The sequence below is a fragment of the Polaribacter vadi genome (genome assembly GCF_018861005.1).
GTDB classification, from domain to species: Bacteria; Bacteroidota; Bacteroidia; order Flavobacteriales; family Flavobacteriaceae; genus Polaribacter; species Polaribacter vadi_A.
Window position 1 is genome coordinate 173,015 of the sequence record NZ_JAHKQL010000002.1, and the last position, 57,671, is coordinate 230,685.

Below are 57,671 nucleotides of genomic sequence, written 5' to 3' on the forward strand. Positions count from 1 at the left end.
TATTTCTATAAGGTACTACAGAGATCGATTAACAGATGTTGGTAATCTTAGAGTTGATTATGATAGATGGGGAAATCCAATATTTAATGGTAGTGTTAGGGATTATTACTATAATAATGGTATTCGATTTAATGTTAGTTTTGGTGATGTATTTAATTATAATCATACTTTTTTTAATCATAACGATTTTAGAAGAAATTATACTCAGATAAGAGAAGATAGAAACTTTTATTACTACAGAGCAAAACCAAATGCTAAAATCGGTAAAAGAAGTACTATTCTTAAAAGAAGAAAACCTGCTGTAACTGTTAGAAAATCTAATACAATTAAAAGAAACAGCAACAATACTTATAGAAAAAGTAATATAAACAAAAGAGAATCTACAAATAGAAATAATACTTATTCTAGCAATAGAAATGACAGAAATACGAATGTTAAAAGAAATACGAACACTGTAAGTAGAAAAGTAGATTCAGGTAAAAAAACTTCTAACACATCTACTAAAAAAGTAGAATCGAAAAGAAAAACAAATACAACAAGTAAAAAATCTAGCACAAATAATCAAAGAAAAAGAAGAAGTTAAGTTAATTTTAAGGGTGCTTAAATTCTGCCTTTCGTCTGTTTAATTTTCTAATTAAATAAACGAAAGGTTTTTAGTTTTAATGACTTTTGTAAAAACTTTGTTTCAAAATAAATAGAAAATAACTCAGTTTAAGATCAAATATAATATTAATAAAAAAAAGTAAGCCAAATATAAAATTACAGTTCAGCAGATTATTCTTTTATAATAGCCTCTACCATCATCTTAAAAAGATGAAGAATATATATTTAAACTTAAAGATATTAATTCTTTTACTGATTTTAGTATTGTACTATCATTCTTTATTTCTTTTGTGCTTTTTATTAATTACTTAACAAGAATCTTTAGTAAGGTAATTGTTTTATTCTATTATTATTACTAAAACCCATATTGAAAAATAGAACTAAATAAAAAACAGCCTCAAAAGTAAAACTTTTGGGGCTGTTTAATTTAACCTAAACCACTAACCTTATTTTTATACTCTATTTATATTTAATAGTTTATTTGTAGATCTAATATAACTCTCATAGATAGTTCTATATTTCATTAAATCATTTAAACTATATGTAGAGTTTATATTATTTGCTATAATTTTATCTCCGTTTTTTAATTCTAATAGATTTTCATTATTTACTTGATGTCTTATAACTGATCCTTTATAATATGGTAATAAAATATTATTACTAGTTAACAAATTTGTTGCTCCAGATATTCTATCTAAAACATATACATTTGCTTTAATTTCTGAAAATCCTCTAGATTTTTTAACAATCTCAGTATTTACATAAAACATAACTTTAGATGAAGGTCTCCAACCTAACTCTTCTTTTGATAGTAAATCTTCTACATTAACTTCTGTTAAATTTAGACTTGACTTTCTTGGTTGGTTTTCAAACTTAGAAAAAGATAAAACACCAACTAAAATAAGTGTAATAACCGTTATTTTTTTTATTGATTTCATAGAAAAGGGTATTAATTAATCTTATTGACACCTCAAAAATAGCTATTTAACTAAGTTTAAAATTTAAAATTCGATTAATGTAAATAAAGTTTAGACGAATAAATAAACTCTTTCGCTCAATTAATTTTAAACTCTCCTCAAAAAAAAACTTCACATTTCTGTGAAGTTTAAAGTTGAATTATGTATTGATTTGAATTAATTTTATGTTTACATTTAAAGCTTTATTAACTCTTTCCTTATTATATTCTTAAAAAATTAATCAGTAGAAAACCTAATTAAAAATTTTAAACTCTTACTAATTAAAGATAAAGTAAGGATTAAAAAAGGAAAAAGACATGTAAAAAAGACCATGGCATTTAAAGCATCTAATAAAGATTTAATACCTGAAATTTTTATTAAGTTTTGACCAGAAAAATATAAACCTATTAAACAAATTAGAATTACAACGACTTGTTTTATACTATTTTGCTTCATATTCGGAGGATTATAAGTTAATATCTACTGCATTTCAAAATTATAGTAGATTAAGGAAACTTAAAATAAGCATATTACTTATATTTTAAAATTAAAAAAACAGAAACTAAAGATTTAAAATTAATCTTTAGTTTCTGTTTTCTATAATATTTAAGGATAACAACGTAATCAAATAAAATTCAGAACAACAGTATATGGGGGTTTTTACTGAAATTTAATAATATTATTTAATGAGCTGCTAATTTGATAAGGTATCTTAAGCCTTTACGAATTAAAACCAAAGCATTAATCATAAAAGGAAAAAAACATGTAAAAAAGGTCATTGCATTTAAAGCATCCAATAAGGTTCTAATGCTTTCTATAGCTATTAAGTTTTTACCTGAAATACACATACCTAATGTGCAAATAAGTAAAATAAAGAACTGTTTTTTATAATCTCTTTTCATAATTGGGGGAATTAGAAATTAATAACTTTTTTGTTTTTTGTAAAAAGAATATATTTCTTAACTACACTGTAAATATAAAAACAAATTAAAAATTACCCAATAAGCAAATTACTTATATTTCAAAAAAAAATCTCTTTTAAAATAAAATTTGCACAGGCTTACAAACTCTGTAAAATTTATTATGGATTTATAATCAAACAAAGAACAAAACTTCTGCTTTAATTAGACTTGCTAAATTAGATAATAAAGTGAATCAAACACAGTTTAAAAGTTTTAATAGTATTGCTAGAACAATGACTATTCATAATAAGAATTTCTAAATTATTTTGTTAATTGAAGTACAAACGCTTCAGCAGAATCTTTAAATGCTTAAGTAAAAGCTTTTAGAACTCAATTTAGAGAGGTTAGAAATATAGAATTCTTCTTTTTTAGACTAACAAATATTTATGTATAATTTTAAAACCCCACAACTTTTAGACTTGATCCGAGTTTTACATCAATTAAAAAAAATAAAAGTTGATGAAAACAAAAAACCACACTAAAAATAGTGTGGTTTAAGTGAGCCCTGAAGGATTCGAACCTTCGACCGCCTCCTTAGAAGGGAGGTGCTCTATCCAGCTGAGCTAAGAGCCCGTAGTTTTTATGTTTCTACGAAAACAATGTCGGGGTGGCAGGATTCGAACCTGCGACCTCCTCGTCCCAAACGAGGCGCGATGACCGGGCTACGCTACACCCCGAGTGCAATTTTGCGGAGAGACAGGGACTCGAACCCTGGCGACCAAAAAGGTCGACAGATTAGCAATCTGCTGCATTACCACTCTGCCACCTCTCCAAAAATTTCAAACATCGATTGCTTGAAATAAATTGCGAGTGCAAATGTAATATTAGAATTACAATTTACCAAAACTTTTTTCGTTTTTTATCATACTTTTTTTTATTCAGGATATTCTATCCTTAAATGATAAATGTTCATCAACTTTTTCTTAATTACTTTTTTAATTACTTCAATTTCTCTAAATGTAATATCTGAATTTAAAAACTGATTATCTCCCATCTGTTTATCAATAATCTTATCGATTAAATCACTGATAGATACAGCTGTAGGTTTTTTTAAACTTTTAGAAGCAGCTTCTGCTGCATCGCACATCATTAAAATAGCTGTTTCTTTAGAAAAAGGAATTGGCCCTTGGTATTGAAATTTTTTAATATCAACCTTAATATCTGGATTTAATTCTTGTTCTTTCTTATAAAAATAATAAGTAGCACTTGTACCATGATGTGTTCTAATAAAATCAATAATTCTATCTGGTAAATTGTATTTTTTAGCTACTTCTACTCCTTTTATAACGTGATTTGTAATTATAGTAGAACTATCTCTTGGAGACAAATCATTATGTGGATTTACTCCTGTAGATTGATTTTCTATAAAATACTTAGGGTTTAACATTTTACCTATATCATGATATAAAGCACCAGTTCTGACCAACATAGAATTTGCGCCAATTTCATTAGCGGCTGCTTCTGCTAAATTGGCAACTTGCATTGAATGCTGAAACGTACCAGGTGCTTTTTCATTTAGCTCTCTTAATAATTTGGTATTTGTGTTCGATAATTCTAATAAAGTAACATCAGAAACTAAACCAAATAGTTTTTCATAAATGTAAATAATGATAATTGACAAAAACGACAACAAACCATTTGCAGCAAACAGCATAAAATAGGTGAAATTTATTTGTGATGCATTACCTTCTTTTATAATAGAAAAAGCAAAATAAGTTAACATATAAATTAAGGTAATCTGAGCTACAGAAATAAACAAGTTTGCTCTTTTATACAATTCTGAAACTGTAAGAATTGTTACGATACCTGCAATAATATGTAAATAAATAAACTCAAAACTATCAGGTACAATATAACCTAATAGCAGGACTGTTAAAACATGAGTAAAAAGTCCCAAACGTGCATCAAAAAAGGCTTTAATAATAATTGGTAAGATACTTAAAGGCACAACATATAAATATTCTGAATTGTACTTGATAACTAAAGTCTGTATAAATATAATAGCAAAGACGTTAAAAAAGATAAAGGTTACTTTATTGTTATTTTCAAATATTTCTATTCTATATTTAAACAAAAAAAGAAGCAACATTAGTAAGGCTAAAGAAACTAATATTGTATATCCGAAAACAATCCAATTATAATTTGAATCTGTCCAAACTTTAGATTCTGATTCACTTTTTAAAGAATTTAAGATCGCTAGTTTTTTTCCTTCAACAAAATCTCCTTTAGAAATAATTAATTCCCCCTCTTCTACCTTACCTTTGGTGTAAGAGATATTACTTATTTCTTTCTCAATTACTTTATCAGTATAAATTTTATCAAAAGAAACATTAGGTTTTATAATCTTTGCTAGAATATCTATCAAGATATTTTTTTTATACAAACCAAGTTCGTCACTTAAATCACTTTTTATTATCGATAAAACATCTTTAGATTTTAATAAATTTTTAAAGACAATATCTTGAACCTCATTGTCTTTTTTTAATGCAATAATTTCATCATAATTTGTTACTCTATTTTCAGTTACTACTTCTAAAAAACCATACTGGTATACCTTATCTATTATATTTTCCCCTAATTTTTTAAGTTTATTTACATCATCTATAGATAAAGAATCATTTGTTTTAATAAGCTTAATTTTACTTTTAAAGTTTTCATTTACTGAGGTTAAAACTTGGGTATCATAAAGAAAATATAATTTAGCTTCTGTATTTATTTGCCTTTTTTCTATGGCAATTTCTTCTTCTGTTTTTTGAATAGCAAAATCGAAATTTGCATATAAATTATCGTATTTCCATAATTGCCCATTATTAAAATCATATTTAAATTGCCCTCCTTTAGGAAATAAATAAACGATAGCAATTGTGGTTATTAAAAACAAAATAACCTTATAGATGATGGTATTATTCCTATAAATTTTATTTACTAAATCACTCATAAACAATACTATTTATTAAACAAACTTACAGTAAATATACGAAGCCAAAAAATTACAATTCCATTAAGATTTCTTTTTGATTTAAAATGGTTATTTTAGCATATTGTTTTTTAAAAATTACCTTAAATTTATTTTATGAATGATGTAGTAATTGTATCTGTAGCAAGAACGCCTATTGGTAGTTTTATGGGGAGTTTATCTACAATACCAGCAACAATCTTAGGGGCAAAAGCCATAAAAGGTGCTTTAGAAAAAATTAATTTAGATGCCAACCTTGTAGAAGAAGTATTTATGGGTAATGTGGTTTCTGCTGGTTTAGGACAAGCACCTGCAAGACAAGCTGCAATTCATGCTGGCATACCAGATACTGTACCTTGTACAACCGTGAATAAAGTTTGTGCTTCTGGCATGAAATCGATTATGTTAGCTTCACAAACAATTGCTTTAGGTGATGCTGACATTGTGATTGCTGGTGGTATGGAAAATATGAGCTTGATTCCTCATTATCAATATGCAAGAACTGGTTCTAAATTTGGAGCAATTACTATGGAAGATGGTATGCAAAAAGACGGTTTAGTAGATGCTTATGGCAAAATTGCTATGGGTGTTTGTGCAGATGAATGTGCTACTGAGTATAATTTTACTAGAGAAGACCAAGATGCATTTGCAATTCAATCTTACGAAAGATCTGCAAAAGCTTGGAGTGAAGGTAAATTTGATGATGAAATTGTACCAGTTTCAATTCCACAAAGAAGAGGTGAGCCTATTATTTTTTCTTCGGATGAAGAGTACAAGAATGTAAAAATGGAAAAAATACCAGCTTTAAGACCCGCTTTTACAAAAGATGGAACTGTAACAGCTGCAAATGCCTCTACTATAAATGATGGTGGAGCTGCTTTGGTTTTAATGTCTGCTAAAAAGGCTGCTGAGTTAAACCTAACTCCACTTGCAAAAATAGTGAGTTATGCAGATGCTGCTCACGAACCAAAATGGTTTACAACTGCACCTTCTAAAGCTTTACCAAAAGCATTAACAAAAGCAAATTTAAATATTGATGATGTAGATTATTTTGAATTTAATGAAGCTTTTTCTGTAGTAGGTTTAGCAAATATGAAAATATTAGGTATTAGTGATAAAAACACCAACGTAAATGGTGGTGCTGTTTCTTTAGGGCATCCATTAGGAGTTTCTGGAGCAAGAATTGTAATTGCTTTAACCTCTATTTTAAAACAAAATAATGCCAAAATTGGTGCAGCTACTATTTGTAATGGTGGTGGTGGTGCAAGTGCATTAATTATAGAACGCATCTAATTTTATTCAATAATTTGTACGGAATTTGTAATTTAAGTATTGTTCCTTTACGAGCAGAATCTACAGACCAATCAGAAATGGTTAGTCAGGTTTTGTTTGGTGAATATTTTACCATTCTTGAAAAAGATAAAAATTGGAGTAAAATTAAATTGTCTTTTGATGAATACGAAGGCTTTATAGACAATAAACAATTCGAAGAAATATCCGAAGAATTATTTCATAAAATAAGTGAGCAAACCCATATTTATTCTGGTGAAGTTATTGATTATATTACTGATACTTCTAATAATTTATTAACGATTCCATTAGGTGCTCAGTTACCTTTTTATGAAAACCAGCGTTTTTCTATAAACCAAAAAAAGTTTCAATTTGAAGGAAAGATCTTTTCTCGAGTACAGTCTAGAAATGAAATTATACAAACCGCATTTATTTTCATAAATACACCTTACTTATGGGGTGGTAAAACTCCTTTTGGTATTGATTGCTCTGGTTTTACACAAATGGTGTATAAATTATGTGGTCATAAATTATTTAGAGACGCGAATGAACAAGCAAAACAAGGAGAAGTTTTAAGTTTTATAGAAGAAAGTGAACCTGGTGATTTAGCCTTTTTTGATAATGAGGAAGGAGAAATTATTCACGTTGGTATCATCTTAAAAGATTACCATATTATTCATGCTTATGGTAAAGTTAGAATTGATACTTTAGATCATAGTGGAATTTTTAATAGCGATTTACAAACACATACTCATAAATTAAGAGTCATCAAAAAATTAATATAAAAAAAACCGAAACTTAACAATTTCGGTTTTTTTTGTTTTATAAAAAGTCTTTTTTATTGACCTCTCATTTCTTTATAAACAACTCTTAAAGCATCTGCTTTTTCAGTCATTTCTAATAGATCATAAATATTTAAAATAGACTTAACAGTATCTTCTGTTCTACCTAATTCATCTGCTTTTTCCAAATAAGGTAAAGCCTCTCTGTATAATTCTTTTTGCTTACCTTCTAACTCATCATACTTTTTAAAGTTAGATAAATTTTTGTTCATTTCCTCAACAATAGCTTCTTCTCCTGCAAGAATTGCTACAGCTAAATTCATGTAAGCATCTCCATAATCTGGCTTTAATTCAATTGCTTTTTTGTAATATTTAATAGCTTCTTCAGTCTTTTTTTCATTTTGATTTACAACACCTAAATTAAAGAAAAGTGAAGGGTTTGTAGGGTCTAACTCAATTGCTTCTTGCATTAATTCACCAAACTTATCCATTTGTTTTAATTTAATGTAAAGTTGAGCTTCGTTTAATAAAAGGTTTAAATCTTTTGGATTAGACTTTCTAGCCTCTTGAATAACTACAATTGCTTCATCATTTTTACCTTGGTTTATTAAAATATAACCAATGTTTTTAATAATTTCTGGCTGCTTAGATTCAGAAACTTTATCAGTTGGGTTTGTGTATGTACCAAACTTAACCATTGTGTTTCTATTCTCTTTTGTGCCTAAATTTTCTGTAGCCCCACTTGCTTTATTTACGGCTAAATATTGCGTAGAAATACCTGTGTAACCTAATTTTTGCAACTCATTATAATATTTTAAAGAAGTATCATAATCTTTTTCTAAAGAAGCACTTACAGCTGCATTGTATAAAAAAGTAGTATCACTAGGACTTAATTTATAAGTCAAGTAAAAATCTTTAGTTGCAGATTTATAATCTTTATCTGTACTATAGGCTTTAATTGCTTTTTCTGAAACAAACAGAATTAATTCATTTAATTTTGGTGTAGCAATTTTAGTGTATTTAGAACTACCACTAGCTTTTTCTACTTCAAATAATTTGTTGTAAGCCTCTGCTGCTTTTTCAACATTAGTTTTTCCATACGTAGCACCTTTTAAATAATAATATTTAGCTTCGTACTTTGCATCCATAGAACCTTCCATACTTTCTAAAGGAAGAATAGCTGCTTTCGCTGTCTTAAAGTCATTCTTTTTAATGGCTTTCTCTGCAGCTTTTAGTTCATTTTTTTGCGCGAACATTCCAATTGACATCAATCCTAATGAAAGTGCTAATATTTGTTTTTTCATTTTACTGTATTTAAATTTATTGTTACTCTTGATTTTCGTTTGTACTATTTTCAATATCCGTGCCATTTTCTATTTCTTCATCTGCATCTTCTTCATTTACAACTTTGGCAACAGCTGCAATACTATCGTCTTCTTTAATATTAATTAAACGCACGCCTTGTGTTGCACGTCCCATAACACGTAAGTCTTCAACAGCCATTCTAATAATAATTCCAGATTTATTAATAATCATTAAATCGTTAGAATCGTCTACATTTTTAATGGCTACTAAATTACCTGTTTTTTCAGATATATTTAAGGTTTTAACACCTTTACCTCCTCTATTTGTAAGTCTATAATCTTCTAAACTAGAACGTTTTCCATATCCTTTTTCAGAAACTACAAGAATGTTGCTATCCATATCATTTACAGCAACCATACCAATTACTTCATCATTTTCATGTTGTAAAGTAATACCTCTTACACCAGAAGCTGTTCTACCCATAGGTCTTGTTTTTGCTTCTTCAAAACGAATAGATTTACCCGATTTTAAAGCTAACATTACTTGGCTATCTCCTGTAGTTAATTTTGCTTCTAACAACTCATCACCTTCTTTAATGGTAATTGCATTAATACCATTAGTTCTTGGTCTTGAGTATTGCTCTAAAGATGTCTTTTTAACCTGTCCTTTTTTGGTAGCCATAATTACGTAATGACTATTTACATAATCTTCATCTTTTAAATCTTGAGTTACCAAAAATGCTTTAACGCTATCATCTTGCTCAATATTAATCAAGTTTTGCATTGCTCTACCTTTGGTGTTTTTACCACCTTCAGGAATTTCATAAACACGCATCCAGAAAACTTTACCTTTTTGAGTAAAGAACATCATATATTGATGATTTGTACCAACGAATAAATGCTCTAAGAAATCTTCATTTCTTGTTGTTGCACCTTTTTGACCTCTTCCTCCTCTATTCTGAACTTTATACTCTTCAAGGTTTGTACGCTTTAAATAACCAGCGTTAGAAATGGTAACTACAACTTTAGTATCAGGAATCATATCCTCTATACGCATATCACCACCTGCATATTCTATAATAGATCTACGTTCATCACCATATTTACTTTTGATGTGTAATAACTCATCAGTAATTATTTGATAACGTCTTGGCTCATTAGATAAAATATCTTTTAAGTCTGCAATAGTTATCATAATCTCATCATACTCAGCACGTAATTTATCTTGCTCTAAACCTGTTAATTGACGCAAACGCATTTCTACAATTGCTTTTGCTTGAATTTCTGTTAACTCAAAACGTTCAATTAAACTTGCTCTTGCTTCATCAGCATTAGAAGATGCTCTAATAATTTTAATTACTTCATCAATATTATCAGAAGCTATAATTAATCCTTCTAAAATATGTGCTCTAGCTTCTGCTTTCTTTAATTCATATTCTGTTCTACGAACAACAACCTCATGTCTGTGTTCAACAAAATAATGAATTAATTGTTTTAAATTTAATTGCTCTGGTCTACCATTAACCAATGCAATATTATTTACACTAAAAGAAGTCTGTAATTGCGTGTATTTAAACAGTTTATTTAGAACGATATTTGGTATTGCATCACGTTTTAAAATGTAAACAATACGCATTCCATTTCTATCAGACTCATCTCTAATGTTAGAAATACCTTCAATTTTTTTATCATTTACCAAGTCAGCAGTTTTCTTAATCATATCTGCTTTATTCACTTGGTAAGGAATTTCAGTTACAACAATACACTCACGTCCTTTAACTTCTTCGATATTAGCTTTGGCACGCATTACAATTCGCCCACGACCAGTATGAAAAGCATCTCTTACGCCATCATAACCATAGATAATTCCTCCTGTAGGAAAATCTGGAGCAGTTACGTGTTGCATTAATTCATCTATCTCAATATCTCTATTTTCTATATAAGCAACAGTACCATTTATAACTTCTGTTAAGTTATGAGGCGCCATGTTTGTAGCCATACCAACAGCAATACCAGAAGCTCCATTTACTAATAAATTAGGAATACGAGTTGGTAAAACAGTTGGTTCTTGTAAAGTATCATCAAAATTTAAAGAATGGTCTACAGTATCTTTTTCAATATCAGCTAACATTTCTTCTGATATTTTTTGCATTCTTACCTCAGTATAACGCATTGCTGCAGGAGAATCACCATCTACAGAACCAAAGTTTCCTTGGCCATCTACCATCATATAACGCACACTCCAATCTTGTGCCATTCTTACCATAGAATCGTATACAGAAGTATCTCCATGTGGATGATACTTACCTAATACTTCCCCAACAATTCTTGCTGATTTTTTATAAGCTCCAGTAGCTTTAATTCCTAATTCATGCATCCCATACAAAACCCTTCTGTGCACTGGTTTTAAACCATCTCTTACATCTGGTAATGCTCTTGAAACTATTACTGACATTGAGTAATCAATGTATGCAGCTTTCATCTGCTCTTCAATGTTAATTGGAATTAACTTTTCGCCTTCTGCCATATATAATTCTTATTAATAATTATCTAATTTTTAAAACAAGGCAAGATACTATTTCTTGTACTTTTTTCAAAGGTTTTAACACTTAGAAACAGCAGAGTTATCAACATTTTTTAATAATTTTTAACGTTATTTTATTTGCCTGATTTACAATAGTTTTCTATCTTGTATTGCAGGTCAAACTGTCAGTTTTATACAATGGCATCTTTTTTGTAATTATTTTGACAAAAAAAGGACTAAATTTACAACACATCAATTTTAGATAGAAAGAAATATGGACGATAATTTTTCACCAAAAGTTAGAGATGTAATCACTTTCAGTAAAGAAGAGGCTTTAAGATTAGGGCATGAATTTATTGGAACAGAACATTTAATACTTGGTTTGATAAGAAAAGGCGAAGGAAAAGCAATAGAAATATTAACAACATTTGATGTTGATTTAATGCTATTGCGTAAAAAATTGGAGCAACTTAATCCATCAAACCCAACATTTACAGAAGTAACAGATAAACCTAGTTTACGGTTAACAAGGCAAGCAGAAAAGGCGTTAAAAACAACTTTTTTAGAAGCTAAATTATATCAAAGTGATGCTATTGATACAGCCCACTTACTACTTTGTATTTTGCGTAATGAAAATGACCCAACAACAAAGTTGATTCAAAAATATCACGTAAATTATGATGAAGCAAAAGCATTATACAAACAGTTACATGTAGATAATTCTGATTTAGATTTACCTGCAAACCCAATAGCAGAAACTCCTTCTGATGATGAATATGCATCAGAAAAACCAAACCCTTTTGAGCAATCTCAAAAAAGCAAAACAGCAAAAAAATCTAAAACTCCTGTTTTAGATAATTTTGGTAGAGACTTAACAGATTTAGCTGAAAAAGGCAAATTAGATCCTGTTGTGGGGCGTCAAAAAGAAATAGAAAGAGTTTCTCAAATCTTAAGTCGTAGAAAGAAAAATAACCCAATGTTAATTGGTGAACCAGGTGTTGGTAAATCTGCTATTGCAGAAGGTTTAGCTATTAGAATTGTTGAGCGAAAAGTATCAAGAATCTTATTTGATAAAAGGTTGGTTTCTTTAGATTTAGCTAGCTTAGTTGCAGGTACAAAATACAGAGGTCAGTTCGAAGAAAGAATGAAAGCTTTAATGAATGAATTAGAAAAGAATGATGATATTATTCTTTTTATTGACGAAATTCATACCATAGTTGGTGCAGGTGGTGCAACTGGTTCTTTAGACGCATCTAACATGTTAAAACCAGCTTTAGCAAGAGGAGAAATACAATGTATTGGTGCTACAACTTTAGATGAGTTTAGAACAAATATCGAAAAAGATGGAGCTTTAGAACGTCGTTTTCAAAAGGTAATTGTAGATCCAACTACTGTTGAAGAAACTATTCAAATTTTACAGAATATAAAAGGTAAATACGAAGAACATCATAATGTTGATTTTACAGACGATGCAATTGAAGCTTGTGTAAAATTAACAAATAGGTATATGACAGATAGATACTTACCAGACAAAGCAATTGATGCTTTAGATGAAGCTGGTTCTCGAATTCATATTACCAATATTGTTGTTCCTAAACAAGTTTTAGAGTTAGAATCTCAATTAGAGATTATTAGAGATCGTAAAACTAAAGCCGTTAATGGACAAAAATACGAGGAAGCTGCCAAGTTAAGAGATGATGAAAAGAATATGGAGGCTGCTTTAAATTCTGCTCAGAAACAATGGGAAGATGACTCTAAATTAAACAGAGAGATTGTTACAGAAGATAATGTTGCAGAAGTAGTTTCTATGATGACTGGTATACCTGTTAATCGAGTTGCAGAAGCAGAAAGCCATAGACTACATGAATTACCAGGAATGATTAAAGGTAAAGTAATTGGGCAAGATGAAGCAGTAACTAAGGTTGTAAAAGCAATTCAACGTAATAGAGTGGGCTTAAAAGACCCAAACAAACCAATTGGTTCTTTTATTTTCTTAGGACAAACTGGTGTTGGAAAAACTCAATTAGCAAAAGTTTTAGCTCGTGAATTATTTGATTCTGATGATTCTTTAATTAGAATTGACATGAGTGAATACATGGAAAAATTTGCTATTTCACGTTTAATTGGTGCACCTCCAGGTTATGTGGGTTATGAAGAAGGTGGTCAATTAACAGAAAAAGTTCGTAGAAAACCATATTCTGTAATTTTATTAGATGAGATAGAAAAAGCGCATCCAGATGTGTTTAATATGCTGTTGCAAATTTTAGATGATGGCCATATTACTGATAGTTTAGGTCGTAAAATCGATTTTAGAAATACCATAATTATTATGACATCTAATATTGGTGCTCGTCAATTAAAAGATTTTGGTGGTGGAGTTGGTTTTGGAACATCATCTAAAAAAGAACAAGCTGATGCACACGCAAAATCTGTTATAGAAGGCGCTTTAAAGAAATCTTTTGCACCAGAATTTTTAAACAGAATAGATGATGTAATTGTATTTAATGCTCTTGAAAGAGAAGACATCCACTCTATTATAGATATTGAATTAGACAAACTTTTAAGTAGAATTTCTGATTTAGGTTACACTTTAAATTTAAGTGATAAAGCTAAAGATTATATTGCTGATAAAGGTTTTGATAAAAAATATGGAGCTAGACCTTTAAAGAGAGCAATTCAGAAATATATAGAAGATGCGTTAGCTGAAGAAATAGTAAATTCTAAACTTTCTGAAGGCGATACTATTTCTATGGATTTTGATGATGTAAAAGATGAACTTACAATTAATATTGTAAAAGGCGAAAAGAAACCTGAAACAAGAACTGAAACAGAGTCTTAATATAATTTATATTTAAAAGCATAAAAAACTCGCGGATACTGCGAGTTTTTTATTTTTGTAAACAATGGTAACTTTAGAAGAGAAATTAAAAAATCCGGTTTGGTATTCTTTACAAGAAACACATAAAAAATTTCGAATAGAATTTGATGGTGCTTATTTCTACAAACCTGAAATAAATAATTTTGGTGCTTTTTTTGATGAAACTAAAACTGCTGAGGCATCAAAAAAATATGCAGACAAAACTGAAAACTTCTTTTTTGTATCAGAAAATCAAACTCCAATAATAGATTCAGAAAAAATTACTTTATCTAAAAAAATTAATGGTTGTCAAATGGTTTTAGACAATTTGATTGATGTTAATATTAAAGAAAAAATTATTTTATTAACTGATAAAAATATAGAAGAAGTTTATAATTTAATTTGGTTAATAATGCCAGGATTCTATCAAAAAAAAGGATTTAAAATGGGCAATTTTTATGGTATTTATAAAGATAATAAATTAGTTGCTATTTCTGGTCAAAGAATGCAAACTGACCATTTTATAGAAATAAGTTCTGTTGTTACACATCCAGACTATACCAAAAGAGGTTTTGCAAAACAACTTATCTATCATACATCAAAAGAAATTTTAAAAGAAAATAAACTACCTATTTTACATACCAATAAAGGAAATCCTGCAATCGGAATTTATGAAAAACTAGGTTATAAACTTACTAGAGATATGAATTGGTGGTTGTATACTAAGAAGTAATTTTTATTAAAGTATCTCATCAAAATAAACAAATGTTATAAATTTATACAAAGTATAAAAACACAAAATTTTGTTAAGTTTTATTATAACAAAGCTTAATATTTTTTTATTTCTAACCAATTGTTTAGTTTTGTAGCGTAATTAGAAATAATGGCAAGAAAAAAAGCATATAATGAAGACGTAGTCCTTGAAAAAGCGATGAATCTATTTTGGAAAAATGGATACGAATCTACATCTATGCAAATGCTCGAAAAAGAAATGGGCATTAATAAGTTTTCTATTTACTCTAGTTTTGGCAACAAACGTGGTCTTTTTATTGAAAGTTTAAAAGGCTACAATAAAAAGTTGAATTCAGTTTTTGAAGATTTAAAGAATTCTAAAACGGGTATTGACGGTATTAAACATTTTTTTTACAATTCAGTTAGCATTTGCAAACTAAAAGGATACCAAAAAGGCTGTTTAGTAACCAATACTTATAATGAATTTTCTAACAAAGAAGATGAAATTATTAACGAACAAATGAATTCTTTTATGAATAATTTAAAAGATATTTTTATTGAAAAGTTAAGTTTAAATTCTACTAAAGACAGAGAAACTATATTAAAACAAGCTAATTATTTACTTTTAGCAAAACACGGTTTATCTGCAGCATCTAGAGTAAACAGCGACAAAGAAATAGAAGATTATATAGAAATGATTTTCCAAAATTTATAAATCATTTTTTTTAAACTAAAACTAAACGATTGTTTAGATATAACTCGAATTAAAACAAGTAAAAATAAAAATTATGACAACATTAAAAATTCACAATTTAGAAACAGCTCCAGAAGGAAGTAAAGTTTTATTAGAACAATCCTTAAAATCTAATGGAATGATTCCTGGTTTACATGGTGTATTAGCAGAATCTCCAGAAATATTAGAAGCATACCAAACGATTCATAAATTATTTACCAATACTTCTTTTAATAATGACGAATTAACTGTGGTTTGGCAAACAATTAACGTAGAACACGAATGCCATTATTGTGTACCTGCACATACTGCAATTGCAAATATGATGAAAGTTGATAGCGCAATTAGTGACGCTTTAAGAAACAAGACTGAATTACCTACAGAAAAATTACAAGCATTACGCAATTTCACATTAAAAATTGTTCGTAATCGTGGGCACGTTAATCAAGAAGATTTAAACACTTTTTATGCTACTGGTTATGGTGAAAAACAAGTATTAGAAATTATTTTAGGTTTATCTCAAAAAGTAATTAGCAATTACACAAACCATATTGCAAATACGCCTGTAGATGCTCCATTTCAAAAATTTGCTTGGGAACCAAAGACAGTTTAATTGATAAAACTTATTTATCAAAAGAATAAAAAAAAAGCGCTTAGTATACTAAGCGCTTTGTTTTATTAAATAAATATATTTAGAATTCTTTATTTACATCCCAAGCTTCAAGAGTTTCTTTTAGTGTTTTAATAAACATTCCTCCTAAAGCACCATTAACAACTCTATGATCGTAAGAATGTGATACAAACATTTTTTGTCTAATACCTACGTAATCTCCTTCTGAAGTTTCAATAACAGCTGGTACTTTTCTAATTGCTCCTAAAGCTAAAATTGCAACTTGTGGTTGATTAATAATTGGTGTACCCATTACAGAACCAAAACTACCAACATTGGTTACAGTATATGTACCCTCTTGAACTTCATCTGGTTTTAAAGCATTATTTCTGGCTCTATTTGCTAAATCATTTACAGCTGATGACATACCTACTAAATTTAGTTGATCAGCATTTTTAATTACTGGTACAATTAAATTACCATCTGGTAAAGCAGCAGCCATACCTAAATTAATGTTTTTCTTTTTTATAATTTTATCACCATCAACAGCAATATTAATTAAAGGATACTTTTTTATGGTTAACGCAATTGCTTGCATTAAAATTGGTGTAAAAGTTAACTTCTGACCTTCTCTTTCAAAAAATGCATCTTTAACTTTATTTCTCCAATTAACAATATTTGTTACATCTATTTCTATAAAAGATTGTACATGTGCAGAAGTATGTACTGAATCTACCATATGCTTGGCAATCAGTTTTCCCATTCTACTCATTTCAATAATTTCATCACCTCCATTTACAGAAATTGTACTGGATTTTTTAACTGGTTTTTCTACTTTAGGCTTTTGAATTGTTGCTACTTTCTTTTCTTGAATAGGAACTTGCACTGGTTTAGATTCAGATACTGGAACTGATACTGGTTTTGGAGCTTTAGTTACTTTATTTTCTATATAAGTAAGTATATCACTTTTAGTAACTCTACCATCTTGACCTGTACCTACAATAGCATCTAACTCATCTATAGAAACACCTTCTGTTTGTGCTATATTTCTGACTAAAGGTGAGTAAAATTTAGTAGAATCAGGAGAGTTAGTTATAGGTTTTGCAACTATTTCAATTGCTTTTTCTATTATTTTTTCTACCTCTACAACCTTTGGAGCTGGAGTTTCTTTTACAATTACTGGCTCTTGTTTAGTTGGTGCACTACCTTTGTCTGTCTCAATAATTGCAATAGTTTCACCAACAGCAACAACAGTATCATTTTCAAATAAAATTTCAACTAAAGTTCCTTCTACTTCAGATGGCACCTCAGAATCTACTTTATCTGTAGCTATTTCTACAACAGCTTCATCAAGTTCAACAGGGTCTCCAACTTCTTTTAGCCAAGAAGTTATGGTTGCTTCTGCAACACTTTCTCCCATTTTTGGTAATTTTAATTCGAATCTTGCCATTTATCCTGATTTTACAGAGCGTAAAAGTACTAAAAATGGTTGATTTTATTATCATAAAACACAACTAAAAAAGTATTTGCTAAACTTTAACTTTGTATTTTCGACAATAAAACAGACATTAACAATCACATTTTTATTAATAAAATGATTTTTAAAGCTTTTAAATAAAAAATAATCAATAATTTTATTGCAAATTAATCATCTAACAATTTATATTACTTAAAATTCACTAATACATAAATGTTAGTTTTCTAGTAGTTAAGATGCTTTAAATAAATATAATGATTTTCTAAATCTGTTATTAATAAAGTATAATCTTCTCTAATTTTATAATATATACTATTATCTGAAAAGTTATTTATAACAAAAAAAAGTAGCTTTTAAAAAGCTACTTTATAAATAATTTGTTAACCAAACTAATTGGGATAGACAAATTGTTGAGGGGGGGGGATAGTTTTATTTTTCATATTGATAGATACAAATATAATTTTAAATAAAAACAAAACCACTTAAAAAGGGTAACAAATAGTAACAGTCGTAAAATTTAAAAAGTGACAAAAAGTGACAAGAAAAACCTATATAACTGTTTTACAAGTTTTTGAGAAAAAACAAAAGTAATAAAATTTCAATTTTTTTGGAATTACAATATCTTCCTTAACAATTAAAGTATCAGGTTTTGAATAAATCTTTCAAGTTTTTGATCTTTTGGAACATTCATTTTTTTTCTTATTCTATAACGAATAGCCTTAATTGCATCTGAATTTGAATTCCTTATAGATGCTATTTCTTTTATTGACAAATTTAAACGCAAGAGAGCACAAACCTCTCTTTCTGTCTTAGTAAGGTCTTTGTATGCATTAATTAATAAACTATCAAATCCATCGTTTACAGAACCTATTTTTTTCTTCAATAAAGTTAATTTACTTTCTATTGTAATTTGTTGTTGAATTTTAAATGATAAATCTTTTATGTAATTTTTTACAGCTAAAGATTTGTTTGATTTTCTTTGATTTTTTAATTGCATTAAAAGCTGCTTTAAAAACTCTAATCTCATGGAATTGTCTGCAACTAAACTTTTTATTTCTACTTCTGCTCCTTTAAACTTTTCCGCTAAAACTTCTTTTTTAATCTTTTCCTTGTCTAAATCTGCTTGTATTATTTTATTTTTATTAACTGAATTTCTATGAAAAAGTAATAACAAAGGAATACCTAATAATAAAAAAACAGAAATTAGACTTAAATATAACTTTTTATCAAAATCTTGTTCTTGTTTTAAAATTTGTAAATTTTTATTTTCAATTTTAAGCTTACTTTGAAGTTCAGTTTCTTTTAATGTATTTAATATTTGTGATTTAAAAATGGAGTCTGAATAAATTTTATGTTTTTGGTGATATAAATATGCCTTTTTATAATTTTTTAAGTCATAATTTACTTTAGCAAGTGAGTTATAAGATTTAGACAATCTTATTTTTAAATTTTCCTTTTCAGCTATACTAATTGAAGAATCTAGATATATTGAAGCAATCTTATAATTTCTCATTTTAATATAAGCAGCAGCAATATTGTGATAATTTACAGTAATTAATAACTGGTTATTTTCTTTCTTAGCATATTGCAGAACTAAACTTCTTAAACTTATAATTTCTTTGTATCTACCTTGTTTATAGTAAGTATTTGCCAAATTGTTATAAACATTATAAACTCTATCATCTCTGTTTAATATTTTAAAAATATTTAATGCTTTTTCATAAAAATAAATTGAAGAATCTAATTTTTTTTGCCTTGTATAATAATTACCTAAATACAAAAAACCTTTACCTAAATTTTTTTTATCTCCTTTTTTAGTAAATTTAAACGCTTTTTTATAATACTCAAATTCCTTTTTTTCTTGTTTTTTATACCTATAGACATAAGCAATATCAAAAGTAACAGATGCTAATCGTTCAAAATCATTGGTTTTTTCAAATATATCTTTTGCTATATTTAAATATCTTAAACTTGTACTTAGATTCCCTTTCTTCTTCTCTATTAAACCTAGTTTAAACAAAGCTCTACCTTTCATAGTATTACTTTTATCTTTATTTAAAGACAAGGCCTTAGCATAAAAGTATTCTGATTTAGCAATGTTTATATTGTAAAAGAACTCTCCACACTCATATAAAAACTTTATTTTTTCTTCATCAGTTTTTATTAAGTTTACAACTTCTTTTTTAGCTGTAAAAACAGAATCTAAATCTTGGGCATTCACAGTTAAAGAAGTTAGAAATAAAAAAAGTATAATAATTTTATAGAACATTGTAAAATATCTTTCTCTTAAGGAAAAGAATACCATAGAAGACTAAATTACTAAAAATTAGTATTAAAACTGTAAATATCTAAACAGAATAAAATAAAAAAGACAAAACTCACTGTTTTGTCTTTTTATTTTTAAACCCAATCTTTAGGCTTTTCTAAAACTCTAACAAGTTTTTCTTCTTCTGAATTTTCTTCTGGTTGATGATTATATTTCCACTGAACAATAGGTGGTAAACTCATTAAAATACTTTCTATCCTTCCATTAGTTTTAAGTCCAAACAAAGTTCCTCTATCATGTACTAAATTAAACTCTACATACCTTCCTCTTCTTACCTCTTGCCAATCTTTATGTTGTTTTGTAAACTGAATGTCTTTTCTTTTTTCTACAATTGGAACATAACTTTCTAAGAAACTATTGCCAACTTCCGTAACAAAATTGAATCTATCTTCTATAGAAAACTCTTCAGTTTCTTTTAAATAATCGAAAAATAAACCTCCAATTCCACGAGCTTCGTTTCTGTGAGAATTCCAGAAATATTCATCACATACTTTTTTAAACTTCGGATAAAATTCTGAATGATGTTTATCGCAAGTGGATTTACAAATTGTATGAAAATGAATTGCATCTTCTTCAAACAAATAATAAGGTGTTAAGTCTTGACCACCACCAAACCATTGGGTAACAACATCCCCTGCTTCATCATACATTTCAAAATAACGCCAATTTGCATGAACAGTAGGTACAAAAGGATTTTGAGGATGCAAAACCAAACTTAAACCACAAGCAAAAAAATTACCCTCTTTTACTTTAAATTGATTTCTTAATGCTTCTGGCAATTCTCCATGTACTGCAGAAATATTTACACCCCCTTTTTCGAAAACTGCACCATTTTCAATTACACGAGTTCTACCTCCACCACCTTCTTTTCTTTGCCAAATATCTTCTTGAAATTTAGCAACTCCATCAACTTCTGCTAGTTTAGCAGTTATGGCATCTTGTAGGTTTTCTATGTATTTGTAAAATTTGTTTTTCATTATTCTAAAATATTCAACGAGTTATTCTTATAATTAATAGCGATAACTTTATCTAAAAATAATTTATTTCCAGTTGTACCAATAACTTTTATTCCATTAAGATAAGTATCATCCATAGGTCTTGTACTGTAATGAATTTTATGCTTTTTTAAATTCATATCCATAAGATGTATATCTTCTTCTATAGTAGAACCAAAAACATCATAATATTTTCCAAAAGAAGAGACACTTAAAGTATCTATATTACTATTTCTTTTTACTTTATCCCAAACAGTTTTATCATTTGTAAGTAATGTAAAAATACTTGAACCAGTATCAAACATAACATAATAAGAATTGTCTCTTATTTTAATTGGCAAATGAACTCTATTAATTTGATCTAATGCAAAAGGTATGCTTTTTTTAATTCTAAAATTCCAAGGTATTTCTTCTAAAATTGCCATTCTTTTAGAAACGTAGTCCATTATAAGAATTTTATTCTTTAATAAATCTACCCCTAAAGTTCCTAAATGAATTCTACTTGTATTAAGCTGTTCTTTAGTAAATGTTTTTCCCGTGTTTGGATAAAACAATACTTTTTTTTGAAGTACTACAGTGTCCTTAAATTTTAAATTTAAATTAGTTAACGCTAATTTTACAGGTAAATTATTTAAGTTTCTATTACCTGATAACTTATCAAGTTTTTTTGACAGTTTTGTATTATTTTCTAAAAAAGAGGAAATGGTGTTTTCTTTAAAAAAACTTTCTGCTCCTGTATCAAATTGTGCAGAAAAACGGTTTGGAAAACTATCTATTTTAAAATTGAGGAAAATGGCAGCTTTATCAAATTGATGTCCTCCCATATTTATGGGAACCCAACTAAAATCTATCCAAAAAGATTCTCCGTTAGAACAAGAACTTAAAAAGATTAATAAGCTTAAAATAAAAATTTTATAAATGTTCTTCAATTTTTCATTTTTTATTACCTTTTAATAAACCATCAAGGTTTTGGAAACCTTGATGGATGTTTGGAAAACCTTGCAAGAAGTATTCAATATCTTACAGTAAATTTGAATATCTTGCTAAATAATTATTCTTCATAAACCAGCTCGTGCTTATTATGTAGTAATTTTAAAGTTTTGGTTGATGCTGCTGTTACTGACAATGGCAAGACAACTATAATTCCGACAATTGGTATTAACAAGAAAAGCATAAATACAACTCCATTACCAATAGCAAAACCTTTGTTTTTACTTACAAAATCTATGCTTCCTTTATAGTCTAAATGACGTTCTAGGGTATAATCCATATTACCAAAACCTGCATAATATGCTTGTACTAGAAATAATAAAATCGTAGAAAAGATATTTACTATGGGTATGAATTTAAGCAATAAAATAGGCACAGAAATTAGTAATTCTTTTGCTAAATTTCTAATATTTAAGCGTAAACCCCTTATTAACTGTTCTGTGTTAGATGTTTTACGATGCAAATGTTTTACATCTCCATAAAAATGTTTTTCAATTTTTTCTGAAACAGGACTCATAAATGGTGCTGATAAAGCCATTACAATATGTTTATAAAGTATTAAACCAATTATTAAGACAATTACACCACCAACAAAATTACTGATTCCATAAAAAATTTCTTTTCCCCAATCCCAAATCCAGATTTTAGCAATAAAACTACCAACATTGTCTGACAAAGCATAGGCTTCTATACCAATTAAAACTGCAGTAACTAGACTAATTAATACAGGTATTATAAAGTATTTCCAGAGTTTTAACTTTGAAATTAAAGCGAAAGCGCCTGAGTATTCTTTAATTCCTAAAATTATATTCTTTAACATAGTAAATTATTTAGTCTTCCAAAAATACCAAATTATCAATTTTATCTAGAGTAGTATCTGCATTAATTTTTACAGCGCTGTCTAATTTTTCAATTAAATATTCTTCAATTGCTATTATTGATTCATTTTTTAGAGTCGCAAACCATTTTCTACCCAATTGATTATTTTTTAAATCCATCTTTTGGGCTAAAATTTTATTAGGAGAAAAGTCTTCATGCCAATCTGTAATTTGCTTTGTCCAAGCCACAACTTGCTCTATATGTGAGCTAAACTTTAAACATTGTTTGGCAATTAAAATATTCCAGAGTGCGTGACGAAAAGCGTTTGCTTTATTGTCGAAATTATGAATATTTGGAAATCTTTTTTGAGCTATTCTTAGCGTTTTTACAGTTGCTCTAAAAGTAGCATACATAAAAATGGGATGTTTTAAAAACCACCCAAAAAGAACAATTACTTGCTTAAAATTTAGGCTTTTTATGATTTTCAATTTAGACATTTCTGTAATAATTATTTTTGAAAAGCATTTACTTAATTATTAACTCTAAAAGTTAGCAAAAAGTGCGTTAGCGATTGAAATGACATCCTTTTTGCTTTTTTGCAAAAAGATATAATGGAAAGCGCGACTTTGTTTTTTTTCAAAACAAAGTAACGCCCAACTTCTTATTTTATGACGCTTTGTATTCTTTTACTGCATCAACAAATGCTTTCGCATTTTCTAATGGTATGTTTGGTAAAATACCATGCCCTAAGTTTACAATATATTTATCTTTCCCAAATTCATTAATCATTTGAGTTACCATTTTTTTGATTTCTGCTGGTGGCGAAAACAATCTTGATGGATCAAAATTACCCTGTAAAGTAATATTACCTCCAGATAAATAACGTGCATTTCTTGCAGAACATGTCCAATCTACTCCTAAAGCAGAAGCACCTGATTTAGACATTTCATTAAGTGCAAACCAACACCCTTTTCCAAAAGCGACTACAGGTGTAATATCTTTTAAAGCATCAATAATTTGTTGCATATATTGCCAAGAAAATTCTTGATAATCTGTTGGAGACAACATACCTCCCCAAGAATCAAAAACTTGAACTGCATTTACACCAGCCTCAACTTTTGCCTTTAAATATGCAATTGTTGTGTCTGTAATTTTTTGCAATAAACTATGTGCTACAACAGGATTTGTAAAACACAATTCTTTGGCTTTGTCAAAGTTTTTAGAACCCTGACCTTGTACACAATAACAAAGAATTGTCCAAGGTGATCCTGCAAAACCAATTAACGGAATTTCATCATTCAATTTTTCTTTGGTTGCTTTAATAGCATCCATTACATAACCTAAAGAATCTTGAATATCTGGAATAATTACTGAATCTAAATCTTTTTGAGAACGAATTGGATTTGGTAAATAAGGCCCAAAATTTGGTTTCATTTCCACTTCAATATTCATTGCTTGTGGAATTACCAGAATATCAGAAAATAAAATAGCAGCATCCATTCCATATCTTCTAATTGGTTGTACAGTAATTTCTGATGCTAATTCTGGAGTTTGACAACGAGTAAAGAAATCATATTTATGTTTGATTTCCATAAATTCTGGTAAATATCTACCTGCTTGTCTCATCATCCAAACTGGTGGTCTATCTACAGTTTCTCCTTTTAAGGCTCTTAAAAATAAATCGTTTTTTATCATCTTATAGCTTTTGGCTATTGGCTTTTAGCTTTTGGCTTTGGCTTTTAGCTATTTATCTTTATTGTATTTATTAATCATTTTACCTTCTATAGCAATCAGATCAAAAATATTTTTTTAAAGTTTGAAAGTAGTAAGTTTAAAAAGTTACTTTCTTATTTTTATTTCTTTTAACTATTGGCAACTGCATTCATTGCTTTATCAACTGCATTTGCAATAATCTTAATATCCTTTTCTGTTAAAGCTGATGATAAAAACCAAGCTTCAAATTGACTTGGAGGTAAAAAGACTCCATTTTTTATCATTTCCCAAAAGAATACTGCAAACTTTTCTGTGTCTGATGTTTGTGCTTCTTCAAAATTAGTCACTTTTGTTTTTGTGAAAAACGGATTTAACATAGAACCAAATCTGTTTACAGTTAAATCTACATTGTATTTTTTAGCAGTTTCTAACAAAATCACCTCAATAATTGCTCCAATTTCTTCGAATTTATCATACGGATTTTGTTTCCTTAACTCAGTTAAAGTTGCTATTCCACCAGCCATTGCAATTGGGTTTCCAGACAAAGTACCTGCTTGATACATGCCTCCTAAAGGTGCTACGTTTTCCATAATTTCGTTTCTTGCTCCATAAGCGCCAACAGGAAAACCACCTCCAATTACTTTACCTAAACACGTAATATCTGCTGTAACACATAATAATTCTTGAGCGCCGCCAAATTTAGAACGGAAACCTGTCATTACTTCATCAGCAATTAACAATGCTCCTTTTGTTTCTAAATACTTCTTTAATTCTTTTAAGAAATTATTTTGCGGAATTACGACTCCCATATTACCACCAATTGGCTCGATAATTACACCAGCAATATCATTATGCTCTGCAAAGTGTTTTTTTACACTTTCTAAATTATTGTATTCTGCAATTAAGGTGTTTTTTACAGCGCCTTCTGGAACACCTTTAGAACCTGGTAAACTTAAAGTAGCTAAACCAGAACCTGCTGCTACCAAAAGTGCATCTTGATGCCCATGATAACAACCAGAAAATTTAATGATTTTATCTTTACCTGTAAAAGCTCTTGCCAAACGAATTCCGCTTAAAACAGCTTCTGTACCAGAATTTACAAAACGAACTTTATCCATTTCTGGAAAAGCATCACAAACTATTTTGGCTAATTTAATTTCATTTTCTGTTGATGCTCCAAAAGAATACCCGTTTTCTAAGGCTTTTGTAACTGCTTTTTGCACTTTTTTATGCCTATGACCCAGTATCATTGGCCCATAAGAAAGTACTAAATCTACATAATCATTACCATCAACATCAGTAATTTTAGTGCCTTTTGCTTTTTTGATGAATAAAGGATTTCCACCAACTGATGAAAATGCTCTAACTGGAGAATTTACTGCTCCAACAAGATTTTTTAATCCTTTTTTATATAATTTATTTGATTTTTTGAAATTCATTTTTTTTGCTTTTTCTAAAAAATTAAATTCTGTAGCCTACATTTATACCTTCTACTTTTAAATATTTATAAATTTTACTTGAAGGTTCTTTAAATTTTTTGCTAAAAAACTTTAAAAATAAGGCTCCAGCACCAATTAATAATCTTGTTTTCATTTCTGGAATAGCTGCTTCAATTAAGAATTTATCTTTTTTCTTAAAAATATCAACTCCACTATATTTTGTATTTTTAACAATAATACAATCTCCTGCTAACTTTCTATTTCCAATTCTATATTCATATTCTGGAAATTTATTTTCGAGTTTAACTTTTAATTGCTCTAGACTCATCTTATTGTTTGTTTAAAATCCTTGCTGCTTCTTTTGCAAAATAAGTAATAATAATATCTGCTCCTGCTCTTTTCATTGAGAGTAAACTTTCCATCATAACTCTATCTCCATCAATCCAACCTTTTTCTGCGGCTGCTTTTACCATTGCATATTCTCCACTTACATTGTAGCATGCAATTGGTCTATCAAAATTATTTTTTAAATCTCTAATGATGTCTAGATAAGACAAAGCTGGTTTTACCATTAAAATATCTGCTCCTTCTTGATCATCAAAAGTGGCTTCTCTTAAACCTTCATCTCTGTTTGATGGATCCATTTGATATGTTCTTCTGTCTCCAAAAGTTGGTGCAGAATCTGCAGCATCTCTAAATGGCCCATAAAATGCGGATGAATATTTTACAGAATACCCCATAATTGGCAAATTCACAAAACCTGAATTGTCTAATGCTTGACGCATCATATCAATTGTTCCATCCATCATTCCAGAAGGTGCAACCATATCAACTCCAGCTTTTGCATGAGAAATTGTTTGTTTTGCAATGTTTACTAAAGTAGCGTCATTATCAACATCATTATCGCAAATAATTCCACAATGACCATGAGAAGTGTATTCACAAAAACAAACATCAGTAATTACATATAAGCTTGGGTAATTGGTTTTGATAAAACGAATTGCTTGTTGCATAATTCCATTATCATTCCAAGTTTCTGTACCTTCATCATCTTTATTTGATGGAATACCAAATAATAAAACAGCAGGAATCTTTAAATCAACAACCTCATCCAATTCTTTAGAAATTTTATCCAAAGAAAAACGTTTTATACCTGGCATAGAAACGATTTCTGTTTCTATATTTTCTCCTTCTTCTATAAAAAGTGGATATACAAAATCATCAACAGAAAGTCTAGTTTCTTTAACTAACCTTCTAATTCCTTCGTGTTTTCTAAGTCTTCTTGTTCTAAACATAAGCCCCTGTTTCCCCAAAGGGTAACACACTCTTAACAGCAGTGTGTTTCATTAATATTTTATTTCCTAACACAAACTATTCCTCCTCTTCAGAAAGATTATCATCTGCATTGTAATATTTTTTTACCATTTCTAAAACAGAATCTACACTAGGTAAATTGGCAACTTGTACATTTTCGAAATGTTTTCTTGCTTCTTTTGCTGTAGTTTCTCCAATACAAAATGCTACTTTTTCTGTAGAATTTTTCTGTAAATAACTCTCAATTCCTGAAGGACTATAAAACAAGATTCCAGAAACTTCATCAGAAATTTTATCTGGACTTAACATTGTTTTGTAAGCCTCGACTTCATTTACAGCTATTTCTTTTGTTTTTAAGAATGCTGGTAAAATATCTAATCTTAAATCAGAACAGAAATAAGTAACCTCTTTATTTTCTAATTCTTTAGATAAATATTCTGCTAATTTCTTCGCATTTTTAGCTACATGACTTACTTTACCAATTCTATTCTCAATTAGCTTTTTGGTTCTTCTACCAACGCAAAAAATATTCTTGAATTTTATTTCATCCTTAGTAAAAGAGTTTAGGATTGCTTCTACTCCATTTTGACTGGTAATAATTACGTTTTCAATTTCGTTTTTCATCACCTTTGGTGAAATTCTATTGAAACGTATTTTAATAAAATCGCTATCTTTTATACCAATTGTATGTGGTAAGGTTTTCTTTTGAGCTTCTGATAGTTTTTTGGTAGAAAAAACTGCATTTTGTACTGCAGAAACCTCTTCATCTTCTAACATTAAATCTTTACCACCTCTATTAATTACATAATCTGCACAATCTTTTGCCAAAAAACGATGGCGTCCCATTTTTGCAGTTTTATTTACTGTAATTTTCTTAGAACCATCTCTTTTTAAAAGAACACCTTTAAAATTGATTTCTTCTGTTTTTTCATCAACATAAGCTAAAGCTCCAATTGGTGCAGTACAACCACCTTCTAATTGTTTTAAGAATTCTCTTTCTATACCCACACAAACTTGCGTTTCATAATGATTTAATTGTTCGCAAGCATCTTTTACAAAATCATCTTTTTCTAAAGCTGCAATCATTATAACACCTTGTGCAGGAGCAGGAATCATCCAAGAAAGGTTAATTGCACCTGCTGGTCTTATACCTATTCTTTCTAATCCTGCAGCTGCAAAAACAGCTCCATTCCACTCATTATCTTCTAATTTTTGCAAACGTGTATTTACATTACCTCTTAAATCTACTACTTTATGTGTTGGGTAACGATTTAACCACATTGCCTTTCTACGTAAACTACCAGTAGCAATTACTCCATTTGGCTGACCAAAAAACTCTTCTGTATCTTTTAAAACTAAAATATCGCTATAATTTGCACGTTTTAAAACTGCTACTTGCACAATACCTTCTGGTAAAGAAGTTGGTACGTCTTTTAATGAATGTACTGCAATATCAATATCGCCATTTAACATGGCAATGTCTAAGTTTTTAGTAAAAATACCTGTAATACCTAATTCGTACAAAGGTTTGTCTAAAACAATATCACCAGTAGATTTTATAGGAACAATTTCAGATTCGTAACCCAATTCAATTAATTCTTTGCGTACTTTATTAGCTTGCCAAAGCGCTAATTGGCTATCGCGAGTTCCTATTCTTATGGTTTTTTGCATTTAGTTTTTTTAATTAAGATTGAAAAACCTTATGTATTACTTGAAGGCTTTGTGAAACCGATGTTTCTTCATCTTTTAAATGTTTCACAAATTGTGTTGTTATTTTTTGGATAAAACGTGAAGTTAAGATTTCTGCTTGACTTTCATCAAAATCAGTAATTTTTTTCTTCTGAAAATTAATTTCGTCGTTTTTAATATTTTCTAAAGATTGCTTTAAAGCAGCTATTGCAGGTGTAAATCTTCTATGATTTAACCAATCATTAAATTCTGCTTTATGTGTTTCTATAATTGCTTCTGCTAAAGGCACTTCTTGTTGACGAACAGCTAAAGTTTCATCAGTAATTTTAGAAAGTTCATCTACATTAACTAAAGAAATACCATTAAATTCAGTTACATCTTTTGCCACATTTTCTGGCATAGATAAATCTAAAATCAATAACTCTTTGTTCTTAGCAATATGTTCTTTTGTAATTGTTGGTTTATCTGCACCTGTAGAAACAATTAAAACATCTGCATTATTAATTTCTTCAGATAAATTTTCTATAACCGATTTTCTAATAACACTATGATCTTTTACAAATTCAACAGCCTTTTCTTCTGTTCTATTTATTAAACAAACAGATTTGTTTTGCGTATATTCTGCTAGATTTTTACAAGTATGCTTGCCCATTTTACCCAAACCAAAAACTAAAATATTTTTAGAATTATAATTTGGTAAATTTTTAATAATGTATTGTACAGCTGCATAAGAAACAGAAGTTGTACCCGAACTTAATTTTGTTTCGTTTTTAACTTTTTTACTGGCTTGTAAAACATTATTTAGTAATCTTTCTAAATATGCATTTGTAGTTTTTAACGATTTTGCCATTTTAAAAGATTGCCTAAGCTGACCTACTATTTCGTAGTCTCCTAAAATTTGACTTTCTAAACCAGTACCAATTCTAAACAATTGTTGAATGGCTTCTTGATTTTTATAAACATTAGAAATGGTTGCAAACTCCTCTACAGTTCCTTCAGAAAAAGAACACAATAATTGTATTAATTGATATGGATGTTCTGCAAAACCAGAAATTTCTGTTCTATTACAAGTAGATAAAACAAACATACCCTTAAAACCTTTTTCTTTGGCTAATTCTAATAGGGCTATTTGACTTTCTTTAGATAAAGAAAATTTTCCACGAGTTTTTGCGTCAGCTTTTTTGTAACTGACCCCAATATTGTAAAAGTGCTCTTGCCTGTCCTCTTGCATAAATTGTAAAAGTTGCACAAAAATATAAACTTCAATTAAAAAAAAATGTCGCTTAAAGAACTTTTAATAACGTTATATGTTTTTTGCTCTGTTTTTAATATAAAAACTTATAAAAAGCCTTATTTTTGTGGTGGCTAAAGGTTTTTACCTTAATTTATATAGAACGATTCTAAATAGAATACATCAAATTTAAAATATTTTATATGTTTAAAAATGTCGGAGAAAGTACTTTAGACGAAATTAACCTAGAAAAAGGTTTTTATGTTCTTCATTTTCAGAACGAAAGCAAAAATATTGTAAATTTTGAGAGAGAGATTGATAGTACTTTTATACAAATGCATTTTTGTTTGAGAGGAAAATCTAAATTTTTGTTTAATGATAGCTCTTATACTTTTGATGTTTTAGATAACAGATCTATATTATTATACAATCCGCAAAGAACATTACCTATCAATTTAGAAATACAACCTAAAACAACTTTAATCTCGTTATTAATTTCTATTGAGAAATTTCACTCACTATTTTCTAAAGAATCTGGTTATATTCCTTTTTTGAGTGATGAAAATAGCAATCGAAAATATTATGATGATGCAGAAATTAAACCAACAGTATCTATTGTTTTACAACAAATTATAAACTCTAATATTAATAGTTCTATTAGAGAATTATACGTTAAAGGTAAAGTTTATGAGTTATTGAGTTTACATTTTCAAAAAGACGAAAATGTAGAAGGTGAGTTTTGTCCTTTTTTGGTAGATGAAGAAAATGTAATAAAGATTAGAAAAGCCAAAGAAATAATTATTTCTAGAATGGCAGAGCCACCAAGCTTGCAAGAATTAGCCAATGAAATTGGTTTGAATATTAAAAAACTAAAAGAAGGTTTTAAGCAAATTTATGGTGATACTGTTTATAGTTTTTTACTAGACTATAAAATGGAACATTCTAGACGATTACTAGAAAGTAACCAATTCAATGTAAACGAAGTTGGCATACAAGTAGGTTACAGTACAGCAAGTCATTTCATAGCAGCTTTTAAGAAAAAATTTGGCACAACACCAAAGAAATATGTAATGAGTTTGAATCAGTAAGCAAAATTAAAATAGGTGAAACAATTAACACATAGTGATGTAAAAAACAAACAGCAACAGTTTCCGATAACTATTGTTTGTGATGCTATTAGAACTCCAGAAAATATAGGAATGTGTTTTCGTATTTCTGAAAGTTTTGGTGTCGAAAAAATCTTTTTTCATGAAAACTCACCATCCGTAGAAAACAGAAAAGTAATTAATACTGCAAGAAACACTATTAGTAAAATTAACTACGAGTATTATACTAATTTTGAGGAAACTATTCAACAATTAAAACAAGAAGGCAACACCATAATTGGTATAGAAATTACTGATAAAAGTATTAATATTCAAGATTTTGATTTTAAAAATAATCAAAAAATCGTTTTACTTTTGGGTAGTGAAAGAAATGGAATTGAAAATATTAATTTAGTTGATACAACAATTGCAATACCCATGTATGGTAAAAATTCGAGCATGAATGTAATACATAGTTTGGCAATTACACTATATGAAGTTACGAATCAGTTAGCTGTTAGCTGTTAGCTGTTAGCTGTTAGCTGTTAGCTGTTAGCTGTTAGCTGTTAGCAAAAATAAAAAATAGAATAAAGTTTTAGCTCTAAAACTTAAAAACTTTTGAAACGATATAAATGAAAGGAGTTTTATTAAACAATTTAGGATCACCAGATTCTACAGAAACAAAAGATGTAAAAAAATATTTAGGCGAATTTTTAATGGACGAACGCGTTATTGATATTCCCTATTGGAAACGTTATTTATTAATTAACGGAATTATCTTAAAAACAAGACCTAAAAAAGCAGGTGCTGCCTACAAAAAAATCTGGTGGGATGAAGGCTCTCCTCTTGTAGTTATCTCTCAAAGATTTACAGATAAATTAAAGAAAAAAACAGAAACACCTGTAGAATTAGCCATGCGTTATGGATCTATGTCTATAGAAAAAGGAATTAAAAACCTGGTTAACAAAGGAGTTACAGAAATATTCTTAGCGCCTTTATACCCTCATTACGCAATGTCTTCTTACGAAACTGTAGTTACCAAAGCAGAAGAAATTTTAGCAGAAAAATATCCAGATGTAAAACTAGATACGTTGCCACCTTTTTATAATGAACCAGACTATATAAAGGCAATGAGTAATAATATAGCCTATCATTTAGAAGGCTTTGATTACGAGCATATTTTGTTTTCTTATCATGGAATTCCAGAACGCCATATTAAAAAATCTGACCCAACAAATTCGCATTGTAAAATAGATGGTTCTTGTTGTGAGCGTAACTCAGTTGCACACCACACATGTTATAGACATCAATGTTTTGAAACCACAAAAGAAATTGCAAAAACATTGAATTTAAAAGAAGGCACTTACAGCAACTCTTTTCAGTCTCGTTTATTAAAAGATCCTTGGTTAAAACCATATACAGATTTTGAATTAGAGAAATTTCCAAAAGAAGGTAAGAAAAAATTAGCAGTAATTACACCCGCTTTTGTTGCAGATTGCTTAGAAACTTTAGAAGAAATAGCGATGGAAGGTAAAGAAGATTTTTTAGAGGCTGGTGGTACAGATTACAAACACATCCCTTGTATGAACGATAATGATGATTGGGTAAATGTAATGCTAAAATGGATTAACGACTGGAAAAATAAATAAATAAATAAATAAATAAATTATTAGAAGCTATTTCCTGCTTTTCGCTATATCTTTTTTCTTCTGTTCTCGATACAAATTTGCAGAAAAAGCAAATTCACTCGAACTGACAGAAAAAAGGATGTCGCTGCAATCAGGGCTAAACTAGTTTGTAAACAGATAGTCATATTAAAACTAAATACAATTCTATGGATTTTCTTTACGTAAAATCATTACACATTATTTTTGTAGTAACCTGGTTTGCGGGGTTATTTTATATTATTCGTTTATTTATTTATCATATAGAAGCAGAAAAAAAAATAGAACCAGCAAAAGAAATTCTACAAACACAATACAAATTAATGAGTAAGCGTTTGTGGTACATTATTACTTGGCCATCAGCAATACTAGCAAGTTTTTTTGCTATTTGGATGCTTTATCAAAGCCCTTATTACTTATCAGAACCTTGGATGCATGTAAAACTTGCATTTGTATTAGCTTTATACTTTTACCATTATTCTTGCCAAAGAATTTACACTCAATTACAAAAGAACATTATTAAATATTCTGCCCTACAATTAAGAATCTGGAACGAAGTTGCAACAATAATCTTGTTTGCAATAGTTTTTTTAGTAACTTTAAAGAGTGCTATAAACTGGATTTGGGGAGTTGTTGGTATTATTCTTTTTGGAGTTTTATTAATGTTAGCAATAAGATTGTATAAAAAAATCAGAGAAAAAAAATCTTGGGACAAAGCAGAAAAAAAGGCTTTAAAAGAAACTGAATAGCTATAAAAAATAATAAAATTGCAAAATAATTACAAAAAAGAAGTTGAAGATTTACTTGCTATTAATAAAGAATTAGTACAAAAAAACGACAACTTAGAGCAACAAAATAAAGAATTAAAACAATTTTCTTATTTAGCTTCTCATGATTTACAGCAACCTGTAAACAATATAATTTCCTATTTAAGTATTTTAGAAGATAGTAAAGACAAATTAGATGATTTAGGAAACTTATGTTTAGACGCCGTCAAAAAATCATCTTATAAAATGAAAAGTTTTATAACTTCTCTATTAGAATACACTATAATTGGTAGCAATCCAAAAAATGAAGAATTCTATATAAATGATGTTATAAACTCTGTAAAGGATGTACTTTTAGATAAAATAGATAAAGCCAATGCAGAAATTAATATTTCTATAAAAGAACATCAATTAAAAGGGTATAAGAACGATATTCAATTGTTATTCTTACATATAATTGAAAATGCATTAATCTATTCTAAAAAAAACAGCAAACTTATTATCAATATAAAATCCGAAGTAAAAGAAAACAACTATTTATATAGTATTTCTGATAATGGAATTGGTATTGATAAAGTGCATTTTAAAAAAATATACGATATTTTTTACACCATAAATCGCGATGAAGAATTTGATGGAATTGGTATTGGCTTAGCAGAATGTAAAAAAATAATTAAATTATATGGTGGTAAAATATGGGTAGCATCTGAATTAGATAAAGGCACAACGTTCTTTTTTACTTTACCAAGACAATAGTAATAACCTCTAATTTTCTATGTAATTACCTACTAATACACTTACTATAACATCTTTAGTTAATGGCTTATTCAAAAACATAAATATGTCTTTATTTGCCTCTATTTTTTCTTTTTCTTCTGGTATTAAAGAAGTAGATAAAACTATAATCTTAGGTTTATGCTTCTTAAAATTTTCTGTTTCCATATACAATTCTACAAATCGAAAGCCACTCATAACTGGCATATTTAAATCAATTATAATAAATTCTGGCTGCACAAACTCTTTATTGCCTGCAAACTCTTCTTTAGATAATAAATAATCTAAAGCTTTTTTACCATTTCTAGCAAAAGTAATTTTGTTTGTAATCTCTAAACGATTTATAACTATTTGATGAAATCTGTTTGTAGATTCATCATCATCTACTAATAATATATTATTAAACTTCATTAAAATAACATTAATTTTTAAAATATAATATAAATGTACTCCCTACTCCCAACTGACTTTTCACTTCTATTTTACCACCTGTTTTATCTAAAATTTTTCTAATTAAATAAAGTGCTAAACCACTACCTTCTTTATGGTCTGTAGCTCTTTTAAATAAACCAAAAACCAAATCTTTATGTTCTTTTAAATTAATGCCAATACCATTATCTTTAACAGATATACAATTATAACCTCTAATTTTATATGATTTAACTTCTATTTCTAGTTTTCTATTTTTAGATTGGTATTTAATAGCATTGTTTAATAAATTTTGCAACATGCTTTTTAGGTGAACTTCAGAAAAGCTTACTGTTTCGCAATTGGTAAAGTCATTCGTAATTTTAACATCTATATTTTCTGTTAAACCTTCTACCAAAGATATTACCTCTTTAAATATTTTTTCTATAGTAATTAATTCTAAATTATCTATAACAACAGTTCTAGCCTTAGCTACAGAAATTAAATTTCTTAAAGTATTGTTTGCAGTATTTACGTTACTCTCTATCCATTGTATAGCCTCTAATGAGTTTTTATCTGTTATAGATGTATCTTCTTTTAATAGAGAAACAAAAGAACTTATGTTATTTATAGGTGCTTTAATATCATGGGTACTTGCATAAGTTAACTCTTCTAACTCAGACATAATATTTTTAAATGCAGTAATATCTCTCCAAGAAGAAGAGCTGTAAAGTACATTACCAAACTCATCTTTTACAGAAGAAACATTTAAATTTACATCTATATAGTCACCACTCTTTTTTCTAATTTTCAATTCCTTATTTGTTACATAACCTGTTTTTTTAAAACTTTCAAAGGCATTTATTGCATCTTTTCTAGAACTTTCACAATAAAAATCTAATATAGGCATACCAATTATTTCTTCTCTTGTAAAACCTGTTTTATCTATTAAAGTTTGGTTACATTCTTCTATAAAACCATCTTCTGCACTTACAGAGACAAACATATCTGGTGCATTATCATAAAGTTTATGATATTTTTTTTCAGCTCTTTGTAATTCTTTAGTTCTTTTATCAACCTCTAGCTCTAAATTTTCATTAACCGTTCTTAATATTTCTTGAGACTCTTTAAGATCAGTAATATCTATTGCTACACCAATATGTTTTACACCTCCTGTTAATTCATTTCTTTCGAACACAGAATCTCTAGACAAGAACCATTTTTGTTTACCAGACTTATCTTTTAATCTATATGTAAATTCTAATACTTCACCAATTTTAGAGTTTTTTACATTTTCATGATGCCTAACAACTCTCTCTAAATCATCAGGATGCATTGTTTTTGGCAAGAAATCTTGTCCCATTTCTTGGACATCTTCTACAGAATAACCTAAAATAGCAGAAAGTTCGTTATTAGAAAATTCATTTTCGTAAGTTTCTTGATTAAAGATATAAATGATGTTTGGTGTTACATTTATAATTCTTTCTAAAAAATAGTTTTTATCAGCAAACTGTTTTTCTAAAAGTTTTTGCTCAGTTATTTCTACGAAAGAAATAACTGCACCTTTAATTTGATTTTTGGCATTATAAAAAGGGTTTGTTCTTTTTAAAAACCATTTATCTTGGTATTTTATTTCTTTTTGATATGTTTTACCAGAACTTAATACTTTACTTAAATTAGTTATAAAACTATTTCGATCAACATTACCAAAACTAAGATTAAAGTGAGATATAGGCCTACCTAAATCATTATCTATAATATTAAAGAATTTTTTTACTGCAGGTGTAATTCTTCTAATACATAATTTATCATCTAAAAATATTGTACCAATTTCTGTACTTTTAATTAGGTTTTCTAAATCTGAATTAATGATTGCTATTTCTTCTATTTTCTCTTGAAATTCAGAATTTACAGTATGCAATTCTTCATTTACACTTTGTAATTCTTCATTAGTACTTTGCAACTCTTCATTAGAAGCTAACAACTCTTCATTAGTTGCCTGTAATTCTTCATTAGAAGTTTCAACTTCTTCTACCATTGCTTGTAAATTTGCTTTGGTATCTAAAAGTTCTTGTTCTAACAGAATTAACCTATCGTTCTCAGAACTACTAAGCACATTATTTGTTACTAAAAAACTTTCTTTATTTGCTGCTGTCTTAAAATTATTTTCATTCTTTTCTGATAAAAAAAGGATTAAATAAATATTATTTAAACTAGAAGGTGAAGTTTTAACAGGCTTAACAATTAAAGTTATAGTTACTAGAGAATTATTAATATTTACAGAAATATCTTTATAAACAACCTTTTTCATTTCTTTTTCTGCTTTTCTTAAAGCAGTATTTAAAGCAAGTGAAATTGGTTGAGGCAGTATTTTAAAAATATTAAATGATCTTAATTTTTTTTCTGGAAATATAAAATATTTATTAAACTCTCCATCTGCACTTATTAATTCATAATCTTTATCTACATAAGCACTTGCTGCACCAGTTTCATCTAATAAAGTTTGAGACAAAGTTTCTGCTAATTGTTTATCTACAATAGTTTTAGTGCTATTTCTTTGTTGAGATTGATAAATATTACTTGTAAAATTATTCGAAAAATAACCTAAATTCAAGGATTTTGTAGGTACTAGATTTTCGTAGATTCTCCATTTTCTAGAAATAACTTTTAATGATTTTGTAAAATCACCTATAGCTTCACTTGGGCCTAAAAATAAAAATCTATTTGGTTTTAAAGAATAATGAAAATTACCAATTATTTTTTGCTGTAAATTTGGTTGTAGATAAATTAGTAAGTTTCTACATGTAATTAAATCCATCTTTGTAAAAGGCGTGTCTTGAGCAACATTATGCTGAGAAAAGATAATCAGCTTTCTAATCTCTGGTACTACAGAGTATAATTTCCCATTTTTAACAAAGTACTTCTTTAAATGATCTATAGATACATCTGCAACAATACTTTCTGTAAAACTACCTAAATAAGCTTTTTTAATAGCATCTTTGTCAAGGTCTGTAGCAAATATCCTAACATCTATGTTGTTAATATTATGCTTCTCCATATATTCTGCTATAAGTATAGCTATACTATAAGCCTCTTCACCAGTAGAACATGCAACTGACCAAATTTTTATTACATCATTTGCTTTTTTATTTTTAAATAATTCTGGTATTACTTTTGTTTCTAAAATTTCGAAAGCCTCTCTATCTCTAAAAAATCTTGTTACACCAATTAAAAACTCTTTGTATAAAACTTCTAATTCAGAATCATTATTTATAATGTAATTTAAATATTCTTTTATAGTCTTAGACTTATTAACATTCATCCTTCTAATAACTCTTCTTACCAAAGTAGGTAGCTTATAATCAGAAAAATCAATATTTGTTTTCTTATATACTAAAGATACTAATTGATTAAATTCTTTATTAAATAAAAAATTATCGTCTTCTAATAAATTATTAAAAGAGTTGGGATGTTTAATAAAATTATCTAATTCTGATGATATATCTGAAACAGGCAAAATATAATCTACTAAACCAGTAGCAATAGCACTATTAGGCATTCCATCAAATTTGGCATCACTAGGTTTCTGAACCATAATAATACCTCCCATTTCTTTTATTACTCTAATACCTCTAGTACCATCTGAACCTGTACCCGATAAAATAATACCTATAGCATGTTCTTTTTTATCTTCTGCCAACGACTTAAAAAATATATCAATTGGTAAATTTAAATTTAAGCCTTTAGGCTTATCTGTTAAATATAACACCCCTTTTTTAAGTGTCATATTTTTTTTAGGTGGTATCAAATAAACATTACTAGGTTTAATTATTGTAGCATTTTTAACCTCATGAATAGGCAAGCTTGTACTTTTTGATAACAAATCTGCCATTAAACTTTCGTAGTCTGGAGAAAGATGTTGTACAATAACTATAGTGTGATTAAAATTTGATGGTAAATTGACAAAAAACCTCTTTAAAGCTTCTAAACCACCTGCTGAAGTTCCAATACCGATGATAAATGAATTATTTTTTATAACCATATTATCATTGGAACCAGTGTTAAATTCTGTATCCATATTAAAAAACTATTGGGGAATTATATCTCATAAAGATAAGTTAATTTTAAGTAAAACAATATTTAATTTTTAGTGAAAAAATAAAATATAATCATTTTAAATAACAAAATAACCATATAATTCTCCCCTAAAAACATTCTATTTTTAAAAGTTTCATAAAAAAGGATTCTACTTTTATGGTTCTTTTTTTGTTTTAATTCATAAAATAATAAGCAAAAAAAAGAACCAACATAAGATGTTGATTCTTTTTTACAGCCTTCCCCCAAAGTCTGTTATCCAAACATAAAATTAAAAAATGTAATTTATTGATTTTTTGATTAACGATAAAAGACAAACAATAATCTATTAAAGACAATGTAAACAATCTTTTAAAATGATACTTGTAAAGAAAAATATCATAAAAAATAAAAAAGAACCGACACAAAATGTTGATTCTTTTTTACCACAGACTTCCCCCAAAGTCTGTTCTGCAAAGATAAACAATATCTTAGATATATAGCAATATTACACTTAACCAAACCAAACATTTAACATCATTTTAAGACAAAAAAAAAGAACCAACATATAATGCTGACTCTTTTTTCTACAGCCTTCCCCCAAAGTCTGTCTTACAAAAATAGAGAGAAAAAGTTTAATTTATAGAAATATTGATTAACTATAACAGACAACTTAATATCAATTTAAGACAAAAAAGGAACAAAAAAATAAATTATTATTATCAGAAAGTAGTATTTAAAAATTTATTAAAAAAAAAGATCCACATAAAAATGTAGATCTTTTTCATTACAGCCTTGCCCCAAAGTCTGCATTTCAAATATAAACAGATATAGATTTATAAACTAAAAATAACACAAACGATTAAAGACAGAATAACATCAATTTAGGACAAAAAAAAAGAACCAACTTAAAAAAGTAGGTTCTTTTATTTGTATACACTTCCCCCAAAGTATATACTCAAATATATAAAATTTTCAAACTTTAGATAAACAACTTAATAAACCATAAAAGACATTTAATGACTATTTAAGACAGAATTTTAATTAAACCTTAAAAATAAGATAAAAAAAAGATGTTTTTTTTTATTACGAAATTATTTAAAGTACCTACTTATTTCATTAAAATTTAACAAATAACACTTTTTGAATGGCAAATTTTGTTTAATACATAAATTTTACCTAAAAAAAAGAAAAATAAAAAAATAATATAGATCGCATTAAGTAAGATAAATAATAAAATTGAGTCATTTTTTATATTTTCGCCAAAAAATTGCTAAACAAAAAAATGGAATTGGGGTCTAATTTAAAAATAAAAACAACCATTAAGGACAAGAAAAAATCGATTTTAGACAACTATATTTATTTTATAAAATTCTCAACAAATATTTATTTTTAAATCTTTAATATTGGTTAGAATGAAAACTAAAATTTTACTTGTTGACGATTCAAAAGATTCAAGAGTTTATGTTTCTAGTATTTTAAAAGATTATGAAATAATAGAAGCAAAAAGCGGTAAAGAAGCTTTGCATATTATAGGTAATAACAATATTGATTTGTTAATTACAGATTATAATATGCCAGAAATGGATGGATTTGATTTAGTTTCTAACATAAAAAAAGGCGACAACGAATTCCCAATAATAATAATTACCAACTTAACTTCTTTAGATAAAAAGAAAAAAATGCTAAGATTAGGTATAGACAATTATATCTATAAACCGTTTTTTAAAGAAGAACTCATAAGCGTTATTGAAAGGGCTATTGTTTATCATAAAACAGTACTTTCTTCTAAAAGTAATCTAGATCTTAAAGTTAAAGATCAGTACGAAGAATTTAAATCTAAATTAGAAAGAATTTTATATGATAATGTAGACAATTTTAATTTTTCTGTAGAAACTATAGCAAAAGAATTTAAAATATCTACAAAGACTTTAACAAGAAGAACCAAAGCAATATTTGGCCAAACACCAAATCAACTTTTAATAGAATGTAGATTAAATGTTGCCCAAGAAATATTATCTAAAAACCCTAGAATTAGCCTTAAAGAAACAGCAAAAAAAGTTGGCCTTAAAAACACTACTTACTTAAAAAATAGACTGAATAAAAAGTTTAAATAAAAAAACATTTATTTATTCTTCTCTAAAATCTTTGCCATTCTATTATGAAAAATTTGCATTAAATTGTATTCATAACCATCAAACTTGGTGGTATTCATAAACTGAATAATTACTGCATCTGATTCTTTATGATATTTTGCCAAACTTTGATAACCTGGAATTAACCCTCCATGTTCGTATTCATACAAACCATCGTAAATTTCTTTCTCATTTTCTGTAAATAAAGTTCCGTTATTTAAAGCTCTTAAAAAAACACCAACATCTTTTGCTGTAGCAATCATACTATCGTAATTTACGGTTTTAATATCTTCTTCTACCCCAACATAATAACCACTCATTAAATCATCCATATTAATATCATTAATAGATTTAAAGGTATTTTTAAGTTGTAAAGGATCTAAAATTACTTGTTTAAAATAATCAAATTCATGATCATTTTTTGTTATTTTTCTGATGATATTATTAATTAATAAGTAATTGGTATTGCAATACTCATAATCTTCATTGGGTTTAAAATTTGCAGGTTGGTCTAAAATTAACTCCAAACATTTTTGCCTATCCAAATCTGTTCTATTCCAAAAATTAGGTGTGTTTGTAAAACTAGGAATTCCACTTCTATGTGCAACCAACATTCTTAATGTAATTTGGTCTGCGTATGCTATTCTATCTTTTAATTCTGGAAAAAAGTTAGCCAAACTAGCATCTAAAGATAATTGTTTGCTATTTGCTAATTTTGTTATTGCAACTGCATTATAAAGCTTACTTATACTTGCTATTTTAAATAACGCATCTGGTTTTGCTGCAATTTTATTATGTTTATCATGCCAACCAGCAGTGTATGTTATAGGTAGATTTCCTTTTTTATCAACATAAACTATCATGCCATCAAAACCATAATTTGTAACTGCCTCAACTTGTTCTTGCATGGTAGTTGGTAATGGCATAATCCAAGCTTTTACAATTATCCAAGGCACAAAATAAAGTGATGAAATAGATACCAAAATAAATAAAATACGAGCTATTTGTTTTATACGATTCTTTGTTGACATTTTTTAGTTTGATTAGTTAATTATTAGAAACCTTTTGCAAAGTTTAAAAAAAACGAAAACTTCTAAAATTAATAGACAACAAATTGTAAATAATTGCTACACAATTGTAGTTTTCTCTTTTTTTCAATAAAGGATACTAAAATAAAGATTAGATTTCTCCTTTTAAAATATTTTTTTCAATCAATATAAAATCCTTATTACTAGGTACGTGTTTAGATTTTGAAAACAACACAATTTCTTTTAAAGAAGGAAAAACTTTCTTTGCCCTTTTTATCATCTTTTTACCTGGAAACATGATATCATTTTCTGATGCAAATAAAGTTATTGATGTTTTTATAAGATTGGCTTTCTGTGCTGATATTATTGGTAAAGGAGAAAAATCCATATTACAATTCAAAAAAGTAGCTCCCATAAACGTTTCAGCAAAATCATCATATTCTGTAAAAAGAGCATTTATTACTTTTTTAAGATATTTGTTATTACTACTTTTTATGTACTTTTTTAATGGTATAAACATTTTAAACAAACCTTTAATTGGATTGCCATTTACAATATAAACTGGTGCTATTAAAAAAACTTTTTTAATAGATGTTTCATTAAATTCTAAAGCTTTTAAACTGATAAAACCTCCAAAAGAAAAACCTACTAAAGTAACCTGAGTAATTCTTAATTTTATAATAACTTCTATTAACCATTTGCCATAATCTGGGGTTTTCATATCCAATCTATTTTCTGCACTTTTATTTGGTTGTGCCAAAACATCAATGGCATAAACACAATATTTTGATGCTAAATTGGGGAAAGATTCTAAAATTAAAGGTGCACAACCTCCTGTTCCATGAATTAACATTAATGGTGGTAAACTAACATCACCAACTATAATTAAATTTGTTTTTCCAAACTTAGTTTCTACTAATTTTTCTGTATAATCTATCTGTAATGCTTTTAACTTTTTACTGTAAAGTGATAGTATTTTTTCTTTACCAGATTGTGATTTAAAAAACATAGTATTATTATTTTTTGGTTGATGTAAATTATGAATTTAGAATAGCAATATTACCTACTTTACGTTCGCTATTTATATAAGAGTGTGCTGCTACAATGTCTTTTAACTTGTAAGTTTTATCGATAACAGTTTCCATTTTACCTTGTTTAAAAAACGGAATTAGCTCGCTTAACAAGCGTTTTAAATCTTTTGTTTTTCTAATACCTGTTGCAGAAAATTTTACTTTTTTAGGTTTAAAAATAGAAAACCATAAAGTTTCGCAATTCAAAACTGGAGACATAAATATACCGTTTTTTTTAAGCACTTTTTTACATTTTTTATAAGACGATTTTCCTATAGTATCATAAATAATATCATATAAATTATCTTCTTTTGTAAAATCTTGTTTTTTATAATCTATTACAGAATCCGCTCCTAAATTTTTAACTAACTCTTTATTTTTACCACTGCAAACAGCTGTTACTTTTGCACCCATCTGTTTTGCAAGCTGAACAGCAGCAGTACCTAAACTACCAGAAGCACCGTTTATTAAAATATGCTGACCTTCTTTTACATTTGCTATATCTTTTAAAAAACTGTAAGAGGTTAAAAATCCATCACAAATAGGTGCTGCTTCTGAATGTGAAATATTTTTTGGCTTTTTAGCAATAATTAAGTCTTCTGAAATACATAAATATTCTGCATTTGTACCACTGTCAAATAATAATTCTCCAAATACCTCATCCTTAATTTTAAACTTTGTTACATCACTTCCTTTTTCTTCTACTTCACCAGAAAAACCTGTACCTAAAGATGTATTTTTGGGCTTAAAAACCCCAAGAAATAATCTTCCAAACTTGGGAGATCCCTCTCTAATTAACGTATCTGCTCTTGTTGCAGAAGATGCCAAAATTTTTACTAAAATTTCATTTGCTTTAGGTATTGGTTTTTCTTGGCTCGTAAACTCAAGAACTTCTGGACCTCCGTATTTTTTATAAACTGCTCTTATCATAATTTTTATATTTACAGCAAAGTTGTTGATTATTTGACTATTAGAAGTTCTATTTTAAGAATTAGAACTTATTTATAAAAATATTCGTAAACAACAGGTGGAGCACCTACATAACTTTCTTCCATTTTTATAGGATAGTTTTCAGAATTATAGGTAAAAGTTCTTTCTAATAAATTAGAATAACAAAGGGTACAACTTTTATCGACTAACAAAACTGGATTATTCTTTAAATATGGGAAATCGAATTGATCGAACCTAAAAAATATATCTATTCCTTGAAATGCTGAATCTGAAAAATATTCTATAAATTTTTGTATATAAGACGAATTAAATTGTTGATTAAAAGGATTAGGGTTAGCATCATACTCAACTTCATAATCTCTTATTAAGGTATTTGACTCATCAAAATCTTTAGCTCTAATAAGGTTTCCATTTGTATCATAATCAAATAATGAATAATTATCTTCACGTTCAATTTTGGTAACTAATCCATCTGAATTTGTTTCTAAAATTAAGGTAGTATTTTCTTCTTTATTGATAGTTCCTGTTATTGTAATTCTATCATCATAAGAAAGTGTGTAATCGTGTAAATAAGAATTTGTAGTTTTATAGGCTATAATTTTGCCATCTTCATTATATGTGTATTCATATTTTAGGCTATTACTATCGTTAACAACCTCATCTATGTTATTACCACAACTATAGCTAAATTTTCTATAAATACTATAATCAAAAGTATATTCATTTTTTTCTTCTAGTAAGTTATATTCATTGTACGAATATTCATAACTTCTTGTAGTAGGTAGGTTTCCTGGATGTGTTGTTTGTAATTTTTCTATAAATTTATCAACCTGAATAATACTATTACCAATTGTACAAACTTCATTTGTATCTGACTCTTCCTCAGAACAGGAAATAAAGAATAATAAGATGATAGCTTTTATTGTTATAAAAGATGCTTTTTTCATTTTTTTATTTATATGATTTAAGATTTAATCAAAATTAAACTTGTGTAGTTTATATATAGTTCTGTTTTTAAAATCCGAACTAAATTGAGGTTAGAATTACTGTAGTATTGAATTCAATTTCTTTATGAACCAAATTCTTAGTTCAATTTAAAAGTGTAATATTAATTGTGTTTTTATGTTTTAATATTTTTGAAATAATTAATGCCCACTGTAATTAAAATAATTAATAACAGAACAAAAAAGATGGTAGTTGCAAAACTTTTAATAATTGAAAAAATGTTAGTTGTGCTCACCAAAACTTCTGTTAAGTTTTGATAATTGTTTAGCATAATTATTATACCAAAATTTTCAAAATAATCTGCTATACCAGCTAAAAGAGGCAACAAACACAAATATTTATAAGTTGAGTTAAGTTTGTTTATTTTTTTAAGAAAGTATGCCATTATTAGACTATAAGAAACCCCAAAAAATAAAGGGTAAATCATATCAACAGGTATTTGATTGGTTAAATATATTTTTCTTCCTTTGGTTCCTAAAGTGTTTAATAAATTATTTACATAATCAAAGCTATATCCTGTTGGCATCATATCTAACAATTTCATTCCGTCAGAAAAAATCATTGTATTTGGTATTGTAACCATTAACATGAAAGCATAAATTAAGTTGGTCAGTATAAAAAGTAGCAAAACCTTTTTTCCTGATCCGTTTCTTTCAATAAATTTGGTTAATTGATTCATTTCTAAGTCTATTTAAAAGTTATACTCAATAATTAATGACTACTAATTAGTAGTTTTATTAAGACTTTTTCTATTAGGAAATGTTACATCAATTTAATTTTTAAAGTTTAATTTTTCTAACCGAAAATCAATAAACTAAAAAATAGTTGTTTGGAAATTAAAAGGGTTTTGTTTAAAAAAGTAAACTAATTTTTTAAAGTCTTTTTTAAGTAAGCATTTGGTGTTAAGCCTTCTATTTTTTTAAAAAAAGTATTAAAAACAGTTTTAGAGTTAAAACCACTATCGTAAGCAACTGCCATAATTGTAAGTCCTTTATTCTCTTCTAAAACTATACGTTGTTTAAATTCATTTACTCTATAAGTATTGGTGAATTCTGAGAAATTTTTCTGAAAACCAAGGTTTAATAATTGTGAAACATAATTTGAAGGAAGCTCTAAATAAGATGCAATATCTTTTAAAGACAAATCTGGATTTAAATACAATTTATAATCTATCATTATCTTTTTTAGCTCGTTTGCATATAAACTAACTTCCTCTTTATTTAATAAAGATTGCTTGTAATTTTTAGTGGTTTTATAATTTTTATTATCAGAAATAGCTTTTAGCATTATTTTTTTAAAACGAGGCTTATTTCTTAATGGTTTTATAATTGGCTCTGTATTTAACAATAAAATTAATGGCAAATGGTTTTTAAAAGCCTGCTCTATATAATCTAAAGCCTTTGTATAATTACCCAAAAGTACATTGGTAAGAATTAGAAAATTTAAAACTTTATCTATTTTTTCGGTTTGTAAAAACTGTTCTAATTCTATAATCTTTTTAGTATATTCTTCTTCATTCTTTAATACAGCATAACACATGGCTAAACCACCTAATTGTGTTAAATCTGTTACCTGAATATTTTCTAAACTTTCAAAGTATAAAATTGCTTGTTCTGGCTTACCTGTTAAAAATAAAATTTGACCTATATAAATATGTGGAAAAGGCAGCTTTTTATTCAATTCTAATGCCTTTTTAAAGTATCTATTTGCTTTGCTATAGTCTTCCTGCAAATAATATAAAAAACCTTTATAATCATGATTCATTGCTGCATAAGGATCTAATTCTAAAGCTTTATCTATATAATTATGAGCAGTATTTAATTTACCTTGAACCGTTAAATAATTAGAAAGTGTTAAATAAACTTCATCAGAAGGCTGAAGTTCTAAAGCTTTATTTGCGTGTTCAAAAGCCTTTTTTAAATCCCAATTTTGCCAACAAGCAATCCAAGATAAATTTAATTGAAATTTAGATGAATTTGGATTTAATTCTATTGCTTTTTGTAAAAAAGGTTGCGCTTTTTGAAAACCTTCAAAGGCAGAGATTAAACCCATAGCCCCCAGATACGTATAACCTTGGTTGATATCTAAATACGGATTTGGAAAATTAGGTTCATTTTTTATAATTTCTTCAAAAATTGAAATTGCCTTTAAGGTATTTTCGTAATCTAATTTCATTAAAAAATACCTTCCTTTTAAATATTCTTTGTAAATATTTACAGGAACATTTAGAGGAGTAACAAGTTTGTCTTCAATTTCTAAATGACCAATATGTTCTCTTAATTTTTCCGCTATAAAAAGACTTATTTCATCTTGAACTGCAAATACATCGTTAAAATTTCTATCAAAAGTTTCTGACCAAAAATGATAATCTTCTATTGCGTCTATCATCTGAACCGTAATTCTCATTTTATTGCCAGATAATCTTACACTACCTTCTATAAAAATTGAAATACCTAGTTTTTTTCTAACTTCTTTTGATGTTATTTTCTGATTCTTAAAGTAAAAAGACGAAGTTCTAGAAGTAACAGATAACTGTTTTATTTTTGCAAGTGCATTGATAATTTCTTCAGTTAAACCATCGCAAAAATACTCATTATCAATATTATTACTCATATTGATAAAAGGTAGAACTGCAATAGATTTTAAAGATTCTTTCATTATTTTTTTACAAAGCAATAAATATAGAAAATCGTTTTTTACAAAAAAGAAATAATTATGGTTAATTCTCAAAATTATCGATAACAAAAGAAAGTACATCATCTTTACCCAAAGCAAAATTAGACCATTTTGGGTACAATAAAATATCTGGTTGAATACCTTGTGTTATTTTTTCTGATAACCTAAATTTTCTTTTTGAATAAGTAATTACTAATTTAGAGTTTAGTAGGCTAAACTGCCCCATATCTTGATAACCTGTAGGATTAGAGCCTGTTGGTTGCCCTACAATTTTAGCATTTAGCATTTGTTTAAACAAGGCTGCATTACTTGTTCCTGCAGAAAAAGTAACATTAGATGTTAATACATAAACTCCATTTTTCCAGTCTACAGAATCTGCTAAATTAAGAGCATATGCCAAAATTACACCAATATACAAATCACCTCCACCATTTTTACGTAGATCAATTACAATGTTTTTAGTATTATTTTCAGCTATATATTTCACTAAATTTTCCCCAAAAATTTGCATATCGTTAAAGCTAGGATAGCTTTCGAAATTTATATAAATCGCATTTTTATTTTTGATAGAAGAAAACCATAAAAAGTCGAATTTAGAATTTTTAGGCTTGGTTATTTCTGGCACACCAACTTTAAATGTTACATAATTTAACTGCTGTAATTCATTGTTTTTAAATGCTGAAAGTTCTACTTCAATTTCATTATTATCATCATCTAAAAAAGTAAAAAGTGCCGTTTTTTTATTTTTGATGATATTTAAATGATACAACAATTCACTTATATTTAAATTACTTGCAGTTCGTACAGTTTGTGAATGCTCATTTTCTACAAATTGTGCCACTTGTGAAACCTTAGCTATTACTTCTGAAATCGGAACACCATCAACTTTAATTAAAGACGTTTTTAAAATATTTTCTTTGGACGAAAGTGTTTTTACAACTCGCCATTTATTTTCTATACGTTGAACATCAAAAGGAAATTGATGAACATTTAAATTTCTTAACGAAACTGCTGTATGCCCATCTCCTATTTTTTTGGTTAATTTCATTAACTCAATAATTGTCTTAAAATCATCTTCTGATTTCGCAATATTTTGAATTCTTTCTACCGATTTTTGAAAACCTTGTTTACTTATTTTATGATAAAGATCGATATGTTTTGCTTCAAGTTGACTGCTATATGTTTTTAAATCTGCTTGCCAATTTGTTTTTTGAGCGTTAATGGTTTGAAAAAAGACACTAAAACATATCAAAAAATAAATCTTAGTGATTTTATGGTTTTTCATGAGTTATAAGTTTAAAAAATTAGACTGCATTAAAAAAGTAATTCATTTATTTAGAGGTTTCTTCTAAGATATTTGCCATTAACTTAATTGTATTCTGCACTGCTTCTACTTGATTTAAAGTGCCTGATAAGTAGACATCTAAATTAGGGCAATAATATAAAAAAGAGCCTGTACTACCTGAATGACCTATTAATTCTAATTTTGGTAATTGCGGACTCAATTCGTGCAAAACAATTTTTCTTAAACCAAAACCATAATACATTCCTTGGGTTTCTGCTATCCATTTTTGCATTGATTTTAAGGTTTCTGGTTCTAAAATTTTATTATTAAATAATGCTTTTTGAAAAGCAATTAAATCTGAAGCTGTAGAAACTACTCCACCTCCAGCCCAATCTGCAGATAAACTTTTAAAACTAGAAATCTCTGCATCACCTACATAAATATCAGCCATCTTATTGGTGCTTTTTTTTGATTCTGATTTTAAATTAAAATAAGAATGATTCATATGCAAAGGCTTAAAAATATTTTGTTTAATAAAATTATGGAGCTCCATTCCACTAACTTTTTCAATGATTAAACCTAAAAGCACATATTCTGTATCTGTATAATGATAGCCTTTACCAGGTGCAAATAATGGTTTCATTTTTTGTTTGGTAAACTGTATACATTCAATTGGAGTCCATATTTTATCTGGCTTTAAAAAAAGCTGATTGATTACATTTGGAGAACCATCAATTGTTACATCTTCAAAATAATCTGGCAAACCAGAAGTATGTTGTAAAAGATTTTCTATGGTAATTTCATTAGAATAATCTTTACCTCCTAAAATGTGTAATTTGCTTAAAATATCCGCAGAAAGAAACTTACTTATTTTGTCTTTAAACGATAATTTGTTTTTATCCTTTAAAATTGCAATACTAGTTGCTGTAAATGTTTTACCAATACTTGCTGTATAAAAAGGATTCTTTTTTGATAATGGATCTCCGTTTACAAAATTGCCTTTTGCTAAATCTATATTTAGATTTTTAGAAGCAGAATACACTTTTAAAAATGCATTATGAATTTGATTTCTGGCTAATTCTTTATTAAAAATATTTGTAATATTTACTTCAATATTTTCTTGTGCAGTTAGTAGAACTGAATTTAATAAAATCGCTAAAATTAAGACTAAGTTATTCATCTTTCAGTATTTGTGTTCTCTAAAATAAAATTAATTACAATTTTATGCTCTTTTTTAGACAAAATATGTTTGGCGTTTTTTAAAAAGACTACTCCTTGCAAAGAATGATACATTTTTTTTGCATTTTCGATCAATGCTTTACCTTTATAAATTACACCATCTTCTGATGCAATTATGTATAATGGTGTTTGTATTGACATTGCTTCTTGTTCAGAAATTAATGGAAAATTATATGCATCAATATCTGTTATTTTTATTTTTTCTGATAAATATTTTAATGACAAAACATCTTTTTTGGGATATAGTTTATTGTAAATTTTTAATAAATATTTCTGATCATTAAATTTTTTAAATAATATAGATGGCAATAATATGTGTGTAGCTGTCTTAAAAAAATTCCATTTTACAACACCTGTTGGGTTTATAAAAAACGCTTTTTTAAATCTTTTAGAATTTGTTACTAAACCTTTAAAACCAATAAAACCACCTAAAGAAATACCTACTAAATAAGCATTATACACTTGCAAACAAGATATAACCTCATAAAACCATTTGCTATGATCTTTTTCTGTAGGATTTAAATAATACTCATCACTTAAATTAGGCTCACCTAAAACATCTATTGCATAAATTTTAAAATATTTTTCTAACCCTTTTAAAGTTTCTATGGCAAATGGTGCACAACCCAAAAAGCCGTGCACCAATATTAATTGTGGTTTTTTATTGTTTTCTAAAATAATAACATTTGTATCTCCAAAAGATGTTTCTACAGTTTGTAGTTCAAATGCCAAACCTAAATTATCTAATTTTTGATAATATAAATTTAAAATCTGTGCTTTATCTGTATTTTTTATTTTGGATTTCATACTGTTCTTAAAACCAGTTAAACCCTACACTTAACCCAAATGATGCTGCATCTCTATGTTGATTGTTGTCTAAGTTAACACTACCTAATAATACTTTACTTTGAATATTCATTGCAAAGTTTTCTTTCTGATAAAACTCATAACCAACACCAAATGACACCATTTTACCAAAGTCCCAATTATCATTTGCATCATTAACATCATACAAAGCAGGCGAATCTATTGCCAAACCAACACTACCATTTATCCACCATTTGTTAGAAACCCAATATTGTACACCAGGTAAAATTCCACCAAAATGTCTATCATTTCCTTCAAAACTATAAATATTACCAGGCAAAGAAGCAGTAATTGCTAAATTTTCTTTTACCATATACCCTACTTTTAAATCTGGGAAAATCGAAGTTCCTTGAGATTTATCAAAAGTTTGAGTGCCTTCGCTATTTTCTAAGCTAATTACTCCACCTCCAATTCCGAATTCGAAAATAAATTTTTCTCTATTTGGTTTATCTTGTGCATTTTGCTCTAGTGATAAAAAAGAGATTAATACGAATGCAATTAACGTTAATTTGTTCATCATTTTTTTACTTGTCATTTTTGTTTTCATTTTTATTTGTTTGTTTGTATTAAAATTTTATACTGCAAAGATGCAGTTGATTTAAAAGTGAATCGTTCTGATTTATAATTCAGTACTTATTGTTTTAAAATTGATAGGTAAAGAATTACGACTATAGATATAATTTTGTTACTTTTTTAAGTAGAAATATTTAAGAGGATTGTTTAAAAAAATTGATTAATCTATGCTTACCATATTTTGGTGCGATATTGTCTTCTGCCATAAGTGTTAAGAAAAACTCTATAGGTCCATAGGTTTTTACATTGGTGAATTTTCTTAAACTCCAGATTATAAATTTTCTAAATCCGTCTGGCAGATGAGTAACTTTTACAGGTTTATTTAAAGTCTGTAGAGCCATTTTGCTAATTTCATTTAGGCTCAAAATATCTGGCCCACCAACAGAAACCTCTTTAACATTTGTATCTAATAACTCATAAATAAAATTGGCTAAATCCTCACCAGAAATTGGGTTAAACTTTTGATTTCCATCACCAAATAAATAAACTCTACCAGATTTAGCCATTTGCAGAAAGTCTTTCATATCAGAAAAAAAACCATTAGGTCTTACAATTGTATAGTGAAAGCCTGATGCTTTTAATTCTGAAACAAACTTTTCTTTGGCTTCGAATATTTTTAGATGTTCGTATTTATCACCATTAATTGCAGAAACATAAATAAAATGTTTTACCTCTGCTTTTATGGCTTCTTGTAAAAGGTTTAAATTGGCTTTATAATCTACATCCATGTATGTTAAACCATCTTTTTGCCTTGTAATACCCACTGTAGAAATTACAATGTCTATTCCTTTACAAACATCAAACAAAGTTTCTGGTTTGGTAACTTCAGCAATCTTAATATCTATATGTGAATCAGAAAATACTTGTAATTTTTTTGTACTTCTTGTAACTACTCTTGTTTGCTCTTTATTCTTATCTAAAACGTTAAGAATATGATTGCCTAAATAACCTGTTGCACCAGCAATTAATATCTTTCTATCATCAATATTTTTCATAAATATCTCTTTAATTTGAGGGTATTTATCAAACTAAAATACTCTCAAAATTTTTAATTATTAGAAATATATTCTTCAATTGCATTAGTAACAAGCGTTTTAACTACTTCCCATTTTTCAGAATTTCCTGTAAAAGTTCCATCCATATTAGATATAATAAAGAAACCTGCAGAACCATCTTTTTTTAATTGTATTTGAGATGAAATACCTAAACTATTACCTCCATGCATTAAATAACCGTTATTCATATACCAGAATAAACCGTGATTTTCTGCAAATTCTGTAGGCACAATTCCGTTTTGTAATTGTTCAGAAAATAATAAGTCATAATATTGATTTGAAAATAAAGTAGTAGATTCTCCTCTTGCTCCACGCATCATATCTAATAAATATTTACTCATATCATTACTGTTGCTATACAAACCACCTTCTACATAACCGTGATTTGCGTAATTTGGAAATGGTGTATTTACATCATAATATAAAGTTGCCATATTCTGAAAATCTACTTGATCAATATTAAAAGTAGAATTGTTCATTTGTAACGGATTTAATATATAATTAGCCACATATTCATCAAAAGAAACACCAGAGACAAACTCAATTATATAGCCTAATAACGAAGATGCATCATTAGAATAAGCCCAGGTTTCACCTGGTTCTGTGTCTAAATAATTATCTAAATTGTATAAATCTCCATCTTCATCAAAAATCTCTACTAAATATTCATCTAAATCTACTTGCTCCATTTGTTGAATGCCCAATTCATTTACCAAAATATTACCAATTGTTGTATTTACATCTTCATCCTTTAAAATGAAATAATTACTGCTGATGTAAGTGTCTGGAACATCAACAATACCAGAAGTATGCGTAACCAAATGTTTAATTTTTATGACTCCATTTGGGTTTTTAGGATTAATAATATCAATAGGTAAAAGATCATTAATATTTGTCTCTAAAGTAAAATGACCTTGCTCAATTGCTTTTGCTGTAGCTGCCCCTAAAAATGTTTTACTTATTGATGCTAAGTTATTTACTGTTTGATTGGTGTAAGGAGTTTGATTAGCAATATTTGCATAACCAAACGATTCTTGAAAAGCAATATTACTACCTAAACTTACATTTACTGTAAAGCCAGGAACTCCTTTTGTTTCAATAAGACTCTCTAAATATTCAGATAAATCTGCATTTGTTTTAATACCATCTAAAGATGGATTTTCGATGTTCTTATCATTTGTACAAGACATCATTAAAGTTGTGATTGATAATATTAGTATTATCGTAAAATAGCTAAGTGTTTTCATAATGGTATTTTTAATTTATTTAAAATTTGATGCTGCAAAATTGAAGTTAATGCGAGTGCCAATCGTTCGAAATTATAATTCAGAACATCTTTAAAATTTATTTTATACCAATTTGGCTGAAATAAAAAACACGAAACATAAACTAGTTATGTTTCGTGCTCTAAATATTTAAGAAGTGTTTTTTTTAATTAAGTATTCTGAGACTTTACCCAATGGCTTGGAGTAATGCCTTCTATTTTTTTAAAGTAAGTATTAAACACACTTTTAGAGTTAAAACCACTATCATAAGCCAAACCTAAAATAGTAATGTGTTTAAATTTTGGGTTTAATGCTATGCTTTTAAAATGGTTTAATCGATATTTATTCATAAACTCGTTAAAGTTTATTCCCATAATTTCATTGATTAAAAAAGATAATTTATTAGGATGAACATCAACTTCATCTGCTAAAATATTTAAACTCAACTGAGAATTTAAATACGGTTCATTCTCTTTAAAATAGTCTAAAAGTTTTTCTTTAAAACTTTCTTGTTCTTCTTTATCAACTATAGCTTTAGAACTCTTTTTGGTTTTTACATCTAAAGTAATATCTTCTTTAAAAAGATTTGTTTGGTGTAAATTCTTGAATTCTGTATTTGTTTTTAACTTTTCTAATAAAGGATCGAATCTGTAATTTATTATTTGACCTCGTTTTTGATCTATGTATTTTTTTAGCAAATTAAAAGCAATTTCTTGGTGCTTAGTATTGGCTAAAATAAATAATTGTAAAGGTGCTAATTGCGTGTCTTCTTTCTCTGCATTTACCCACTTTTCAATTTGATAATTAGGTATTTCTGATATACCTTCGTTAGCAACACTGTACAATAAATTATATAAGTCTATTGTTTTCTGGTTTTTTACAGCATCGTTAAACTCCTCTTTTCTGTTTAACCATATTAAACATAAAGCATGTAAATGATTGGCTAATTCTAAATCTGGTCCAAAACTTATTGCTTTTCTTATATAATTTAAAGCAGTTTCAAAATCTTTTTTATAATAATAAATGTGTGCAAGCGTGTATAAATTATTTGCTGATAATGGATCTATTTCTAACAACCTTTTTGCATAAATAATTGCTTGTTTAAAAAAACCGTGAGCAATGAATAATTCAGCCATAGCTTCTAAACCATCTGTATAGTTAGGGTTAAATTCTAAAACTTTTTTAATATGAATATAAGCTGTTTTAAAATCCCACTCTCCCCACAAACTTCTACCCACAAAAGATTGAGGGTATTCTGGCAATTGTGTATCTATTTCTTTTGCTTTTAAAAAATATCCTATAGCTTTTTCTATACCTTCTTGATAAGGCATAAAGCCCCAAGCAGCTAATAAACCATAACATTGCAGATTTGCGTAATATGCTTTTGCATAATTTTTATCAGCAGCAATTGCACTATCGTAAAATTCTATTGCAGTACGCATAGATTGTGGTGTCCATTGTAATTGAGAATAACGTCCTTTTAAGAAAAGTTCGTAAGCATCTACACTATCTGTTGGTTTTTTTACTAAATGTTCTTGAATATCAAAATGCCCGAAATTATTACGAACTTCATTAGCAATTAATAAACTGATTTCATCTTGTAATTTAAATATATCTACAAGTTCTTTATCAAAATTTTTAGACCAATAATGGCTACCATCTTTGGTATCTATTAATTGTGCAGTTATTCTAACTCTATTATTTGCTTTTCTAACACTACCTTCTAATAAAGTGGAAACACTTAATTGTTTACCTACTTTTCTTACATCAATATTTTTACCTTTAAATGCAAAAGAAGATGTTCTTGCTATTACTTTTAGGTTTTGTATTTTAGTTAAAGCGTTTATAATTTCTTCAGTAATACCATCACTAAAGTATTCATTATCTGAATCGTTACTTAAATTAACGAAAGGTAAAACTGCTATGGATTTATTATTTTTCATTTGCAATTACTTAATTATAAATAAGAAGCCAAAAGCTTAACGCAAGATATACTTTTTTAAAAAGATAGAGATTTGATTTTGATTATTTAAACTCGATTTATAATTTATTACGAAATTAAAATCAATTGAATTTCTTGGTATTAAATTCACTTCTATTACTTTTTTTGAACTCCGACAATATTAATAGTATTTGATTTTCCTTTTAAAACGATATTATCCATTCGTTTTAAAACAAAACTGTTTGACTCTAAGTTTTTTGCAATTAAATCGGATACCAATAAATCCATTTTAAATTCATTGCATAAATTTTGAATTCGAGCAGTTGTATTTAAAACATCGCCAGTAAAAAAGATTTCTTTTTTTAGAGCACCAATTTCTCCTACAGTAACTTCTCCTTTATGAACAGCAGCTTTAAACTCAGGAAAAACGTTATATTCTTTTAAATATTTGTCTTTTTTTTCTGATAATTTTTTCTTCATATCAAAAAAACAATTTACACTTTGCACTTCAGAATTAGCATTCTTGTTTTGCCAAGAAATTACAATTTCATCTCCTATATATTGATATACTTCTCCATTATAATTTAAAATAGATTCTGACAAATCATTATAATAAGACCTTAAAAAGTTAAAGTATTTTACATTACCTAATGTTTCTGCAATTCGAGTAGAATCTTTCATATCAGTAAACATAAAAGTTCGGTTTTCTACAACTGGCTTATGATATTTACCAATAAAAAAGTTTAATAACACATTCTGACCAAGGTTGTCGCTAATTTCTGCATATAATAAAGATACAAGCATAGAAAATGCCAATTGAATGCTAGTACTAATGTTGGTAATGCTAAAAAAGAAGAGTTTATACCTTTCAAAAACAGCTAAACTAAACACCGATTTTTGCATTTCTATACTTGCTGCTAGCAGATAAAACACAAACGTTAAAAGATTCATCAACACCACATAAATTATAAATTTTCCAATTAATTTTGATGGAAAACTTTTTTTAACGAAAAATTTATTGATTAATCTTACTTCTAAAAACCCGACAAAACATCCAATAAAAAATATACTAATACTTGCAAAAAGTACAATTTTAGGAGTGATATAAATTGCTGATTTAGAGATTTCTTGGTTTATTGTAGTATTTATAGATGCATACTCAATCCATAAAAACAACAAACCTAATAGCAACCAAATGATACCAAAAGGAAGAATTTTTAAAAAAATTCTTTTGTATTTCATGGTTATAATTGACATCTGTAAAACTGATTTATCACAAATGTACAAAAGGATTATTTTGCATCAACTTCTATCATTATTTAATAAGTAATAAAATTCATATCAAATAAAAAATAATACTTATTCCCAAAAATTAGTATTAAAATAACTGTAATTTTTACAACCAAAAAATGATGTTATTCATGAAAATCAATAATTTTATAAAAAGACAATTTCAATATTTTAAAAACACTAAAAAACCGTAGTTTGAACTACTTTTAGCTAATT

General features: G+C 27.7%; 46 protein-coding genes and 3 tRNA genes (1 of these 49 cut by a window edge). 13 read left to right on the plus strand and 36 right to left on the minus strand.

Features of this window, described 5'->3' with window-relative positions; genetic code table 11:
- Positions 1 to 583 carry the 3' portion of a hypothetical protein gene (locus tag KO506_RS01580; RefSeq protein WP_215993154.1) on the plus strand. It extends 293 nt beyond the left edge of the window, so the window shows 583 of its 876 coding nt (coding positions 294-876); the start codon falls outside the window, past its left edge; the stop codon is at positions 581 to 583.
- A 472-nt stretch (positions 584 to 1,055) separates the two neighbouring features.
- Here KO506_RS01580 and KO506_RS01585 read toward each other — a convergent pair whose 3' ends face one another.
- The 6 genes from KO506_RS01585 to KO506_RS01610 all read right to left on the minus strand — a co-directional run bounded on the left by KO506_RS01585 (position 1,056) and on the right by KO506_RS01610 (position 5,459).
- The gene (locus KO506_RS01585) at positions 1,056 to 1,541 is read right to left on the minus strand and encodes a hypothetical protein (RefSeq protein WP_215993155.1); all 486 of its coding nucleotides are present in this window, start codon (positions 1,539 to 1,541) and stop codon (positions 1,056 to 1,058) included.
- A gap of 701 nt (positions 1,542 to 2,242) precedes the next feature.
- Positions 2,243 to 2,461, minus strand: a complete 219-nt coding sequence (locus KO506_RS01590; RefSeq protein WP_215993156.1) for a hypothetical protein — start codon at positions 2,459 to 2,461, stop codon at positions 2,243 to 2,245.
- Between the two features lie 559 nt (positions 2,462 to 3,020).
- Positions 3,021 to 3,094 (minus strand) — tRNA-Arg (locus tag KO506_RS01595).
- A gap of 29 nt (positions 3,095 to 3,123) precedes the next feature.
- Positions 3,124 to 3,198 (minus strand) — tRNA-Pro (locus tag KO506_RS01600).
- A gap of 12 nt (positions 3,199 to 3,210) precedes the next feature.
- A tRNA-Ser gene (locus KO506_RS01605) sits at positions 3,211 to 3,293 on the minus strand.
- A gap of 102 nt (positions 3,294 to 3,395) precedes the next feature.
- On the minus strand, positions 3,396 to 5,459 hold the full coding sequence (locus KO506_RS01610; protein ID WP_215993157.1) for an HD family phosphohydrolase: 2,064 nt from the start codon (positions 5,457 to 5,459) through the stop codon (positions 3,396 to 3,398).
- A 135-nt stretch (positions 5,460 to 5,594) separates the two neighbouring features.
- Between KO506_RS01610 and KO506_RS01615 the strand changes: the two genes are divergently transcribed.
- A complete protein-coding gene (locus KO506_RS01615) occupies positions 5,595 to 6,770 on the plus strand; it encodes an acetyl-CoA C-acyltransferase (RefSeq protein ID WP_215993158.1) in 1,176 nt (391 codons plus the stop codon).
- Positions 6,771 to 6,784: 14 nt separating this feature from the next.
- Positions 6,785 to 7,552, plus strand: coding sequence for a C40 family peptidase (locus tag KO506_RS01620; RefSeq protein WP_215993159.1), 768 nt, complete (start codon positions 6,785 to 6,787; stop codon positions 7,550 to 7,552).
- A 53-nt stretch (positions 7,553 to 7,605) separates the two neighbouring features.
- Here KO506_RS01620 and KO506_RS01625 read toward each other — a convergent pair whose 3' ends face one another.
- Together KO506_RS01625 and gyrA are read right to left on the minus strand one after the other, a co-directional pair.
- Complete coding sequence (locus KO506_RS01625; protein WP_215993160.1) at positions 7,606 to 8,853, minus strand: tetratricopeptide repeat protein; 1,248 nt, start codon at positions 8,851 to 8,853, stop codon at positions 7,606 to 7,608.
- Positions 8,854 to 8,875: 22 nt separating this feature from the next.
- Positions 8,876 to 11,380, minus strand: coding sequence for a DNA gyrase subunit A (gene gyrA / locus KO506_RS01630; RefSeq protein ID WP_215993161.1), 2,505 nt, complete (start codon positions 11,378 to 11,380; stop codon positions 8,876 to 8,878).
- Between the two features lie 271 nt (positions 11,381 to 11,651).
- Here gyrA and KO506_RS01635 point away from each other — a divergent pair, with 271 nt between their 5' ends.
- The 4 genes from KO506_RS01635 (at position 11,652) to KO506_RS01650 (ending at position 16,312) form a co-directional block, all read left to right on the plus strand.
- Positions 11,652 to 14,216, plus strand: a complete 2,565-nt coding sequence (locus tag KO506_RS01635; RefSeq protein ID WP_215993162.1) for an ATP-dependent Clp protease ATP-binding subunit — start codon at positions 11,652 to 11,654, stop codon at positions 14,214 to 14,216.
- Between the two features lie 64 nt (positions 14,217 to 14,280).
- Positions 14,281 to 14,967: a GNAT family N-acetyltransferase gene (locus tag KO506_RS01640; protein WP_215993163.1), complete on the plus strand. Its 687-nt coding sequence runs from the start codon at positions 14,281 to 14,283 to the stop codon at positions 14,965 to 14,967.
- A gap of 150 nt (positions 14,968 to 15,117) precedes the next feature.
- On the plus strand, positions 15,118 to 15,681 hold the full coding sequence (locus KO506_RS01645) for a TetR/AcrR family transcriptional regulator (RefSeq protein WP_215993164.1): 564 nt from the start codon (positions 15,118 to 15,120) through the stop codon (positions 15,679 to 15,681).
- 73 nt (positions 15,682 to 15,754) lie between these two features.
- The gene (locus tag KO506_RS01650; RefSeq protein WP_215993165.1) at positions 15,755 to 16,312 is read left to right on the plus strand and encodes a carboxymuconolactone decarboxylase family protein; all 558 of its coding nucleotides are present in this window, start codon (positions 15,755 to 15,757) and stop codon (positions 16,310 to 16,312) included.
- 79 nt (positions 16,313 to 16,391) lie between these two features.
- Here the strand turns inward: KO506_RS01650 and KO506_RS01655 are convergent, their stop codons facing one another.
- The 12 genes from KO506_RS01655 to hemA form a co-directional block, all read right to left on the minus strand.
- Positions 16,392 to 17,759 (minus strand): dihydrolipoamide acetyltransferase family protein, encoded by a 1,368-nt coding sequence (locus tag KO506_RS01655; protein WP_215993166.1) that lies wholly within the window; start codon positions 17,757 to 17,759, stop codon positions 16,392 to 16,394.
- Between the two features lie 661 nt (positions 17,760 to 18,420).
- Complete coding sequence (locus tag KO506_RS01660; RefSeq protein ID WP_215993167.1) at positions 18,421 to 20,055, minus strand: tetratricopeptide repeat protein; 1,635 nt, start codon at positions 20,053 to 20,055, stop codon at positions 18,421 to 18,423.
- A gap of 131 nt (positions 20,056 to 20,186) precedes the next feature.
- Positions 20,187 to 21,089 (minus strand): oxygen-dependent coproporphyrinogen oxidase, encoded by a 903-nt coding sequence (gene hemF / locus KO506_RS01665; protein WP_215993168.1) that lies wholly within the window; start codon positions 21,087 to 21,089, stop codon positions 20,187 to 20,189.
- Entirely contained in the window at positions 21,089 to 22,036 is a 948-nt protein-coding gene (locus tag KO506_RS01670; RefSeq protein WP_215993169.1) for a hypothetical protein, read from the minus strand. The genes hemF and KO506_RS01670 overlap by 1 nt, the downstream gene beginning before the upstream one ends.
- A 122-nt stretch (positions 22,037 to 22,158) precedes the next feature.
- Positions 22,159 to 22,917 (minus strand): EI24 domain-containing protein, encoded by a 759-nt coding sequence (locus tag KO506_RS01675; RefSeq protein WP_215993170.1) that lies wholly within the window; start codon positions 22,915 to 22,917, stop codon positions 22,159 to 22,161.
- 10 nt (positions 22,918 to 22,927) lie between these two features.
- Complete coding sequence (locus tag KO506_RS01680) at positions 22,928 to 23,413, minus strand: DUF6973 domain-containing protein (protein ID WP_215993171.1); 486 nt, start codon at positions 23,411 to 23,413, stop codon at positions 22,928 to 22,930.
- A gap of 169 nt (positions 23,414 to 23,582) precedes the next feature.
- Positions 23,583 to 24,611 (minus strand): uroporphyrinogen decarboxylase, encoded by a 1,029-nt coding sequence (hemE, locus tag KO506_RS01685; protein ID WP_215993172.1) that lies wholly within the window; start codon positions 24,609 to 24,611, stop codon positions 23,583 to 23,585.
- A 167-nt stretch (positions 24,612 to 24,778) separates the two neighbouring features.
- A complete protein-coding gene (gene hemL / locus KO506_RS01690) occupies positions 24,779 to 26,068 on the minus strand; it encodes a glutamate-1-semialdehyde 2,1-aminomutase (RefSeq protein WP_215993173.1) in 1,290 nt (429 codons plus the stop codon).
- Positions 26,069 to 26,090: 22 nt separating this feature from the next.
- Complete coding sequence (locus KO506_RS01695) at positions 26,091 to 26,396, minus strand: hypothetical protein (protein WP_215993174.1); 306 nt, start codon at positions 26,394 to 26,396, stop codon at positions 26,091 to 26,093.
- A gap of 1 nt (position 26,397) precedes the next feature.
- Positions 26,398 to 27,363 carry a porphobilinogen synthase gene (gene hemB, locus KO506_RS01700; RefSeq protein WP_215993175.1) on the minus strand — a complete coding sequence of 322 codons (966 nt, stop codon included), beginning with the start codon at positions 27,361 to 27,363 and terminating at the stop codon, positions 26,398 to 26,400.
- A gap of 76 nt (positions 27,364 to 27,439) precedes the next feature.
- Positions 27,440 to 29,053, minus strand: a complete 1,614-nt coding sequence (gene hemC / locus KO506_RS01705; protein WP_215993176.1) for a hydroxymethylbilane synthase — start codon at positions 29,051 to 29,053, stop codon at positions 27,440 to 27,442.
- Positions 29,054 to 29,066: 13 nt separating this feature from the next.
- On the minus strand, positions 29,067 to 30,302 hold the full coding sequence (hemA, locus tag KO506_RS01710; RefSeq protein WP_215993177.1) for a glutamyl-tRNA reductase: 1,236 nt from the start codon (positions 30,300 to 30,302) through the stop codon (positions 29,067 to 29,069).
- A 203-nt stretch (positions 30,303 to 30,505) separates the two neighbouring features.
- On the opposite strand from hemA, the gene KO506_RS01715 reads away from it, so the two are divergent.
- The 5 genes from KO506_RS01715 to KO506_RS01735 all read left to right on the plus strand — a co-directional run bounded on the left by KO506_RS01715 (position 30,506) and on the right by KO506_RS01735 (position 34,574).
- Complete coding sequence (locus tag KO506_RS01715) at positions 30,506 to 31,390, plus strand: helix-turn-helix transcriptional regulator (RefSeq protein ID WP_215993178.1); 885 nt, start codon at positions 30,506 to 30,508, stop codon at positions 31,388 to 31,390.
- 15 nt (positions 31,391 to 31,405) lie between these two features.
- Entirely contained in the window at positions 31,406 to 31,915 is a 510-nt protein-coding gene (locus KO506_RS01720; RefSeq protein ID WP_215993179.1) for a TrmH family RNA methyltransferase, read from the plus strand.
- A 104-nt stretch (positions 31,916 to 32,019) separates the two neighbouring features.
- On the plus strand, positions 32,020 to 33,036 hold the full coding sequence (hemH, locus tag KO506_RS01725) for a ferrochelatase (protein ID WP_215993180.1): 1,017 nt from the start codon (positions 32,020 to 32,022) through the stop codon (positions 33,034 to 33,036).
- A gap of 185 nt (positions 33,037 to 33,221) precedes the next feature.
- The gene (locus KO506_RS01730) at positions 33,222 to 33,800 is read left to right on the plus strand and encodes a CopD family protein (RefSeq protein ID WP_215993181.1); all 579 of its coding nucleotides are present in this window, start codon (positions 33,222 to 33,224) and stop codon (positions 33,798 to 33,800) included.
- 18 nt (positions 33,801 to 33,818) lie between these two features.
- Positions 33,819 to 34,574: a sensor histidine kinase gene (locus KO506_RS01735; RefSeq protein WP_215993182.1), complete on the plus strand. Its 756-nt coding sequence runs from the start codon at positions 33,819 to 33,821 to the stop codon at positions 34,572 to 34,574.
- Between the two features lie 9 nt (positions 34,575 to 34,583).
- On the opposite strand, the gene KO506_RS01740 is transcribed toward KO506_RS01735, so the two are convergent.
- Both KO506_RS01740 and KO506_RS01745 read right to left on the minus strand, forming a co-directional pair.
- Positions 34,584 to 35,003, minus strand: a complete 420-nt coding sequence (locus KO506_RS01740; RefSeq protein WP_215993183.1) for a response regulator — start codon at positions 35,001 to 35,003, stop codon at positions 34,584 to 34,586.
- 10 nt (positions 35,004 to 35,013) lie between these two features.
- Positions 35,014 to 39,078 carry a chemotaxis protein CheB gene (locus tag KO506_RS01745; RefSeq protein ID WP_215993184.1) on the minus strand — a complete coding sequence of 1,355 codons (4,065 nt, stop codon included), beginning with the start codon at positions 39,076 to 39,078 and terminating at the stop codon, positions 35,014 to 35,016.
- 1,411 nt (positions 39,079 to 40,489) lie between these two features.
- Between KO506_RS01745 and KO506_RS01750 the strand changes: the two genes are divergently transcribed.
- The gene (locus tag KO506_RS01750) at positions 40,490 to 41,191 is read left to right on the plus strand and encodes a response regulator (RefSeq protein ID WP_215993185.1); all 702 of its coding nucleotides are present in this window, start codon (positions 40,490 to 40,492) and stop codon (positions 41,189 to 41,191) included.
- A gap of 8 nt (positions 41,192 to 41,199) precedes the next feature.
- Here KO506_RS01750 and KO506_RS01755 read toward each other — a convergent pair whose 3' ends face one another.
- The 14 genes from KO506_RS01755 to KO506_RS01820 form a co-directional block, all read right to left on the minus strand.
- On the minus strand, positions 41,200 to 42,240 hold the full coding sequence (locus KO506_RS01755; RefSeq protein ID WP_215993186.1) for a serine hydrolase domain-containing protein: 1,041 nt from the start codon (positions 42,238 to 42,240) through the stop codon (positions 41,200 to 41,202).
- Between the two features lie 148 nt (positions 42,241 to 42,388).
- A complete protein-coding gene (locus tag KO506_RS01760; RefSeq protein ID WP_215993187.1) occupies positions 42,389 to 43,246 on the minus strand; it encodes an alpha/beta hydrolase in 858 nt (285 codons plus the stop codon).
- A 28-nt stretch (positions 43,247 to 43,274) separates the two neighbouring features.
- Positions 43,275 to 44,237, minus strand: coding sequence for an NAD(P)-dependent alcohol dehydrogenase (locus KO506_RS01765; protein WP_215993188.1), 963 nt, complete (start codon positions 44,235 to 44,237; stop codon positions 43,275 to 43,277).
- Between the two features lie 68 nt (positions 44,238 to 44,305).
- Positions 44,306 to 45,205, minus strand: a complete 900-nt coding sequence (locus KO506_RS01770) for a hypothetical protein (protein WP_215993189.1) — start codon at positions 45,203 to 45,205, stop codon at positions 44,306 to 44,308.
- 173 nt (positions 45,206 to 45,378) lie between these two features.
- Positions 45,379 to 45,942 (minus strand): hypothetical protein, encoded by a 564-nt coding sequence (locus tag KO506_RS01775; RefSeq protein WP_215993190.1) that lies wholly within the window; start codon positions 45,940 to 45,942, stop codon positions 45,379 to 45,381.
- A 185-nt stretch (positions 45,943 to 46,127) separates the two neighbouring features.
- Positions 46,128 to 47,921, minus strand: a complete 1,794-nt coding sequence (locus KO506_RS01780) for a helix-turn-helix domain-containing protein (protein ID WP_215993191.1) — start codon at positions 47,919 to 47,921, stop codon at positions 46,128 to 46,130.
- A gap of 61 nt (positions 47,922 to 47,982) precedes the next feature.
- Positions 47,983 to 49,224: a S41 family peptidase gene (locus KO506_RS01785; RefSeq protein WP_215993192.1), complete on the minus strand. Its 1,242-nt coding sequence runs from the start codon at positions 49,222 to 49,224 to the stop codon at positions 47,983 to 47,985.
- A gap of 46 nt (positions 49,225 to 49,270) precedes the next feature.
- Positions 49,271 to 50,404 (minus strand): serine hydrolase domain-containing protein, encoded by a 1,134-nt coding sequence (locus tag KO506_RS01790; RefSeq protein WP_215993193.1) that lies wholly within the window; start codon positions 50,402 to 50,404, stop codon positions 49,271 to 49,273.
- Positions 50,401 to 51,270 carry an alpha/beta fold hydrolase gene (locus KO506_RS01795; RefSeq protein ID WP_215993194.1) on the minus strand — a complete coding sequence of 290 codons (870 nt, stop codon included), beginning with the start codon at positions 51,268 to 51,270 and terminating at the stop codon, positions 50,401 to 50,403. The genes KO506_RS01790 and KO506_RS01795 overlap by 4 nt, the downstream gene beginning before the upstream one ends.
- Before the next feature lie 7 nt (positions 51,271 to 51,277).
- Positions 51,278 to 51,877 carry a hypothetical protein gene (locus KO506_RS01800; RefSeq protein ID WP_215993195.1) on the minus strand — a complete coding sequence of 200 codons (600 nt, stop codon included), beginning with the start codon at positions 51,875 to 51,877 and terminating at the stop codon, positions 51,278 to 51,280.
- Between the two features lie 160 nt (positions 51,878 to 52,037).
- A complete protein-coding gene (locus KO506_RS01805) occupies positions 52,038 to 52,898 on the minus strand; it encodes an SDR family oxidoreductase (protein WP_215993196.1) in 861 nt (286 codons plus the stop codon).
- Positions 52,899 to 52,951: 53 nt separating this feature from the next.
- On the minus strand, positions 52,952 to 54,205 hold the full coding sequence (locus KO506_RS01810; protein WP_215993197.1) for a serine hydrolase domain-containing protein: 1,254 nt from the start codon (positions 54,203 to 54,205) through the stop codon (positions 52,952 to 52,954).
- 188 nt (positions 54,206 to 54,393) lie between these two features.
- A complete protein-coding gene (locus KO506_RS01815) occupies positions 54,394 to 56,166 on the minus strand; it encodes a helix-turn-helix domain-containing protein (RefSeq protein WP_215993198.1) in 1,773 nt (590 codons plus the stop codon).
- A 155-nt stretch (positions 56,167 to 56,321) separates the two neighbouring features.
- Positions 56,322 to 57,407, minus strand: coding sequence for an adenylate/guanylate cyclase domain-containing protein (locus KO506_RS01820; protein ID WP_215993199.1), 1,086 nt, complete (start codon positions 57,405 to 57,407; stop codon positions 56,322 to 56,324).
- Between the last annotated feature and the right edge of the window lie 264 nt (positions 57,408 to 57,671).

What these genes read in the sequence shown, in the direction of transcription:
- KO506_RS01770 (WP_215993189.1), bottom strand. Translation starts at nt 45,205, where the DNA reads ATGAAAAAAGCATCTTTTATAACAATAAAAGCTATCATCTTATTATTC.
- KO506_RS01675 (WP_215993170.1), bottom strand. Translation starts at nt 22,917, where the DNA reads ATGTTAAAGAATATAATTTTAGGAATTAAAGAATACTCAGGCGCTTTC.
- KO506_RS01615 (WP_215993158.1), top strand. Translation starts at nt 5,595, where the DNA reads ATGAATGATGTAGTAATTGTATCTGTAGCAAGAACGCCTATTGGTAGT.
- KO506_RS01610 (WP_215993157.1), bottom strand. Translation starts at nt 5,459, where the DNA reads ATGAGTGATTTAGTAAATAAAATTTATAGGAATAATACCATCATCTAT.
- KO506_RS01815 (WP_215993198.1), bottom strand. Translation starts at nt 56,166, where the DNA reads ATGAAAAATAATAAATCCATAGCAGTTTTACCTTTCGTTAATTTAAGT.
- KO506_RS01585 (WP_215993155.1), bottom strand. Translation starts at nt 1,541, where the DNA reads ATGAAATCAATAAAAAAAATAACGGTTATTACACTTATTTTAGTTGGT.
- KO506_RS01650 (WP_215993165.1), top strand. Translation starts at nt 15,755, where the DNA reads ATGACAACATTAAAAATTCACAATTTAGAAACAGCTCCAGAAGGAAGT.
- KO506_RS01730 (WP_215993181.1), top strand. Translation starts at nt 33,222, where the DNA reads ATGGATTTTCTTTACGTAAAATCATTACACATTATTTTTGTAGTAACC.
- KO506_RS01790 (WP_215993193.1), bottom strand. Translation starts at nt 50,404, where the DNA reads ATGAATAACTTAGTCTTAATTTTAGCGATTTTATTAAATTCAGTTCTA.
- KO506_RS01640 (WP_215993163.1), top strand. Translation starts at nt 14,281, where the DNA reads ATGGTAACTTTAGAAGAGAAATTAAAAAATCCGGTTTGGTATTCTTTA.
- hemC (WP_215993176.1), bottom strand. Translation starts at nt 29,053, where the DNA reads ATGCAAAAAACCATAAGAATAGGAACTCGCGATAGCCAATTAGCGCTT.
- KO506_RS01780 (WP_215993191.1), bottom strand. Translation starts at nt 47,921, where the DNA reads ATGAAAGAATCTTTAAAATCTATTGCAGTTCTACCTTTTATCAATATG.
- KO506_RS01810 (WP_215993197.1), bottom strand. Translation starts at nt 54,205, where the DNA reads ATGAAAACACTTAGCTATTTTACGATAATACTAATATTATCAATCACA.
- KO506_RS01680 (WP_215993171.1), bottom strand. Translation starts at nt 23,413, where the DNA reads ATGTCTAAATTGAAAATCATAAAAAGCCTAAATTTTAAGCAAGTAATT.
- hemL (WP_215993173.1), bottom strand. Translation starts at nt 26,068, where the DNA reads ATGAATTTCAAAAAATCAAATAAATTATATAAAAAAGGATTAAAAAAT.
- KO506_RS01800 (WP_215993195.1), bottom strand. Translation starts at nt 51,877, where the DNA reads ATGAAAACAAAAATGACAAGTAAAAAAATGATGAACAAATTAACGTTA.
- KO506_RS01820 (WP_215993199.1), bottom strand. Translation starts at nt 57,407, where the DNA reads ATGAAATACAAAAGAATTTTTTTAAAAATTCTTCCTTTTGGTATCATT.
- hemF (WP_215993168.1), bottom strand. Translation starts at nt 21,089, where the DNA reads ATGAAAAACAAATTTTACAAATACATAGAAAACCTACAAGATGCCATA.
- hemB (WP_215993175.1), bottom strand. Translation starts at nt 27,363, where the DNA reads ATGTTTAGAACAAGAAGACTTAGAAAACACGAAGGAATTAGAAGGTTA.
- KO506_RS01645 (WP_215993164.1), top strand. Translation starts at nt 15,118, where the DNA reads ATGGCAAGAAAAAAAGCATATAATGAAGACGTAGTCCTTGAAAAAGCG.
- KO506_RS01765 (WP_215993188.1), bottom strand. Translation starts at nt 44,237, where the DNA reads ATGATAAGAGCAGTTTATAAAAAATACGGAGGTCCAGAAGTTCTTGAG.
- gyrA (WP_215993161.1), bottom strand. Translation starts at nt 11,380, where the DNA reads ATGGCAGAAGGCGAAAAGTTAATTCCAATTAACATTGAAGAGCAGATG.
- KO506_RS01795 (WP_215993194.1), bottom strand. Translation starts at nt 51,270, where the DNA reads ATGAAATCCAAAATAAAAAATACAGATAAAGCACAGATTTTAAATTTA.
- KO506_RS01760 (WP_215993187.1), bottom strand. Translation starts at nt 43,246, where the DNA reads ATGTTTTTTAAATCACAATCTGGTAAAGAAAAAATACTATCACTTTAC.
- KO506_RS01775 (WP_215993190.1), bottom strand. Translation starts at nt 45,942, where the DNA reads ATGAATCAATTAACCAAATTTATTGAAAGAAACGGATCAGGAAAAAAG.
- KO506_RS01785 (WP_215993192.1), bottom strand. Translation starts at nt 49,224, where the DNA reads ATGAAAAACCATAAAATCACTAAGATTTATTTTTTGATATGTTTTAGT.
- KO506_RS01755 (WP_215993186.1), bottom strand. Translation starts at nt 42,240, where the DNA reads ATGTCAACAAAGAATCGTATAAAACAAATAGCTCGTATTTTATTTATT.
- KO506_RS01590 (WP_215993156.1), bottom strand. Translation starts at nt 2,461, where the DNA reads ATGAAAAGAGATTATAAAAAACAGTTCTTTATTTTACTTATTTGCACA.
- KO506_RS01750 (WP_215993185.1), top strand. Translation starts at nt 40,490, where the DNA reads ATGAAAACTAAAATTTTACTTGTTGACGATTCAAAAGATTCAAGAGTT.
- KO506_RS01715 (WP_215993178.1), top strand. Translation starts at nt 30,506, where the DNA reads ATGTTTAAAAATGTCGGAGAAAGTACTTTAGACGAAATTAACCTAGAA.
- hemE (WP_215993172.1), bottom strand. Translation starts at nt 24,611, where the DNA reads ATGATAAAAAACGATTTATTTTTAAGAGCCTTAAAAGGAGAAACTGTA.
- KO506_RS01660 (WP_215993167.1), bottom strand. Translation starts at nt 20,055, where the DNA reads ATGTTCTATAAAATTATTATACTTTTTTTATTTCTAACTTCTTTAACT.
- KO506_RS01635 (WP_215993162.1), top strand. Translation starts at nt 11,652, where the DNA reads ATGGACGATAATTTTTCACCAAAAGTTAGAGATGTAATCACTTTCAGT.
- hemA (WP_215993177.1), bottom strand. Translation starts at nt 30,302, where the DNA reads ATGCAAGAGGACAGGCAAGAGCACTTTTACAATATTGGGGTCAGTTAC.
- KO506_RS01805 (WP_215993196.1), bottom strand. Translation starts at nt 52,898, where the DNA reads ATGAAAAATATTGATGATAGAAAGATATTAATTGCTGGTGCAACAGGT.
- KO506_RS01740 (WP_215993183.1), bottom strand. Translation starts at nt 35,003, where the DNA reads ATGAAGTTTAATAATATATTATTAGTAGATGATGATGAATCTACAAAC.
- KO506_RS01745 (WP_215993184.1), bottom strand. Translation starts at nt 39,078, where the DNA reads ATGGATACAGAATTTAACACTGGTTCCAATGATAATATGGTTATAAAA.
- KO506_RS01695 (WP_215993174.1), bottom strand. Translation starts at nt 26,396, where the DNA reads ATGAGTCTAGAGCAATTAAAAGTTAAACTCGAAAATAAATTTCCAGAA.
- KO506_RS01625 (WP_215993160.1), bottom strand. Translation starts at nt 8,853, where the DNA reads ATGAAAAAACAAATATTAGCACTTTCATTAGGATTGATGTCAATTGGA.
- KO506_RS01655 (WP_215993166.1), bottom strand. Translation starts at nt 17,759, where the DNA reads ATGGCAAGATTCGAATTAAAATTACCAAAAATGGGAGAAAGTGTTGCA.
- hemH (WP_215993180.1), top strand. Translation starts at nt 32,020, where the DNA reads ATGAAAGGAGTTTTATTAAACAATTTAGGATCACCAGATTCTACAGAA.